Raw genomic sequence first — 44,442 nt, 5'->3', positions numbered from 1 at the left:
CGTAGGAACCATGATCACTGATGTCTGTGCCCGTCTCCTACCCGCCCGATCCTCACTGACCTATTTGCGCGGCCTCTAAGGAAGAGTTAAGGCGACTTGGACTCACGAGGTGACCGTACGCACATTCCGGGGCGTACAGTTAAGAAGTCCGGACAGAGCGTGTCCGAGCCTTGGGGCCCCCGGCAAGTGAACAGGGTAGACGTGGAGATGATCTACGGCCTGCGAGAACTTGACGAAGGAGGGGGTTTCGGCTCAATATATAGGTGTCGCCAGTCGCGCCCGGTCATGCCCGCATAACGGCGGGTGGGCAGCCGCGAACACGAATTGGGCGCGCGTTGGCCGGCCTTTCCGGCAGCGCATATCAAGGAGTCAGCATGGCTAAGGCCCTGTACGGCCACGTAGGCGCAGCGCCCGACCGGCGTCTGCTCGACGAGGTCACCCGACTGCGTGCCAGGGTTCAGGCACTGGAGTTCGAGATCACGCGTCTGCGTGCCGACAATGATCGGCTCGCGGCGGCGGCGGCGGAGGCGGACGACCTCCTGCGGCTGGCCGAGCCCGCGCTGACCTGATCTTCGGCGTCGGAAAACTGAATCGCACCATCACGAAAACGCGCGCCGACACTTAAGTGCCGGCGCGCAGCTCTGTCTCCCGCACTTTTCGGCGTCGCAATTTCGCGATCTTGTCGGCCCGTCCCGGAACGGCTCCGTCCGGTCCGCCGTCACCATTACCGCCGGTGATCAATTCCCGGTCGCGGTGATGCGAGGCGGGTCGCGTGCCGGCCGGTCGTCGCCAAGGGGTTAGTCTGCGGGTTCGCCAGGTCCGCGCAGCCGGCGACGGTACGGCGGCCACCGGACGAGGATCGAGAAGGTGCATCTCAAGAGCCTGACGGTGAAGGGGTTCAAGTCCTTCGCCTCCGCGACGACGCTCAAGTTGGAGCCCGGGATCACCTGTGTGGTCGGCCCGAACGGCTCCGGCAAGTCCAACGTCGTCGACGCCATCGCCTGGGTGCTCGGCGAGCAGGGCGCCAAGGCGCTGCGCGGCGGCAAGATGGAGGACGTCATCTTCGCCGGCACCGCCGGGCGGGCCCCGCTGGGCCGGGCCGAGGTCACCCTCACCATCGACAACACCGACGGCGCGCTGCCGATCGAGTACACCGAGGTCTCCATCACCCGCCGGATGTTCCGCTCCGGCGAGAGCGAGTACGAGATCAACGGCGACTCCTGCCGCCTGCTCGACATCCAGGAGCTGCTGTCGGACTCCGGCATCGGCCGGGAGATGCACATCATCGTCGGGCAGGGCCGGCTCGACGGCATGCTGCACGCCAAGCCGGAGGACCGGCGGGCGTTCATCGAGGAGGCGGCCGGCGTCCTCAAGCACCGCAAGCGCAAGGAAAAGGCGCTGCGCAAGCTCGACGCGATGCAGATCAACCTCAACCGGCTCACGGACCTCACCGCCGAGCTGCGCCGCCAGCTCAAGCCGCTCGGCCGGCAGGCCGAGGTGGCCCGGCGGGCCGCCGCGATCCAGGCCAACCTGCGCGACGCCCGGCTGCGGCTGCTCGCCGACGACCTGGCCACCCTGCGCGCCACGCTGGACAAGGAGATCGCCGACGAGACCGCGCTGCGCGAGCGGCGGGAGCAGTTCGAGGGGGAGCACACCGAGGTGCAGGCCCGCCTCGGCGAGCTGGAGGCGGCCCTCGCGGAGGACGCGCCGCTGCTCGCCGCCGCGCAGGACACCTGGTACAAGCTCTCCGCACTCCAGGAGCGGTTCCGCTCCATCGAGCAGCTCGCCCGGGAACGGCTGCGCCACCTCAGCGCCACCCCCGACGGCGAGCGCCCCGGTCGCGACCCCGACCAGCTGGAGGCCGAGTCGCAGCAGGTCCGCGAGCAGGAGGAGGAGCTGCGCGCGGCGCTCACCGACGACCAGATCCGGCTGGCCGAGGCGGTCGAGCACCGGCAGGAGCTGGAACGGCAGCTCGCCGCCGCCGAGCGGGAGCTGGTGGCCGCCGCCAAGGCGATCGCCGACCGGCGGGAGGGGCTGGCCCGGCTGACCGGCCAGGTCAACTCGGCCCGCGCCCGGACCACCAGCGCCGGCGAGGAGATCGAGCGGCTCGCCGCCGCGCACGCCGACGCCCTCGCCCGGGCCGAGCGGGCCCAGGCCGACCTGGACGCGGTGGCCGAACAGTCCTCCGAGGCCGACCGGGACAACGCCGACCTCGACGAGCGGCACGCTGAGGCGGTCGCCGTCCAGGAGAAGGCGCAGGCGGCCCTCCGCTCCCTGGCCGACGCCGAGCGCGCCGCCGAGAAGGACGCCGCGACCTGGAAGGCCCGCGAGGAGGCGCTCGCCCTCGGGCTGCGCCGCAAGGACGGGGCCGGCGCGCTGCTCGCCCGGGCCGGTGAGGTGCCCGGGCTGCTGGGCGGCCTGGCCGGGCTGCTCACCGTCGCCCCGGGCCACGAGGCGGCCCTCGCCGCCGCGCTCGGCGGGCTCGCCGACGCGGTCGCGGTCAGCGGGGTGGACGAGGCCGTCGAGGCGATGCGGCTGCTCAAGATCTCCGACGCCGGCCGGGCCGGCCTGCTGGTGGGCAGCCCCGCCGGCCCGGGGATGGACGGCCCCGCCGACGCGCTGCGCCCCCGGCTGCCCGACGGCGCCCGCTGGGCGCCCGACCTCGTCGAGTGCGCCGCCGAGATCCGCCCGGCCGTGCACCGGGCGCTGCGCGACGTGGTGCTGGTCGACGACCTCGCGGCCGCGGCCGAGCTGGTCGCCGGCAATGCGGAGCTGCGCGCGGTCACCCCGGAGGGGGACGTGGTCGGGGCGTACGCGGCGGCCGGCGGGTCGGCCAAGGCGCCCAGCTACATCGAGGTGCAGGCCGCTGTCGAGGAGGCCCGGGCCAACCGGCTCACCGCCGAGCAGAGCGGCGCCGAGCTGCGCGCGCAGCTGGTCGACGCGCGCGCCGAGGTGGCCGCCGCCAAGGAGGCCGTGCAGCACGCCGCCGCCGCCAAGCGGGAGGCGGAGAGCCACCGCAACGCGGCCGCCCGGCGGCTGGCCGAACTCGGCGCCGCGGCCCGCTCGGCGAAGGCGGAGACCGACCGGCTGGGCGAGTCGCGGTCCCGCGCCGAGGCGGCCCGGGAACGGGACCTGCTGGCCCTGGCCGAGCTGGAGGAGCGGCTGCGGCTGGCCGAGGCCACCCCGCTCGACGCCGAACCCTCCACCGAGGAACGCGACCAGCTCGCCGCGATGGTGCCCCGGGCCCGTCAGAACGAGATGGAGGTCCGGCTCGCGGTGCGTACCGCCGAGGAGCGGGTCGCCTCGATCGCCGGCCGGGCCGACTCCCTCGCGCGGCAGGCCGCCGCGGAGCGCGCGGCGCGGGAGCGGGCCGCGGCCCGCCGGGCGGCGCGGACCCGCGGCGCGTCGATCGCCAGCGCCGTGGTCGGCGGCGCCCGCGAGGCGCTCACCCGGCTCACCGGGTCCATCGCCGCGGCCGAGGAGCACCGCGACGCCGTGGCGCGCGAGCGCGCCGCCCGGGAGGCCGAGCTGCAGGAGGTACGCGGCGCGGCCAAGCGGCTCGGCGCCGAGCTGGAGCGGCTGACCGGCCAGGTGCACCGGGACGAGGTGGCCCGGGCCGAGCAGCGGCTGCGCATTGAGCAGTTGGAGGCGAAGGCCGCCGAGGACTTCGGCCTGGACGTGGAGACCCTGGTCGCCGAGTACGGCCCCACCCAGCCGGTTCCGCCGACCCAGGTCGACGTGGCGGCGGCCGAACGCGACGGCCTGCCGGTGCCCGAACCGGTCCGCTACGAGCGGCCGGTGCAGGAGAAGCGGGCCGCCAAGGCGGAACGTGAGCTGGCCCTGCTCGGCAAGGTCAACCCCCTCGCGCTCGAGGAGTTCGCCGCACTGGAGGAGCGCTACAAGTTCCTCTCCGAGCAGCTGGAGGACCTCAAGGCCACCCGGCGGGACCTGCTCACCGTGGTCAAGGACGTCGACGACCGCATCCTGGAGGTCTTCGCCAGCGCGTTCGCCGACACCGCCCGGGAGTTCGAGCAGGTCTTCACCGTGCTCTTCCCCGGCGGCGAGGGCCGGCTGATCCTCACCGACCCGGAGGACCTGCTCACCACCGGCGTCGAAGTCGAGGCCCGGCCGCCGGGCAAGAAGATCAAGCGGCTCTCGCTGCTGTCCGGCGGGGAGCGCTCGCTGACCGCGGTGGCGATGCTGGTGGCGATCTTCCGCGCCCGGCCCAGCCCGTTCTACATCATGGACGAGGTGGAGGCGGCGCTCGACGACGTGAACCTGGGCAGGTTGATCACGTTGCTGGCACAGCTGCGGGAGAAGAGTCAGCTGATCGTCATCACGCACCAGAAGCGGACGATGGAGGTCGCCGACGCGCTCTACGGGGTGACCATGCGCAGCGGGGTCACCCAGGTGATCAGCCAACGGCTCAACCGGGCCGACGACGAGAACGAGCGGCACCGCCGCGGCGAGGAGAACTGAGTGGCTCGGGAACGCGCGACGGCGCTCCTGGTGGACTTCGACGGCGTGCTGCGCCGCTGGGACCCGGCGGTGGCCGCCGGCGTCGAGCGGGAGTACGGGCTCTCCGAGGGGGTGCTCGGCGAGATCGCCATGCAGTGGGGCCGGCTGCAGCCGGTGCTGACCGGCCGGGTCAGCCACGCCGAGTGGGTGACCAGCGTGGCGGAGGCGCTCACCGAGTCGGTGGGCAGCCCGGAGCGGGCCCGCGCCGCAGTCGAGCAGTGGCAGCGCTACCGGGGCGAGGTCGACCCCGAGGTGCTGGCCTTCATCCGTGAGGTCCGCGCGGCCGGGGTACGGCTCGGGCTGGGCACGAACGCCACCGACCTGCTCGACGCCGACCTGGCCGCGCTCGGCCTGACCGACGAGTTCGACGCGGTGGTCAACTCCTCGGCGATCGGTGTGCACAAGCCGGCGAAGGAGTACTTCCAGGCGGCCTGCGCGGCGCTGGAGACCCCGCCGGCGCGGGTGCTCTTCGTCGACGACGAGGACTGGGCGGTTCGGGGCGCCCGCGCCGCCGGCCTCTCCGCGCACCGCTGGAGCGGCCTCGCCGACCTGCGTTACCTGCGCGCGGCGCTGGCGTACTGACGCCGCCGAATCACTCACCCGTTTTCGCCGAGGTGGCGGCATCCCGAGCACGGGTGATGCCGCCACCTCGGCGGAACAGAGTGGATCAGTGGGCGGTCAGCGCAGGCCGGGGACCTGGGTCACCGTGAAGGGCGGGGTCGGTGTGGCGGCGTTGAGCTGGCTGTTGACCCAGAGCAGGCGGTCGGCGTCCCGGGCCAGGGTGGTCGGGGACTGCTCCAGGCCGGCCGGGTGGGACTGCCGGACCACCCGGGCGGTGCGCCGGTCGGGGTCGAGGACCGCCAGGTTCACCGCGAAGCTCCAGCCGCCCCGGCCGTCCGGGAAGTTCACCACGCCGTAGAGCCGGTCGCCGTCCAGCAGCAGCCCGTCGGCGCCCATCTGCCCGCCGGTCACCTCGACCGCGGTGACCGTACGGTCGCGCAGGTCCACCCGCCAGAGGCGTTCCGTGCCCGGCTCGCCGGTGCCCTGGTCGGCGACGAGCGCGACCCGGCCGTCGGCGGTGGCGACGATGCCGTTGAGGAAGCCCGGGGCGGCGGGGAAGGCGGCCGGGGTGATCCAGGGGGTGAGGTCGCCGACCTCCCCGCCGTCGATCGCGGCCCGCCAGAGCACGCCGCTGGTCGAGTCGGTGACGTAGACGGCGTCGTCGGTGATGACCAGGTCGTTGAGGGCGGCGCCGGCGGCCGCCACCCGCTTCGCCAGCAGCCTGCCGTCCGGAGCGTGGACGAAGAGGGTGGCCGTGTCATACCCGGCGATGAAGAGCCGGCCGAGGCGGTCCACGTGCACCCCGGCGGCGTGCGTCCGGCCGTCAGAGCCGGCGGGGAGGAACGGTCGCATCACCCGCTCCCGGGTGTCACCGCGGTAGACCGCCCCGGTCCCGACGCTGGTCACGTACATGGTGCCGTCCCGGGTGACGGCGATGCCCTCGGGCAGCACCCCCGGCTCCCGGGAGACGACGTATGTGTTGGGGCGCTGCGGAGCGGCGAGCGCGGGCTGCGGGACGGCGACGGTGAGGGCGGCCAGTCCGGCGGTGGCGGCGGCGCGGAGATTCGTCATGGGGTGAGGGTCGGTGCCGGCCCGGCCGCGCCTCCACCCCCTTTCGGCCGTGCCTGAAAGGTGGCTAGCGTTCTCGGCATGATGACCCTGCACCTCAACGCGACGGATCTCAGCCGCACCGTGCTGCGGTCCGCGCCCGCGGTGCTGCTGGAGCTCGGGGCGGCCGGCCAGCGCCTCTTCGAGGCCACCGTCCCGGAGCACCTCGCCGCCTGGCAGGCCCGTACCCGCGCCGCGCTGCGCCCCGAGATGCGCCCGTACCTGGACCTGTGCCGCCTGCCCTGGTGGTTCCCGGACTTCCTCACCCCGCCGAGCTTCGGCCGCGACCTGGCGACCGGGCTCGACGAGGTCGCGGCCACCCCGGCGGCCACCCTGGAGGCGGAGCTGCGGCCCCGGATCGAGGCCGGCGACCTCCCGCCGCGGGTCGGCGCCCTGGCCGCCGGTGCGCCCGCTGCCCGGCAGCGGCTCCGGGCCGCGATGGTCGCGTTCCACGAGGTGGCGGTGGCCCCGTACTGGGACACCGTCACGGCGGCCGTGCAGGCGGACCGGGCGGTGCGAGGACACACCATGGTGGACGCCGGGATCGACCCGGTGCTGCGCAACCTCAGCCCGTACCTGTTCTGGAAGCCGTGCGGGGAGAGGTACGAGCTGTCGTACGAGTGCGGGTTCGCCAACGAGATCGCCCTGGCGCCCGCCGGCCGGGGGGTCACCCTGGTGCCGTCCTACCTGGTGCCGCGGCCGTGCGTCCTCGACGACCCGACCGGCCCGCTCGTCCTGGCCTATCCCATCCGACCGACCCGGCGCGAGCTGACCAGCGGCAAGCCCCTCGCCGACCTGCTGGGGCGGACCCGGGCGGCGGTGCTGGGCGCGATCGCGGATGGTCCGAGCACGTCTCAGGTCGCCCGGACGATCGGCATCTCGGTCGCCTCGGCCAGCCAGCACACCACGACGCTGCGCTCGGCCGGACTGATCAGCACGCACCGGGCGGGCTCCGCCGTACGGCACACCCTGACCCCGCTCGGCCAGCACCTGCTGCGGGCCGGGCGCGCGGGGTGAAGGGCGCCCGGCGGGCGGGTCAGTCGCCGGTGACGCCGTCGAGGCGTTCGCGGATCAGATCGGCGTGGCCGTTGTGCCGGGCGTACTCCTCGATCATGTGGACGTAGACCCAGCGCAGGTTGAACGTCCGCTTCTTCGAACCCACCTCGGTGAACGTCTCGTCGAGTGAGTGACCGGCCGCGGCGGCGCGGGCCAGTTCGACCTCGCGGTGCCAGGTGGCGAAGTCGGCCTCGGCGTCGGCGGTGCTGACGTCGTGGTCGGCGTCCGGCGTCTCCGTGGTGAAGTACGGGTAGTCGACCTTCTCCCCGGCGAAGTTCTCCCGGAACCACCAGGCCTCCACCTCGGCCAGGTGCCGGACCAGGCCGAGCAGGGTCAGCCCGGACGGCTCCACGCTCGGCGTCCGCAGCTGCTCGGGGGTCAGTCCGGCGCACTTGAGCAGCAGGGTCTGCCGGTGGTAGTCCAGCCAGCTCTCCAGCATGGTGCGCTCGTCGCCGACTTTGACTTCAGGGGTCCGGGTGATCTCCGGTGCTCTCCAGGTCATGCCGGCCATCCTGGCGGACGGGTGCGACAGCGGCGAGTGGTTATTCAGGGCACGACGACGACCGGCCAGCGCCCGGTGCGGACCAGCCGGGTGGCGACCGAGCCGACCAGGCGGTGCCCGGCCTGCTCGGACGACCCGACCACCACCAGGTCCGCGCGCGTCTCGTCGGCCGCCCGGCAGAGTTCGGTGTACGCGTCCCCGCGCCGGCACAGGAAGGTCACCGGCACCCCGAACTCCTCGGCCCCACGCCGGCACTCCCGGCGCAGCTCCTCGGCCAGCTCGTCATGGGTCCGCTGCACCGCCCCGGCGTCCACCCCGGGCACCAGGGCGGCGAAGCCGGCCGGCGAGCTGACGAAGACGACCACCAGGGCGGAGCCCTGCCGGCGGGCCAGGCCGGCGGCGTACCAGCCGGCCCGCTCGGAGGTCCGGGTGCCGTCCACGCCGACCAGGACCACCCGGGGCCCGTCGGTGCCGCGTTCGAACGGCAGTGGACGGGCCTCCGGGCCGTACTCCTCACGATCGACCGGGGTGCTCATCGGGTCAGTCCCGGATGCCGGTCCGTGCCACGGCCGCCCCGCCGCCGGCCGCGACGGCAGACTCCTGCTCGACCTCGGCGGCGATCGGGTCGCTGTTGTGCCGGCGCAGCGGCACCTCCTTGATGAAGCTGACCGCGATCAGGGCGATCAGCCCGAACGGGGCGGCGGCCAGGAAGATGTCCCCGGCGCCGTGGCCGTACGCGCTCTCGACCACGGCGCGGATCGGAGCCGGCAGGGTGTGCACGTCGGGCAGGGTCCCGTCGCCGCCGGAACCGGAGGCGGGGATGCCGAGCCCGGCGAGCCCGTCGGCGATGTAGTCCTTGACCTTGTGGCCGAGGACCGCGCCGAGCGCGGAGACGCCGATCGCGCCGCCCAGGCTCCGGAAGAAGGCGGCCACCGAGCTGGCCGCGCCGAGCTCGTGCGCGCCGACGGTGTTCTGCACGGCGAGCACCAGGTTCTGCATGGTCATGCCGAGCCCGATGCCGATCAGGGCCATGTACGAGCTGAGCAGCCAGTAGTCGGTGTCGGCGCGGAGTGTGCCCATCAGGGCGAAGCCGACGGTGAGCAGCGCCGAGCCGGCCACCAGGTAGCGCTTCCAGCGCCCGGTGTTGGTGATGATCCGGCCGGTCACGGTGGAGGAGACCAGCAGGCCGAGGATCATCGGCAGGGTCATCAGGCCGGACATGGTGGGGCTCTCGCCGCGGCTGATCTGGAAGTACTGGCTGAGGAAGACCGAGGCGCCGAACATGCCGACGCCGACCGCGACGCTGGCCACCACGGCGAGGGTGATGGTCCGGTTGCGGAACAGATGCGGCGGGATCACCGGCTCGCTGGCCCGGGTCTCCACCCGGACGGCGAGGGCGGCGAGCAGCAGCGCGCCGGCCACCATGACGGCGGTCTGCCAGGAGAGCCAGTCGTACTTGTCGCCGGCCAGGGAGACCCAGATCAGCAGCACCGAGACGGCGGCGGTGATCAGCGTGGCGCCCCACCAGTCGATCTTCGCCTCGCGCTTGACCACCGGCAGGTGCAGGGTCTTCTGGAGCACCAGCAGGGCGAGGACGGCGAACGGCACCCCGACGTAGAAGCACCAGCGCCAGCCGAGCCAGGAGGTGTCCACGATCACGCCGCCGATCAGCGGGCCGCCGATGGTGCCGACCGCCATCACCGCGCCGAGGTAGCCGCTGTAGCGACCCCGCTCGCGCGGCGCGATCATCGTCGCCATGATCACTTGGGCCAGGGCGGTGAGGCCGCCGGCGCCGACTCCCTGCAGCACCCGGCAGGCGATCAGCTGCTCGGTGGACTGGGAGAGCCCGGCCAGCACCGAGCCCAGCACGTAGATCGCCAGGGCCAGCTGGACCAGGACCTTCTTGCTGGTCAGGTCGGCGAGCATGCCCCAGAGCGGGGTGGTCGCGGTGGTCGCCAGCAGCGTGGAGGTGACCACCCAGGTGTACGCGGACTGGCCGCCGTGCAGTTCGGTGATGATCCGCGGCAGCGCGTTCGAGACGACCGTGGAGGAAAGGATCGCGACGAACATGCCCAGCAGCAGGCCGGAGAGGGCCTCCAGGATCTGCCGGTGGGTCATGTCGACGGCGGTCGCCCGGCTGGGCGCTGGCGCCTGGGTCATCGTGGCTGCCTCCGGTGGGAGTCGAGGGGGAAGTGTTGCCTCAGGCAACCGTACGACTTAGTTGCCTGAAGCAACAACTCGACGTGACGCGGCGCTGTTCCGCCCCGGACCGGTCAGAAGGTGTCGTTGAAGCGGTGCAGCAGCCGGGCGAACTCCTCGACGTCCCGCTTCGGCCAGCGCTCCATCGTCCGGCGGATCTGCCCCATCCGGGCGGCCCGGGCCGCGTCGAAGCGGCGGGTGCCCTCCTCGGTGAGGCTGAGCTGCGCCGCCCGCCGGTCGGTCGGGTCCGGGTCGCGGCGCACCAGACCGAGCCCCTCCAGCCCGTGGATCTGCCGGCTCAGCGTGCCCTTGCCGATGCCCAACCGGGTGGCCAGGTCGGTCAGCCGGATCGAGCCGGACCGGCGCAACCAGAGCAGCAGCCCGTACGCGTTGGGCTCCAGGTTGGGGTGCACCTCGCGGGCGATCTCCCAGGAGAACGCCCGCCCCCGGCGCAGCAGCGCGGTCAGTTCGTGCTCCACCGCGCGCAGGGTCTCCGGCAGGTGATCGTCCACGGCACAGAGCGTACGGTGCCCAGCTCAGTCCGCCGGGGCGAGTCGCTGCCGGGCCACCTCGCGCAGGTGACCGTCGCCGGTGGTCCCCTCGATCAGCACCTCGGCGCGCCGGCCGGTGTGCTCCAGCGTGGCCACCGCGTTGCCGAAGTACGGGCCGACCAGCTTCTTCCAGCGCACCGTCGGGCGGCGTACCCCGGCGGAACGGGCCAGCGCCCGGGTGGCCGCAGCCGGCCCCGGGTTCCAGCCCAGCTTCATCAGCGGGCGGATCGCGGCCGGCACCTGGTTGTGGATCGGCGAGCAGGTGAGCTGGTGCACGGGGGTGCGCACCGACGGGTCGTCGAACCGGGCCCGGGCCACGTACGAGTGGTGCACGTCCCCGGAGAGCACGCTGATCGAGGCCGGTGGCGCGTACGCGGGCCCGGCGCCGACCCGGTCGCCGGTCGCGCCCGGCGTGCCGCTGCCGAGCCGGACGAAGAGCGCGCCGAGGTCGTCGAAGGAGCGCCGGAAGGCGGCCCAGTGCTCCAGGTCCAGGGCCCGGCGCAGCCGCTCGGCGAGTCGGGCCACCCAGGGCCGGCCCGAGTCGGCGAGCCGCTCGTTCCACGCCTCCACGTGGTGGATGCCCGGCGGGAGCAGCCAGGGCAGCGAGGTGCCGACCACCAGGTGGTCGTAGACGCCGTGCGCCCGGTCCAGGAACCAGGACCACTCGCCGGGCGGCAGCATCGCCCGGTTGCCCGGGTCGAGCACCCGGCTGCACCGGTTGTCCAGCATGACCAGCCGGGTCCGGCCCAGGTCCAGGGCGTAGCTCCACTGGTACTGCACGGCCCGCCAGCGCTCGGTGTCGTGCGCCTCGTCGGCCTCCCTGTCGACCCGCTCGCCGAACTCGCGCAGCACGTCGGTGGCGTCCTCGGCGGCGACCACCTTGGCGTACAGCGGGTCGTCGGCGATCTCGTCCGGGGACAGGTTGCCCAGGTGCTGGTAGACCCAGTAGGAGGCGAGCCCGCTGCGGATCCGCTCGGCCCACCAGGGCTGCTCGCGCGTCTCCGCCCGCCAGGACGCCGAGGTGTTCCAGTCGTCGATCACCTCGTGGTCGTCGAAGATCATCGCGCTGGGCACGGTGGAGAGCAGCCAGCGGATCTCCGGGTCGCGCCACGACTCCAGGTAGAGCTTGGTGTACTCGTCGAAGCTGACCACCTGGTCGGCCGGGGCGTCCTTCGGCCGCCGCCGGCGCCGCTTGAGCAGCCGCTTCACCGTCGGCGAGGTGACGTCGGCGTAGACCTGGTCGCCGAGCAGCACCAGCAGGTCGGGCAGGGCGGCCGGCCCCGGGTCGGCGATCAACCGTCGGGCGTACGCGTCGAGCGCGTCCGGCGGCAGCCGCCGGGTGGTGGCGTGCTGGGTGGTCTCCCGGCACGAGCCGAAGATCAGCTTCACCGGCTGGTCCCGGTCATCGCCGGCCCGGGTCCGGATCACGCTGGGCGGGAACCCGCTCTCCGGGACCGGCCAGGCCACCTCGCCGTCGACCAGCACCTGGTAGGCGGTGGCGCTGTCCGGGGTGAGCCCCTCCACCACGACGAGGGCGTAGTGGTGGTCGTACGCGGAGAAGGTGGGTGCGGTGCCGGAGGCGCCGTCGGCGGTGCGGACGGTGACCACGGCGGGCACACTCGTCTCGACCCAGACGGTGGCCCGGGTGCCGACCACCCGCCGCAGCAGGGGACCGATCAGCAGGCGGGCGGCGGACATCGTGGACCTCCGGGATGAGCGAGCTTCATGTTTACTACCCCGCCCGCGGTCGCACCACTGCTGGCTGCGGTCGAGCCTACCGCCGGCTTCCGAACGGCCCCGGGTGCCGTGGTGAAGACGTCGTCGCGGGCATCTGACAGGATTTCGGCATGAAGGAATACCTCCTCATCGCGCTCGCCCTGCTCGGTGTGCTGATCCTCGGCGGCCTCAGCCTGGTGGTGCCCCGGTTGCGTCGGCGCCCCGAGCCGCCGCTGCCGGAGACCGAGGTCGACACCCGGGCCGAGGAGGACCTGGCCGGTCCGCCGGTCGAGGCGCCGGAGTCCGACCTGTCCACCGGCGTCCTGGTCGAGCCGCCGGTGGTCGAGGCGCCCCCCGCGCCGCCGCTGGAGGTCCCGGAGCCGACCGCCGGCCGCCTCGTCCGGCTGCGCTCCCGGCTGTCCCGCTCGCAGAACGCCTTCGGCAAGGGCCTGCTCGGCGTGCTCAGCCGGGACCACCTCGACGAGGACGCCTGGGAGGAGATCGAGGACAGCCTGATCACCGCGGACGTCGGCATCGACGCCACCCGCGAGATCGTCGACCGACTCCGGGAGCGGACCCGGGTGCTCGGCACCCGGTCGGCCGGCGAGCTGCGCGCCCTGCTCGCCGCCGAGCTGGTCAACGCCCTCGACCCGAGCCTGGACCGGTCGCTGAAGACCGAGCCCAAGGACGGCATGCCGGCGGTGCTGCTGGTGGTCGGCGTCAACGGCGCCGGCAAGACCACCACCTGCGGCAAGATCGCCCGGGTGCTGATCGCCGACGGCCGCAGCGTGACCCTCGGCGCGGCCGACACCTTCCGGGCCGCCGCCGCCGACCAGCTGGAGACCTGGGCCCGCCGGGTGGGCGCGGAGACCGTCCGCGGGCCGGAGGCCGCCGACCCGGCCAGCGTCGCCTTCGACGCGGTCCGCCGGGGCATCGACGCCGGCACCGACACCGTACTGATCGACACCGCCGGCCGGCTGCAGAACAAGATCGGCCTGATGGACGAGCTGGGCAAGGTCAAGCGGGTGGTGGAGAAGCACGGCCCGATCGACGAGACACTGCTCGTGCTCGACGCCACCACCGGCCAGAACGGCCTGGAACAGGCCCGGGTCTTCACCGAGGTGGTCAACGTGACCGGGGTGGTGCTGACCAAGCTCGACGGCACCGCCAAGGGCGGCATCGTGATCGCCGTGCAGCGCAAGCTCGGCATCCCGGTCAAGCTGGTCGGCCTCGGCGAGGGGGCGGACGACCTGGCCCCGTTCGACCCGGCGCAGTTCGTCGACGCGCTGCTCGGCACCGAGCCGCTCGCCCGGGACGCGTAACCTCGCGGTGACGAACGACGATCGCGCGTACGCCGGGTGGCGGGACCCCCGTGACCCGGCGCCGGGCCTCGGGAGACCGTACGTGACTTCGCAGGAGATCCCGCTGCACGGCGGGAACGTGAGCACCGTGGTGCGGGTCGGTGACACCGTCCGGCGCAACGCCGGGCCGTGGACGCCCTCGGTGCACGCCCTGCTGCGTCACCTGGAGTACGTCGGGTTCACCGGCGCGCCCCGCGCCCTGGGCATGGACGAGCGCAACCGCGAAGTCCTGTCATACCTGGAGGGGGAGTGCGGGGAGTACCCGCTGGCCCCGCACTGGGTCACCGACGAGGCGCTGGTGACCGTGGCCACCATGCTGCGGATGTTCCACGACGCCCAGTACGGCTTCGCCCCGCCGCCCGGCGCGGTCTGGCGCTCGTTCGGCCCGCCCCCGCCGGACACCGAGGTGATCTGCCACCACGACGCCGCCCCGCACAACGTGATCTGGCGGCCGGACGGCACCCTCGGGCTGATCGACTTCGACCTCGCCTCGCCCGGCGCCCGGATCTACGACGTGGCGTACGCGGCCTGGACCTGGGTGCCGATCTTCGCCGACCGGGACTCGATCACCCTCGGCTGGAAGCGCCCCGACCGGCCGCGCCGGCTGCGCCTCTTCGCCGACGCGTACGGGCTGATCCCGCGCGACCGGCACCGGCTGATCCGGACCATCCGCAAGCGGATCGTCGACCACGTCGAGGGCATCCGCCGGATGGCCGCCGCCGGGGAGCCGGCGTTCGTCCGGATCGTGCACAAGGGTCACCTCCGTCGCCCGATGCGCGACCTGCGGCTGCTCGACTACGAGCGGCACGCCCTGGAGAACGCCCTGCGCTGACTTCCGCCATCCCGCGACGAGTGGCCGTTCCGCGGGGAACGGCCACTCTTTCCGTTCCCGGGGACCAAGATCAGGCTTCTTCACACGCCGGAAACAACCCGTCACGCATCGGAAATCGAGCGGTGTCGGTGAAGGAAACAGCGGGCGGCCAGAGTTCCCGCAACCGGCTGACGGGCGATGCTGCCAGGTTCCAGTCGGATGGGAGGACTTCCACACCGAGAGGAGGCAGCGTGGAGATCAACACCGGCAACACCGCCTGGTTGCTCCTGTCGTCTGCGCTCGTGCTGCTCATGACGCCGGGTCTGGCCCTGTTCTACGGCGGGCTGAACCGGTCCAAGGGCGTACTCAACATGATGATGATGAGCTTCTCCGCGATCGGGCTCATCTCCGTTCTCTGGGTCATCTACGGCTTCAGCCTCGCGTTCGGCACCAACGCCAGCGCGGGCGTCAACAACGTGATCGGCAGCTTCACCCAGTACCTCGGCACCGAGACCAGCTTCATCGGCGAGGAGTGGCTGTTCCTCGGCGCGGGGACCGGCATCCCGACGTACGTCTTCATGGTCTTCCAGATGATGTTCGCGATCATCACGGTGGCCCTGATCTCCGGCGCCGTCTCCGACCGGCTCAGGTTCTCCGGCTGGCTGCTCTTCGCCCTCGCCTGGTTCACGCTGGTCTACATCCCGGTCGCGCACTGGGTCTGGGGTGGCGGCTTCATCGGCTCCAAGATCAAGGCCCTCGACTTCGCCGGTGGCACCGCGGTGCACATCAACGCCGGTGCCGCCGCACTCGGGCTGGTCCTGGTGCTCGGCAAGCGGATCGGCTGGCCCCGGGAGAGCTTCAAGCCGCACAACATCCCGTTCGTGGCGCTCGGCGCTGGTCTGCTCTGGTTCGGCTGGTTCGGCTTCAACGCCGGCTCCGAGCTGACCGTCGACGGCACCACCGCGGTGGCCTTCGTCAACACCCAGGTGGCCACGGCCGCCGGTGTGCTCGGCTGGGTCCTGGTGGAGTGGGTGCGCAACAAGAAGCCGACGCTGGTCGGCGCCTCCTCCGGCGCCATCGCCGGCCTGGTCGCCATCACCCCGGCCTGCGGCTTCATCGCCCCGCTGCCGGCGGTGCTGCTCGGCCTGATCGCCGGCGGGGTCTGCGCGGTGGCGGTCAGCCTGAAGTACAAGCTCGGCTTCGACGACTCGCTCGACGTGGTCGGCGTGCACTTCGTGGCCGGCTGGATCGGCTCGCTCTTCATCGGCTTCTTCGCCACCCTCCAGGTCAACTCCGCCATCGAGGGCCTGGGCGCCAGCGAGGGCCTGTTCTACGGTGGTGGGGTCACCCAGCTCGGCCGGCAGGCGCTGGCCAGCGGCATCGTCTCGGTCTACTCCTTCGGGGTGGCCGCGCTGATCGCTCTCGCCGTCAAGGCCCTGATCGGGCTCCGTTCCGACCCCGACGACGAGATCGCCGGCATCGACGTGGCCGAGCACGCGGAGAGCGCGTACGACCTGTCGCCGACCACCGGCAGCGCCGGCGGTGGGGCGTTCGCGATGGCCGGGCTGACCCCGGGCGCCGCGAAGCCGGCCTCGGACGAGGCCGCCGAGCCGGTCAACGAGAAGGTCGCCGGTTAACGTTCCAGGGATGGAGGGGTTGGACATGAAGCTGGTGACCGCGGTCATCAAGCCGTACCAGCTGGACGCGGTGAAGGAGGCCCTGCACGCCCTCGGCGTGGCCGGCCTGACCGTCAGCGAGGTCCAGGGGTACGGGCGGCAGAAGGGGCACACCGAGGTCTACCGGGGTGCCGAGTACACGGTCGAGTTCCTGCCCAAGATCCGGGTCGAGGTGCTCACCGACGAGATGGACGTCGACAAGATCGTGGACGCCATCGTGGCGGCGGCCCGGACCGGGAAGATCGGCGACGGCAAGGTCTGGGTGACCGCCGTCGAGGAGGTCGTCCGGGTCCGGACCGGCGAGCGCGGCCTCGACGCCCTGTAGGAGGCCACCACTGATGACCCCGTTGACCAGGAACGACGCGTCGGATACCCCCATTTCCGCCGGTGCCGGCCTCCTGGTCGACGGGGTCGTCCGGGTACCCGCCGGGATCGGCGAGGCGGCCCGGCAGGAGCGGGCGGAGGCGTTCGACGCCTGGCTGACCTCGCTGCTGCCGCCCCGGGCCGGCATCGCGCTGGTCGCCGTCGGCGGACTGGGGCGGCGGCAGTGCGCGCCGCACGGCGATCTCGACCTGGTGCTGCTGCACGCCGGGGTGCCCGGCGTGGACGAGCTGGCCGCGTCGCTGTGGTACCCGATCTGGGACGCCGGGCTGCGGCTGGACCATTCGGTGCGCACCCTCGCCGAGGCGCTCTCCGTCGCCCAGGACGACGTCAAGGTCGCCCTGGGCCTGCTCGACGCCCGCTTCGTCGCCGGTGACCGGGCGCTCGCCGACATCCTCACCCGGACCGCCACCGACCACTGGCGGCGGACCGCGGTCCGCCAGCTGCCCGGCCTGCGGGAGATCACCGCCGCCCGCTGGCGTACCCACGGGGAGCTGGCCTTCCTCCTCGAGGGCGACCTCAAGGAGGCCGCCGGCGGGCTACGCGACGTCGGCATCCTGCGGGCCATCGCCACCGCCGGCATCACCGACGCGCTGCGCCCCGCCGTCCGCGCCGCCCACCTGCGCCTGCTGGACACCCGTGACGCCCTGCACCACCAGGTCGGCCGCCGGGTCGACCGGTTGGTCGCCCAGGAACGCGACGGGGTCGCCGCGCTGCTCGGCCTACGACAACTCCAGCCCGGCGCGTCTGACGCCGCGCAGCTCCGACAACTCCAGCCCGGCGCGTCTGACCCCGCGCAGCGAGCTGGAGCCGTCGCTGGAGCCGTCGTGCACGACGGCGATGCCCTGCTGCGCCGGGTCGCCGGCGACGCGCGCACGATCAGCCACGCCCTCGACGACGCCTGGCGGGCCGCCGACCGGCTCCGCTCCGGCCGCCGCCGGGGCGCCGACGGCCGCCCGCTGCGCCGCCCGGTCGCCCGGGACGTCGTGGAGCACGACGGCGAGCTGGTGCTGGCCCGGACCGCCATCGGCGCCCGCCCCGACCCGAGCCTGTCGCTGCGGATGGCCGCCGCGGCGGCCACCACCCGGCTGCCGATCGCCCGGGCCACCTGCGAGTGGCTGGCCGCGTACTGCCCGCCGCTGCCCGCGCCCTGGCCGCCGGCCGCCCGGGCCGCGCTGACCACCCTGCTCGGCGCCGGCCCCGGCCTGGTGCCGGCCTGGGAGACCTGCGACCGGTACGGGCTGATCGACGGCTGGCTGCCCGAGTGGACCCGGCTGCGCAGCCTGCCCCAGCACAACCCGGTGCACCGCTACACCCTCGACCGGCACCTCGTGCAGACCGCGTACGAGGCGAGCCGGCACACCCGCGAGGTGGACCGCCCCGACCTGCTGCTGCTCGGCGCCTTCCTGCACGACATCGGCAAGGGACTCCCGGGCGACCACAGCACCGTCGGCGTGCCGGTCGCCGAGGCGGTCGCCACCCGGATCGGCCTGCCGCCCGCCGAGGCCACGCTGATCGGCACGCTGGTCCGGCTGCACCTGCTGCTGCCCGACGTGGCCACCCGACGGGACCTCTCCGATCCGGTGACCATCGCCGGGGTGGCCGAGCGGGTCGGCGACACCACCACCCTGGACCTGCTGCACGCCCTGGTCCGTGCCGACGCGGCGGCCACCGGCCCGGCCGCCTGGTCGGACTGGAAGGGCCGGCTGATCGCCGAACTGGTCGGCCGGGTGCGTACCGCGCTGGACACCGGCGCGCTGCCCGCCCCGCCCGCCCCGGACCCGGCGTTGGTGGCCGGGCCGCTGCCGGTCGTACACCTGACCGAGGACCGGGTGGCGGTGGTCGCGGCGGACCGGCGCGGCCTGCTCGCGACGGTGGCCGGCTGCCTGGCGCTGCACCGGCTGGAGGTGCTCTCCGCGGACGCCACCACGGTCGACGGCCGGGCCCTGGTGCAGTGCCGGGTGCAGCCGCGCTACGGCCTGGCCCCCGACCCGATCGCACTCAGCACCGACCTGCGCCGGGCGGTGGGCGGCGACGTCTCGGTCACTCAGCGGCTGCGCGGCCGGGCCCTCGCGGCGCGGGGCGAGGGGGCCGCGCCGCGGGTGGTCTGGCACCGGGGGGCCGCCACCGACGCGGTGCTGCTGGAGCTGCGCGCCGCCGACGCCGCCGGGCTGCTCTACCGGGTGACCTGCGCCCTGGACGAGGCCGGCGCCCAGGTCCGGGCGGCCCGGATCTCCACCCTCGGCGCCGACGTGGTGGACGCGTTCTACCTCGTCGGCGGCTGGCCCGACGATGCCGAACGGGCCCGGCTGGAGGCGGCGGTCCTGGCCGCGGTCTGAGCCGCCGTCGCCCGGCTACGCCCCGGTGCGTACGCCGTCGGTCGCTTCCGGACGCACGACGGTTACCGATGGCCGGGGCAGAATGACCGGCATGCACGCCGTGGACCAGCCCGGAAGTCGTCGCCAGGAGGCGGCGGCCGACCTGGCGTTGGCCCTGGTCCTGCTGCTCCTCGGGCTGCTCGCCACCGGCCCGGCCGGCCGCAACCAGGCCGCCGCCACGCCCGTCGACGCCTGGTGCCTCACCCTGGTCGGGATCGCCACCCTCGCGCTGACCGGGCGACGCATCGCCCCCCGCGCGACCCTCGCCGTGGTCAGCGTCGTCGTCTCCGCCTACCTGGTGCTCGGCTACCCGTACGGCCCGGTGCTGCTCAGCTTCCTGATCGCCGTCTACACGGTGGCGGTGCGGCTGCCGATCCGTTCGGCCGCCGTCGCCGCGACGGCCGCGCTCGCGGTGATCCTGGTGCACGTGTTCTGGTCCCGGAGCGCCTCGCCCGGCCTGGCCGGGGTGCTGCCCGGATCGGCCTGGGTGGTCGTACCGTTCGCGCTGGCCGTGGCGGTGCGGACCAACCGGGAGAGTGTCGCCCGGGCCCATGCCGAGCAGGCCCGGCAGCTGGCCGACGGCGAGCGGCTGCGGGTCGCCCGCGAGGTGCACGACGTGGTGGGCCACGGCCTGGCGGCGATCCACATGCAGGCGGAGATCGCGCTGCACCTGCTGGCCAAGCGGCCGGGACAGGCCGAGACCGCGTTGCGGGCGATCAGCCGGACCAGCAAGGAGGCCCTGGACGAGCTGCGGGTGACGCTCACCGTGGTCCGCCGGGACGAGGCGGACGCGCAGCGGGCGCCGGCGCCCGGGCTGGACCAGGTGCCGCAGCTGCGCGACCGGCTGGCCGGCGCCGGGGTGCCGGTCACCGTGACGGTCGACGGTGAGCCCCGGACGCTTCCCGTCGCGGTCGACCTGGCCGCGTACCGGGTGGTGCAGGAGTCGTTGACCAACGTGCTGCGGCACGCCGGGCAGGCCACCGCCGCCGTCCGGCTCCGGTACGCCCCCGCCGACATCGCCGTGGAGGTGACCGACACCGGCCGGGGCGCCCCGACCGGGCCCGGGCCGGGCGGCGGGTACGGGCTGGCCGGAATGCGGGAGCGGGTCACCGCGCTCGGCGGGTCCTTCAGCGCCGGCCCGGACCCCGGCGGCGGGTTCCGGGTGTCCGCGACGCTGCCGGTGGAGGAGGCTCCATGATCACGGTGTTGCTCGCCGACGACCAGGACCTGATCCGGATCGGGCTGCGCGCCCTGGTGGAGAGCGAGGACGACCTGAGGGTGGCCGGTGAGGCCGCCGACGGCCTGCGCGCCGTGGAGCTGGCCCGCTCCGAGCGCCCGGACGTGGTGCTGATGGACGTCCGGATGCCGGGGGTGGACGGCATCGAGGCGACCCGCCGGATCGTCGCCGACCCGGAGCTGGCCGGTACCCGGGTGGTCGTGCTGACCACCTTCGAGCTCGACGAGTACGTCTTCGACGCGCTGCGGCACGGCGCCAGCGGCTTCCTGACCAAGGACACCCCGCCGGCCGAACTGCTGCGGGCGATCCGCCTGGTCGCCGAGGGTGAGGCGCTGCTGTCGCCCTCGGTGACCCGGCGGGTGGTCCGGGAGTTCGCCACCCGGCCGGCCCGGGTGCCCCGCCCGCATCCCCGGCTGGACGCCCTCACCGACCGGGAACGGGAGGTGGTGGGGCTGGTCGGCGAGGGGTTGAGCAACGCCGAGATCGCCGGGCGGCTGGTGATCAGCCCGGCCACCGCGCGTACCCACGTCAGCCGGGCGATGGTCAAGCTGGGCGCCCGGGACCGGGCCCAGCTGGTGGTCTTCGCGTACCAGTCGGGGTTGGTCACCTCGTGATCGTCTGGCTCAACGGGGCGTTCGGCGCCGGCAAGACCACGGTCGCCGCCCAGCTGTGCCGGCAGCTGCCCACCCCGCGCCGCTTCGACCCCGACGGGTCGACGCCGACCGGGTGACGACCCGGGCGCGGCCGATCCGGCGGCCGGGCGGGTGGCCGAGCCGGGCGGGTGGCCAGGCGGGCCGGAGCGCGGGTGCTGGCGGCGGGCTACCCTTGCGGGTGGCCGGACACCTTGCCCGGCCGCGTTGTGCCCGCCGGAACACTGACAAACGGGATGTTCTGTGTTTGACACCTTGAGTGACCGCCTGTCCGGGATCTTCACCAAGCTCCGCGGCAAGGGTCGGCTCACCGACGCCGACATCGACGCCACCGCGCGCGAGATCCGCATGGCGCTGCTGGAGGCCGACGTCGCCCTGCCGGTGGTCAAGGGCTTCATCGCGAACCTCAAGGAGCGGGCGCGGGGCGCCGAGGTCTCCGAGGCGCTCAACCCGGCGCAGATGATCATCAAGATCGTCAACGAGGAGCTGGTCAACATCCTCGGCGGCGAGGGGCGGCGGCTCCAGTTCGCCAAGCAGCCGCCCACCGTGATCATGCTGGCCGGTCTGCAGGGTTCGGGTAAGACCACCCTCGCCGGCAAGCTGGCCCGCTGGCTCAAGGCCCAGGGCCACCAGCCGCTGCTGGTCGCCGCCGACCTCCAGCGCCCCAACGCCGTCGGGCAGCTCCAGGTGCTCGGTGGGCGCGCCGGAGTCGAGGTGTACGCCCCGGAGCCCGGCAACGGCACCGGTGACCCGGTGCAGGTCGCGCGCGCCTCGATCGAGCACGCCAAGCGCGCCGCCCGGGACATCGTCATCGTCGACACCGCCGGTCGGCTCGGTATCGACGCCGAGATGATGCAGCAGGCCGCCGACATCCGCGACGCGGTCGACCCGGACGAGGTCATCTTCGTCATCGACGCGATGGTCGGGCAGGACGCGGTCCGCACCGCCGAGGCGTTCCGCGACGGCGTCGGCATCACCGGCGTGGTGCTCTCCAAGCTTGACGGTGACGCCCGCGGTGGCGCCGCGCTCTCCGTCCGCGAGGTGACCGGGCAGCCGATCCTCTTCGCCTCCACCGGCGAGAAGCTGGAGGACTTCGACGTCTTCCACCCCGACCGGATGGCCAGCCGGATCCTCGGCATGGGCGACGTCCTCACTCTGATCGAGCAGGCCGAGCAGGCCTTCGACACCGATCAGAAGGAGAAGATGACCGCCAAGCTGATGGGCGGCGAGCAGTTCACCCTGGATGACTTCCTCGACCAGCTCATCGCGGTCCGCCGAATGGGCCCGATCGCCAACGTGCTGGCCATGATGCCCGGCATGGGGCAGATGAAGGACCAGCTCGCCGAGCTGGACGACAAGCACTTCGACCGGGTCACTGCGATCATCCGGTCGATGACCCCGGGCGAGCGGACCAACCCGAAGATCATCAACGGCTCCCGGCGGGCCCGCATCGCCAACGGCTCCGGAGTCGCCGTGATGGACGTCAACCAGCTGCTCAACCGCTTCGCCGATGCGCAGAAGATGATGAAGCAGATGGGCGGCATGATGGGCCTGCCCGGCGGTGGCCGGCGCAAGGCGACGAAGTCGCCGAAGAACAAGCGCAAGGGCACCAAGGGCGGCGGCCGGCCGCGTACCGGGGCGGGCGCCGGGCTGCCGGGCGGCTTCCCGGGCGGCATGCCGCAGCTCCCGCCGGGGATGGACCCGGGCGACCTGGCCGGCGGCCAGGGCCTGCCGCCGGGCTTCAAGCTCCCGAAGATCGACTTCAACAAGCTCGGCAAGGGCGACGGCAAGCGCTGACGTCCGGGTTGGTACGGCCGGCGCCCGTCGCCGCCATCCGGGTCGCCCCGGTTCCGCCGGGTGGCGGCCGTGACCGCCACCCGTTCGCGGGTCACCGTCCCGGTGCCGGCTTCGGCGGGTGCCGACCCGTCAAGCTTTCCAGCCGCGCCTTCTTGTGCTCGGCGCGGCGCCGCTGCCGCGGCGTCAACTCCGGCCGGCCACTCTGCCGCAGGTAGTTGGGCACCCGCCGCTCGTTCGGAATCGGCATGCTCATCGGGCGACCCCCTCTTCGGCGCGGACGGCGAGGGGGACCTCCCGCAGCGCGGGCACCTCCTGCCGTCGCGGCTCCCGGGTCAGGGTCGCGGTGAACCGCTCCGGCCTGACCTCCAGGTACGGCGGTGCGTCGCCCTCGGCGTGGTCGGCCACGGCGACCACGACCGGCGCACGGCCCTGCCGGTCCGGGCGCACCTCGATGGTCTGCCCCGGCCGGACGAGGTACGAGGGCCGGTTGACCTTGCCGCCGTCGACGGTGAAGGTGTTGTGGGCGACCAGGTCCCGTGCCTCGTCGATTGAACGCGCGAAGCCGGCCCGGTGCACCAGCGAGTCCATCCGCTGTTCCAACTGTTCGACCAGGTTCTGCGCCGTGTCACCCGGCTGCCGGGCCGCCGTCACCACCGCCCGGGCCAACTGCCGCACGCGCAGGTCGTACGCGGCGCGGACGTGCTGCTGGTCGGAGGCGGTGAGCTCGTACCCGCGCGGGGCGCGCCGCGGTCCGCCGCGGACGCCGATCGGGTGCCGCTGCCGGCGCAGCCGGTAGCCGTGCGCCGGATGGAGCGGGACCTCGTCCGTGGGCGAGGGACGTACCTTCGTCCGGACAGCCATCTTTCCTCCCTGAGCTCTCGCGGTCCCACCACCGTTCACCGTGACCGGGTGAGGCGGCCCCACCCGGTCCGGGTGAACGCGCCGTCCGGGCGACGAGCGGCCCGCCCGGGCGCGGTGGCGGATGATCCGGTAGGACTGTGCACATGGCTCTGCATGTGCGCGGTGTGCTCCTGCCGGACGACGAGGTCCGGGATCTCTGGCTGGTCGGCGACCGGGTCACCTTCGAACCGGTGCCCGGCGCGGAGACCGTGGTGGACGGCGGGTTCGTGCTGCCCGGCCTGATCGACGCGCACTGCCACATCGGCATCGCCCGCGGCGGCGGCCCGATCACCTCGCTCGACCAGGCCCGCGAGCTGGCCCGCACAGACCGGGACGCCGGGGTCCTCGCGATCCGGGACGCCGGCTCGCCGTACCCGTACCCCGAACTCGACGACGAGCCGGACCTGCCGCGACTGGCCCGCGCCGGCCGGCACGTCGCCCCGCCGAAGCGCTACCTGCGCGACATCGGCGTGGAGGTCGGCGCGGCGGAGGTCGCCGCGACGGTCACCGCACAGGCCGCCGCCGGCAACGGCTGGGTCAAGCTGGTCGGCGACTGGATCGACCGCGGCGTCGGCGACCTCGCACCGGCCTGGGACGCCGACACCATGACCGCGGCCGTCGCCGCCGCGCACGCCGCCGGGGTACGCGCCGCGGTGCACACCTTCTCCGAGTCCGCCGTGGAGATCATGGTGCGGGCCGGGGTGGACTCGGTGGAGCACGGCACCGGCCTCAGCCTCGACCTGATCGACCTGATGGCCCGGCAGGGCACCGCGCTGATCCCCACGATGATCAACATCCGTACCTTCGGCGGCATCGCCGACCAGGCCCGCGCCAGGTTCCCCGGGTACGCCGACCACATGATCGCCCTGCGCGACCGCTTCCCCGAGGTGGTCCGCGCCGCGTACGAGGCCGGGGTGCCGATCTACGTGGGCACCGACGCGGGCGGCGGGATCGACCACGGGCTGGCGGCCGAGGAGATGCTGCTGCTGCACGAGCAGGCCGGCATGTCCCCGGTGGACGTCCTCGCCGCCGCCTCCTGGAAGGGCCGCGACTGGCTGGGCTTCCCCGGCCTGACCGAAGGCGGCCTCGCCGACCTCACCGTCTACCCCGAGGACCCCCGCACGGACCTCCGCGTGGTCCGCGCCCCCGCCCGGACCATCCTCCGCGGCCGCGTCATCCACTGACCCCGCCCCTTGATCCATTCCGGATCGGCGACGTGGCGGTATCGGGCCAGCGGGGACACCGCCACATCGCCGACCTGGAGTCGATCACCCGGGTCGGGGCCGGGCCGGCGTCAGGGGCTGGCCGCGAGGAACAGGTGGAGGGCGAGGTCGGCCAGGGCGCTCGCCGTGTCGTCCACCGGGGCCTGGGGGAGGACGATGTGGCTGACCACCAAACGGACGATGGTGTCGGCGGCGAACGCCAGCCGCGCCGGGTCGGCCGCCGGCAGGTGGGCGCGTGACCACTCCAGCAGCGCGCCGGAGGCCTCGGTGAGCACCAGTTCGGAGCGGGTGGTCAGGTACGGCAACAGCTCGTCCGAGCCGCCCCGGGCGCTGGTCAGGATCGACTTGATCAGCGGATTCTCCGCCGCCTCGGCGAGGGTGTGCCGGATGGCCGCGTACGCGCCCGCCCGGACGTCCGCGCCGTACGCGTGCAGCGCGGTGCGCACCTCGGCGACGAACCGGTCCACCTCGCGCCGGGCGAGGGCCTCGGCCAGCCCGGCATTGCTGCCGAACTCGTTGTAGACGGCCTGCCGGCTGACCCCGGCCGCGGTGGCCACGCCGCCCATCCGTACCCCGTCCCAACCGGACGCGACGCTCTGCGCGCGGGCGGCGTCGATGATCATGTCCCGCAGCCGCTGCCGGGCGGAATCCCTCAGCTCACCCCATCGTGGTCGAAGTCTACGATCGCCCGGCCGGGGCGCCCAGGCCCGGCGACGCGACACGACACGGCACCTCCCGGGCGCAGGGGCGACCCGGACGCCGCCTAGGATGTGCGGTCATGGCACGCGTGCTCACTCCCCGTGCGGAGGACTTCCCCCGCTGGTACCAGGACCTGATCGCCAAGGCGAAGCTGGCCGACAACGGCCCGGTCCGCGGGACCATGGTCATCCGACCGGCCGGCTACGCCATCTGGGAGCGGATGCAGGCCGAGATGGACGCCCGGATCAAGGCGGCCGGCGCGGAGAACGCGTACTTCCCGCTCTTCATCCCGGAGAGCTACCTCAAGCGTGAGGCCGCGCACGTCGAGGGCTTCTCGCCGGAGCTCGCGGTGGTCACCCACGGTGGCGGCAAGCAGCTCGCCGAGCCGGTGGTGGTGCGCCCCACCAGCGAGACGGTGATCGGCGAGTTCATGGCCAAGTGGATCGACTCGTACCGGGACCTGCCGCTGCTGCTCAACCAGTGGGCGAACGTGGTCCGCTGGGAGCTGCGCCCGCGGATCTTCCTGCGCACCAGCGAGTTCCTCTGGCAGGAGGGGCACACCGCGCACGCCACCCGCTCCGACGCCCGCGCCTACGCTCGGCGGATCCTGCACGAGGCGTACGAGGACCTGATGGTCAACGTGCTCGGCATCCCGGTGGTGGTCGGCCTGAAGACCGCCCGGGAGCGCTTCGCCGGCGCGACCGCCACCTACACCTGCGAAGGCATGATGGGTGACGGCAAGGCGCTGCAGCTCGGCACCAGCCACGAGCTGGGGCAGAACTTCGCCAAGGCGTTCGACATCAGCTACTCCTCTGCCGAGGGCGGCCGCGAGCACGCCTGGACCACCTCCTGGGGCACCTCGACGCGGATGCTCGGCGGGCTGATCATGTGTCACGGCGACGACAACGGGCTGCGGGTGCCGCCGCGGATCGCGCCGGTCCAGGCGTACGTGATGGTGGTCAAGGACGGCGAGGGCGTCGCCGAGGCGGCGGCCAAGCTGCGCGACGGGCTGCGCGACGCCGGCGTCCGGGTCGCGCTCGACGACCGCACCGACACCCCGTTCGGCCGCCGGGCCGTCGACGCCGAGCTGCGTGGCTATCCGGTACGCGTCGAGGTCGGCCCCCGCGACCTGGCCGCCGGCAACGCGGTGGTGGTCCGGCGTACGGATGGCTCGAAGTCCCCGACGCCGGTGGCGGACGTGGCCGGCGCGGTGCTGGCCGCGCTCGACGCCGACCAGCAGGCGCTGCACGACCAGGCTCTCGCCCACCGGCAGTCCCGCACCGTCGAGGTATCCACCCTGGCAGAGGCGATCGAGGCGGCCGCCACCGGCTGGGCCCGGGTGCCGTGGTCGGCGGTCGGCGTCCAGGGTGAGGCCGAGGCGAACGGCCAGGGCGTGACCGTCCGCTGCCTGGTCCGCGCCGACGGCTCGGTCCCCGACTCGGAGGACGAGCCGGACCTGGTCGCCATCCTGGCCCGCGCCTACTGACCGGCCTGGCCGGCGCCTGCTGACCGGTCCTTCCTGGCGCCCGCGGTGCCGGTGGGGCCCGTGCGACACCGGGGGTGACGAGTGCGGTTCGAGCCGGGGCGGCTGATCATGCACCGGAACGTGCGTCGGGGCCGGATCGGCTGGGTTCGGCCGGCCCGGGTGGTCGCCGACGACGAGCGCGGGCTGCTGCTCTGGCTCGCCCGGGACACCCCGGTGGCCAACGAGGTGACCGAGGCCGGGCTCGGCATGCGGGCCATGCCGTTCGCCGAGTGGATCTCCTCGTCCTACCGGCTGGCGCACGGCCGGTGGAACGGGCCGCCGCTGCTGAAGTTTCTGCCCACCGGGGCGGCCCACTCGGTCTGGTGGTTCCGGGACGCCCAGGGGCGCTTCGCCAACTGGTACGTCAACCTGGAGGAACCCGCCGCCCGGTGGGACGACGGCCCGGTGGCCGGGGTCGACGTGGTGGACCAGGACCTGGACGTGGTGGTCCACCCGGACCGGAGCTGGCGGTGGAAGGACGAGGAGGAGTTCGCCGAGCGGCTCGCCTTCCCGGACGACTACTGGGTGCCGGACTCCACGGCGGTACGGGCCGAGGGGGAGCGGGTGATCGCCCTGGCCGAGGCGGGCCTGTTCCCGTTCGACGGCACTTGGTGCGACTTCGCCCCGCCGGCCGGCTGGGCCGTGCCGGAGGAACTCCCGCCGGGCTGGGACCGCCCGCCGGTGCGCTGAGCGGGTGTTCCGCGTCACTGTCGCGCCGACCCCGGGCGCGGTGTCCGGGTCCGGTGTGAGAGATCGGCGCCGGATCTGGCAGAATGGGTCGCTGGTATCCGGCGCGCGTCCGGCGCCCTCTAACCCGGGCGCGTCGCCAGTCCACCGAGTAGTCTCCGGCCCAACCCCACTGTGCCGGTCGGCGCTCACCCGTGCACCGCCCGTACCGGGACGGTGAAATCGCAACAGGAGCGAAACAACTGTGGCCGTAAAGATCCGGCTCCTGCGGATGGGCAAGATCCGCAACCCGCAGTACCGCATCGTCATCGCCGACTCGCGCACCAAGCGTGACGGTCGCGCGATCGAGTTCGTCGGCGTGTACCAGCCGAAGGAAGACCCTTCGGTGATCGAGGTCAAGTCGGACCGGGTCCAGTACTGGCTCTCCGTCGGCGCGCAGCCGAGCGAGGCGGTGCAGCGCCTGCTGGAGCTGACCGGTGACTGGCAGAAGTTCAAGGGCCTGCCGGCCCCGCCGCCGCTGAAGGTCGCCCCCGAGCGGGCCGACCGCAAGGCGGCGTACGAGGCCGAGGCGAAGGCCGCCGCCGGCCTGGCTCCGGAGACCCCGGCCAAGCCGGCCAAGAAGGCCGCCAAGGCCGAGGCTCCGAAGGCCGAGGCTCCGAAGGCCGAGGCTCCGAAGGCCGCGGCCCCGGCCGAGGCTCCTGGGGCGGAGGCTCCGAAGACCGAGGCTCCGAAGACCGAGGCTCCGGCCGAGGCCCCGGCCGCTGCTGCCGACGCCGGTGAGCAGGCCTGACATGGCGCTGCGTCCCGCGCTGGAGCACCTGGTCAAGGGCATCGTCGAGCACCCGGACGACGTGCGCGTCCGGATGGTCGACTCCCGTCGGGGCAAGCTGCTCGAGGTCCGCGTGCACCCCGAGGATCTCGGCACGGTGATCGGGCGGTCCGGCCGGACCGCCAAGGCACTGCGCCAGGTGATCGGCTCCATCGGTGGACGCGGAGTACGCGTCGACATCGTCGACTCGTACTGATGCTGCTCATCGTCGGCAGGATCGGCAAACCGCACGGACTCCGCGGTGAGGTCACCGTGGAGGTGCGGACCGACGAGCCCGAAGCGCGATTCGCCCCCGGCCTGGTGCTGCGCACCGAGCCGGGGGCGGCCGCGCCGGCCAACCCCGCCCCCGGCCCGGGCGTGGCGTTCCGGGTCCCGGCGGAGCTGACCATCGAGTCGGCCCGCTGGCACCAGAGTCGGATGCTGGTCACCTTCGAGGGCATCCTCGATCGGGAGGTCGCCGAGGCGCTGCGCGGCACCCTGCTCGGGGTGGACAGCGCCGACGTCGCCCCGCCGGACGACCCGGAGGAGTTCCACGACCACCAGCTGGTCGGGCTCGCCGTGGTCACACCGGCCGGCGAGCGGCTCGGCGAGGTGGCCCGGATCGACCACGCGCCCGCCTCGGACCTGCTGGTCCTGCGCCGCCCCGAGGGGGGTACCGCGCTGATCCCCTTCGTCAAGGCGATCGTCCCCGAGGTAGACCTCGCCGGCGGTCGCGTCGTGGTCGACCCGCCGGCCGGTCTGCTCGATCTCTAGAACCCGCTGGAGCGGACCCCTCATGCGCGTCGACATCGTGTCGATCTTCCCGGAGTACTTCGCCCCGCTGGACCTGTCGCTGATCGGCAGGGCCCGGGAGAACGGCACGCTGCGGCTGGCCGTACACGATCTGCGAAGCTGGACCCACGACGTGCACCGCACGGTCGACGACACGCCCTACGGCGGCGGCCCGGGCATGGTCATGCGGCCCGAGCCGTGGGGCGAGGCGCTCGACGCCCTCGCCCCCGACGAGCTGAACCCGGACGGGCTCACCCTGCCCCGGCTGCTGGTGCCCTCGCCGGCCGGCGTCCGGTTCACCCAGGCGATGGCCCACGAGCTGGCCGCCGAGTCGCACCTGCTCTTCGCCTGCGGCCGGTACGAGGGCATCGACCAGCGGGTGCTCGACCATGCCGCGACCCGGATGCGGGTGACCGAGGTGTCCCTCGGCGACTACGTGCTCTTCGGCGGCGAGGTGGCGGTGCTGGTGATCCTGGAGGCGGTCACCCGGCTGCTGCCCGGGGTGCTCGGCAACGCCGGCTCGCTGGACGAGGAGTCGCACGCGCACGGGCTGCTGGAGGCCTCGATGTACACCAAGCCGGCGACCTGGCGCGGGCACGAGGTGCCGGAGGTGCTCCGCTCCGGCGACCACGGCCGGATCGCCCGGTGGCGGCGCGACGAGGCGCTGACCCGTACGGCCGCCCGGCGGCCCGACATGATCGCCGCGCTGGCCCCGGAGAGCCTGGACAAACGGGACGTCGCCGCGTTGGACCGGGCCGGATTTCAGCTGCCGCCGGGGGATGTGGCAAAGTAGAGGGGTTGCCGCATCCGTCCGCGCCCGCAGGCGGCTGCGAGGATCCCCGACCGGGGTCGGTCCGCCGACCACCACCCGGGGATCAGAATCACCCATCCGCGCACCGAGTGACGGTGCGCCGTGAGCCTCACGAGGACACAGCGATGAACATCCTGGACGCCCTTGACGCCCAGTCGAAGCGGACCGACCTCCCCGACTTCCGTGCCGGTGACACCGTCAAGGTGCACGCGCGGGTCGTCGAGGGCAACCGGTCCCGTGTCCAGATCTTCCAGGGCGTCGTCATCCGCCGCCAGGGTGACGGTCTGCGCGAGACCTTCTCGGTCCGCAAGGTCAGCTTCGGTGTGGGTGTCGAGCGGACCTACCCGCTCAACGGCCCGGGCATCGACCGGATCGAGATCGTGACCCGCGGTGACGTCCGTCGCGCCAAGCTCTACTACCTGCGTGAGCTGCGCGGCAAGAAGGCCAAGATCAAGGAGAAGCGGGAGAAGCAGCCCCGCTGACTTCCCGCTCGCCACGCCGCTTGAGCCGCCCGGATGTCATATCGACCAGCGCGCATTACCCTGGTCGTACGGGCGTAGGAGGGCGGCGACGCTGGTCGCGGCGATGCGAATGTCCACTACCGCCCGTGGGGCCTCGACGAGGCCCCACGGGCGGTAGTGTCGTTTCTGCGGACCGGGGAGTGACGTGGTACGGGTGCTTGACGAGGACGGCACAGTCGATCCGTGGCGCCGACGGGTCCGGCGCGGTCGCCGGCAGATGCCCCTCTGGCAGGAGTTGCCGCTGCTCCTCGTGGTGGCGTTCTGCCTCGCGGTGCTGATCCGCACGTTCCTGCTCCAGGCCTTCTTCATTCCCTCCGGCTCGATGGAGGACACCCTCCTCATCGGTGACCGGGTGCTGGTCAACAAGGTCGTCTACGACGTCCGTGACCCGCAGCGCGGCGAGATCGTGGTCTTCCGCGGCACCGACCGGTGGGTCGCCCAGGAGAGCCAGGAGCCCGAGCAGGGCTTCGCCGGCAAGGTGGGCCGCACCTTCGGCGACCTGGTCGGGGTCAGCCGGCCCGGTGAGAAGGACTTCATCAAACGGGTGATCGGCCTGCCCGGCGACCGGGTCAAGTGCTGCGACGACCAGGGCCGCGTCCTGGTCAACGGCATCCCGCTGGACGAGCCGTACGTGATCCGGAACTCGCCGCTGGACGTCCCGCCGAACCCGCGGGAGTGCCGGTCCCGGCGCTTCGACGAGGTGGTCGTGCCGGCCGGTCAGATCTTCGTGATGGGCGACCACCGGCTGGTCTCCCAGGACGCCCGCTGCCAGGGTCCGGTGCCGATCGACAACGTGGTCGGCCGGGCGTTCGCGGTGGTGTGGCCCTCCTCCCGGTGGGCGTCGCTGCCGATGCCGGAGACCTTCGCCAAACTGGCCCGGCCCGCCGCCGCCCCCGCCGCCCCCGCCGACCCGCCCACCCCCGCCGAGCCGCGACCGGTGGGCGGGGTCGACCTCGTCCTCCCGGTCACGGCCGTGATTTCCGTTGTCGCGCGTTCCGGAGGATCGCTGCGCGCCCGGCAACGTAGGCTCCTCCCGTGATTGACGAGCAGACCGAGAAGCCCCGCAGCTCCTTCTGGAAAGAGCTGCCCATCCTCCTGGGCGTCGCGATCCTGGTCGCGGTGCTGGTCCGCTCCTTCGTGCTGCAGACCTTCTTCATCCCGTCCGCCTCGATGGAGAACACCCTCAAGATCGATGATCGGGTGCTGGTCAACAAGCTGGTCTACGACTTCCGGTCGCCGCACCGGGGCGAGGTGGTCGTGTTCAGGGCGCCAACCGAGTGGAACCCCGACGGCGAGGACTACATCAAGCGGGTGATCGGTGTCGGCGGCGACCACGTGGTCTGTTGCGACGCCCAGGACCGCCTGACGATCAACGGGAAGTCCCTCGACGAGCCGTACATCTACCCCGGGAACAAGCCGGCGAACCAGGAGTTCGACGTCACCGTCCCGGACGGGCGGCTCTGGGTCATGGGCGACCATCGACAAGAATCCGGCGACTCGTTGCAGCACTGGCAGCAGCCCGATCCGAACATCGACAGCGCGACCATCCCCGAGGACCGGGTCGTCGGCCGGGCCTTCACCGTCTTCTGGCCGGTCGACCGGGCCAAGTGGCTCAGCGTCCCGGAGCAGTTCGACAGGATCCCCAACCCGTAGCGGTCACGACGTCGCCCCGGGCGTGGCCGATCGTCACCGGCGTCTGGCAGGCTGGGGCGGTGACCGTCTACACCCCTCGCCGCGCGGCCCGGGTGCTGCTCGTCGACGCGGGCGGCCGGGTGCTGCTCTTCGCCGGCGCCGACCCGGCCCGTCCGAACCACCGGTACTGGTTCACCCCCGGCGGTGGCCTCGACCCGGGGGAGACCCCGGCCCAGGGTGCGGCCCGGGAGCTGGCCGAGGAGACCGGGCTGCGGCTGGGCCCGGCCGACCTGGGTGCGCCGGTCTGGGCCGAGACGGTGGAGTTTCCCTTCGACGGCGTCTGGTACCGGCAGGAGCAGGAGTTCTTCCTGGTCCGGGTCCCCACCTGGGAGGTGGACACCACGGGCTTCGACGACATCGAGCGGGCCAGCGTCTCCGGGCACCGCTGGTGGTCGGTGGCTCAGCTGACGGCGACCGACGAGCGGTACTACCCGGCGGACCTGCCCGCGGTGCTGACCCGGGCCCTGGCCGGCTTCCCGGCCGGGGGTGACGCGTGCTGACGCCGCCGCGCACGGTGGTGCGCCGCGACGGTGGGCTCTACGCGCTGGAACGGGCCCTGCAACGGCGGGGTTTCCGGCACGTGGCCGGCGCCGACGAGGCCGGCCGGGGCGCCTGCGCCGGGCCGCTGGTCGCCGCCGCGGTGGTGCTGCCCGAGGGGCGGCGCGGCGAGATCGACGGACTGGCCGACTCGAAGCTGCTCACCCCGGCCAGCCGGGAGCGGATCCACGACGAGGTGGTGGCCCGGGCCCTGGCGTACGCGGTGGTGGTCATCCCCGCCGAGGAGGTCGACATCCGGGGCCTGCATGTGTGCAACCTGGCCGCGATGCGCCGGGCGCTCGCCTCGCTGACCACCCGACCCGAGTACGTGCTGACCGACGGCTTCGGGGTGGACGGGCTGGACGTGCCCGGGCTGGCGGTCTGGAAGGGGGACCGGGTGGCCGCCTGCGTGGCGGCGGCCAGCGTGCTGGCCAAGGTCACCCGGGACCGGATCATGGTGGAGCTGGACGGGCGGTACCCGGGCTACGGCTTCGCCGAGCACAAGGGGTACATCACCGCCGAGCACACCGAGGCGCTGCGGGACCGGGGGCCGTGCCTGGAGCACCGCTTCTCGTACGTCAACGTGGCCGCTGTCTCGGGCCGGGAGGGCACCCCGCCCCGGGCCCGGCGTCGGGTCGGCGGTCCCGCCTCCGAGCCGATGGAGCGCTCGGGCGCGTCAGGGGGTACCGTCGGCGTGGCGTTGGGCGAGCAGCCTCGGCCTCCGGCGCCGGTGGGGGAAGATGTGGTCATGGAAGGCGGAGTGCGATGAGCGCGGAAGATCTCGAGAAGTACGAGACCGAGATGGAGCTGCAGCTCTACCGGGAGTACCGCGACATTGTCCGCCAGTTCTCCTACGTGGTGGAGACGGAACGCCGCTTCTACCTGGCCAACCAGGTCGACCTGCACGTGCGTAACTCCGACGGCGAGGTCTACTTCGAGGTCGAGATGCACGACGCCTGGGTGTGGGACATGTACCGCCCTGCCCGTTTCGTCAAGAATGTCCGGGTGATGACCTTCAAGGACGTCAACGTCGAGGAGCTGGAGAAGCCGGACATCTCCCTGCCCGCCGACTCCGGCTTCGGCGGCTGACCCGACCCGGTCAACGTACCGCTTGGCGCGTCCCTCGCCGCACCGTGGCGGGGGACGCTACCGCGGATCACTCCGCGAGCACCACGACCTCTACCCGCTGGACCAGGTTGTTGGCGAAGCCACCCCGGTTCCACGGCTGCTCCACCGGCTGGGCCCGCCCCGACGCGTCGGTGGCCCGGGCGCCGAGCGTGTACCGCCCCGGTTCCGGCGACCACTCGTACCGCCAGCGGCGCCAGGACCAGTCGCCGCCGCGCGGAGCATCCACCATGGCCGGTGCCCAACTGGCGCCGCCGTCGGTGGTGACCTCCACCGAGGTCACCGGCGCGTGCCCGGACCAGGCCCGACCGTCCACCGTGCACGGACCGGCCCGCAGCACCCGGGTACGCGACATGAAGTCCGGGAAGCCCGGCGGGCGGACCAGCGCCCGCGGCTCGATCCGGGTCACCGGCACACCGGGGTCGTCGGCGTCCCGGCGCAGCCGGTAGGCCACCGCGTTCTGGTAGCCGTCGAACTCCTCGGTGAGCACCGTGATGCTCCGCAGCCACTTGACGTGCGCCATGCCGTACCAGCCGGGGACGATCAGCCGCAGCGGCGCGCCGTGCTGCGGCAGCAGTGGCGTCCCATTCATCTCGTACGCCAGCAGCACCTCCTCGCGGAGCGCGTCGGCCACCGGCAGGGCCCGCTCGTAGTCCTGCTCGACGCCGCGCTCGAGGCCGTGGTCGGCGCCGGTGAAGACCACGTCCACGGCGTCGGGGGAGATCCCGGCCTCGCGCAGCAACGGCGCCAGCGGGGTGCCGGTCCACTCGGCGTTGCCGACCGCCTCCACCAACCAGGGCTGGCTCACCGGACGCGGGTGCAGCAGCGCCCTGCCGTTGCCGGCGCACTCCAGCGTGACCTGCCGGGTCACCCGGGGGCGCTGCCGCAGCTCGGTCAGGCCGAGGATGAGCGGCTGGCGTACCGCGCCGTCGACGGTCAGCGCGTGGGTCGCCGGGTCGGTGTCCGGGATGTCGTAGTGGATGAGCAGGTAGTGCAGGCCGGCCGGGGTGACGTCGTAGCGCAGCGCCTCCAGCGGGATGCCGTGGTTGCGGGCGGCCAGCTGGAGTTCCTCCGCGCTGATCGCCTCGTCCGGCCCGGCGACCCGCGAGGGCCGGCTCACATCGTCCACGGTGGTCACGGCGGCCTCCCGGTCTCTGCCTCGACGCGCGTAAACCCAGCCTAGACGGCGGACCACCCGGCCCCGGCGTCCGCGTTCACGCCCCGGCGACGAACTCGAACATGCGCACCCCGGACGGCAGCGGCCGGGGCGTACCGAGATGGCGGTGCGCGCCGACGCCGACCCCGTCGGCCGGCGCGCTCACCTCCACCGGGGCGAAGCCCGCCTGGGCGAACCAGTCGCAGATCGTCGGCACCAGGTCCGGGTCGCGGCGGTGCCGGGTCCACAGCACCGTCCCGCCGGTGGCGCAGAGCGCGGCGCTGTACCGGACGGCGGCGTGCACGTCGGCGTCGGAGACGTTGCCGAAGATGCCGCAGAGCAGGACCAGGTCCGCCGGGACGAGGTCCCGGTAGAGGTCGGTGCGGGCGGCGTCGTCGACCAGCACCTCGACGCCGGTCACGCCGGCCGCCCGGACGGCCTCCGCCGCGACCTCGGCGTTGCGCGGGTCGAGTTCGACCAGCCGGGCCGTGACGTCCCCGGCACGCGGATGCTCCGCCAGCACCGGGATCAGGTCCCGCCCCTGGCCGGCACAGAGACTCACCGCCCGCAGCGGCCCCGGTGGCGCCGCGTCGAGGGCGGCGCCGACCAGCCGCTGCACCTCGGTCAGCCGGCGGGCCAGCGGCGAGCCGGGCCGGTCATAGTCGTCGTGCCAGCCGTACCAGTCCCGGGTCACCGGCCCAGCCTAGGCGGGCGCGCGTAGCAGATCGACCCGATCGGTGGGCGTTCTCCACAGCGGCCCCGGCTGTCCACAGCGGAGCGTTCCCCGGCGACGGTCGGGCGTTCGGCGGGGCAGGCTGCCCGCATGCGAGCAGCGTTGCGGCGGTTGACGGCGTGGTGCGCCGTCATCCTCACCCTCGTCCCGTCGTCCGGTCCGGCCGGCGCGGCACCGGTGTCGTCCCGGCCGTCCGCCCGGGCTGCCCCGTCGGGGAGCCTGGCCGGGGCCGCGCCCGGACCCCGCTCAGCGGTCGCCGTCGGGCCGGTGAGGTCCGGCCCGGTGCCGCCGGGTCCCGCGGCACTGCCGGTGTTCCGGTGGCCGCTCGACGGTGCGCCCCGCCCGGTGCGCCGCTTCGACCCGCCGCCCCGGCCGTGGCTGCCCGGCCACCGTGGCGTCGACCTGGCCGCCGCCCCGGGGGCGACGGTCCGCGCGGCCGGTCCCGGGACGGTGCTCTTCGCCGGCATGGTCGCCGGCCGCCCGGTGGTCACCGTCGGCCACGCGGCGGGCCTGCGGACCACCTACGAGCCGGTGCTACCCGGGGTACGCCCCGGCGCTCCGGTCGCCGCCGGTGCCGCGCTCGGTGACCTGCTCGCCGGGCATCCCGGCTGTCCCGCGCCGGCGTGCCTGCACTGGGGACTGCGGCGCGGGGTCGACTACCTGGATCCGCTGGCCCTGATCGGCCTCGGCCCGGTCCGGTTGCTCCCCGTCGGGGACCCGGTCGACGGCCCGGGCCTGCTCCCGGCCGGCGGGCCGGGCCTGCTCCCGGCCGAGGGCCTCAGGCGGCGCTACGGGTCGGCCTGTCGGTGCGGCCGCCGCGATGCCGCGCCGCCCCCATCGACGATCAGCACCTGGGCGATCGAGCGTGGCGGCACGGGTCAGCCGCGGGCGAGCAGCGGGGGCAGCCGGACGGCCAGCCGCTCGTACTCGTCGGGGGAGTTGTAGACCTGACCGCAGACCCGCAGCCAGCCGCGGCCGTTCCAGGCCATCACCGCCACCTCGGTGGCGAGCTGCGTGGCGATCCGGGTCCGCAGGGCCCGCGCGGCGTCCAGGGTGGTGGCGAGGCCCGGCGGCAGCGGCACGATCCGCATGGCGACCGTCGGTCCGCCCGGGTCCGGCAGGTCGGCCGGCGCCACCCCGAGCGCGTCCCCAGCACCCGCTGCCCGTACGCGGCGAGCGCGGCGTTGTGCGAACGGACCCGGTCCAGGCCGAGGCTGCGCAGCGTGTAGAGCCCGACGGGGGGCGCTCAACCAGCTCGTGTAGTCGAGGGTGGCCTGCCACTCCACGTTGCCGGGGAAGCCGCTGTCCTGCTCCCAGGAGACCACCAGCGGCTCGATCCGCTCCCGCCACGCCCGCGCGACCACCAGGACGGCGGTGCCCCGCGGGGCGTACCCCCACTTGTGCAGGTTGCCCACCCAGAAGTCGGCGCCGATGCCGTCCACGGCGCCCGGCAGCATGCCCGGCGCGTGCGCGGCGTCCACCAGGACCGGTACGCCGTGCTCGCGGGCGACCCCGACGACGGCCGCGGCCGGGAAGAGTCGCGCGGTGGCCGAAGTGAGCTGGTCGACCACGAGCAGCCGGGTGCGTCCGGGTCGCAGCCCGGCCCGGACGATCTCGACGATCTCCTCGTCGGTGGCGGTCAGCGGCACCGGCAGGACCCGGGAGACTGCCCCGGTGCGGCGGCACTCGCGGGCGATGGAGAAGCCCACCGCGCCGTACCCGTGGTCGGTGCTGAGCACCTCGTCGCCCGGGCGCAGGTCCAGCGACCGGAGGACCACCGCGACGCCGGTGGTGGCGTTGCCCACCAGGGCGCTGCCGTCCGGGTCGGCGCCGAGGAAGGCGGCCAGGTGCCGCCGGGTGTGGGTGATCCGGTCGACCAGCCCCTGCGTGAAGAAGCGCAGCGGATTGGCTTCCATCTCGTCGCGCAGTCGCTGCTGCGCCCGCTGCACGCCGATCGGCACCGCGCCGAACGAGCCGTGGTTGAGATGGCTGACCGACGGGTCGAGCGAGAAGAGCAGTCGGGCCCCGGGGATCGGCTCGGGCGGCCGGGCGACGGTCACCCCGTGATCGTATCCGTTGATCGATCTTCGGCCCCTGGTTCGCGGAGTGCGGGCGGCCGGGCTGGTCAGGCGCGCGGGTGGGCCTGGCGGTAAGCGGCCCGGAGCCGTTCGACCGACACGTGGGTGTAGATCTGCGTGCTGCCCAGCGAGGAGTGCCCCAGCAGTTCCTGGACCGACCGCAGGTCCGCGCCACCCTCCAGCAGGTGGGTCGCCGCCGAGTGCCGCAGCCCGTGCGGGCTGACCCGGGGCAGGTCGAGCGACTCGGCGTACCCGGAGACGATCCGCCGGGCGGTGGTCGGGTTCAGCCGTCCGCCGCGGGCGCCGAGCAGCAGCGCGTCCCCGGAGGCCGGGCCCGCCACCGCCGGCCGGCCGAGCCGAAGCCATGCGTCGAGGGCCCGCTGCGCCGGCACCCCGTACGGGACGGACCGCTCCCGGCCGCCCTTGCCGAGGACCCGGACCACCCGGCGGCCGTGGTCGACGTCGGCGACGTCCAGGCCGCACGCCTCGCTGATCCGCACGCCGGTGCCGTAGAGCAGTTCGAGCAGCACCCGGTCCCGCAGCCGGACGGGATCGTCGGCCGGGACGCGGTCGGCGATCCCCGCTCCGGCCCGGCCGGCATTCTCGGCCGGGTCCGCTGTCCTGGCGGGGTCCGCTGTCCCGGCCGGGTCCGCTGTCCCGGCCGGGGCCCGGGCCAGGCCCGCTGCTCCGTCCGGCGGTGGGGCCGGCTCTGCGGGCCGGCTCGGCGGTACGCCCGGCGGGCCGAGTCGGCTCGGTGCCTCCACCAGCGCGGCCGCCTGGTCGGCGCGGAGCACGGTGGGCAGTTCGCGGTGGGCCCGGGGACTCGACAGCGGTGCGGCCACGTCGGTGGGCAGCAATCCGCAGCGGTGCGCCCAGGCGCTGAACGTCCGGGCCGTCGCCGCCCGGCGGGCCAGCGAGGTCCGTGCCGCGCCCAGGGTCCGCTGCTTCGCCAGCCAGCTGCGCAGCACCGTCAGGTCCAGGTCCGCCGGCGTGGCGCAGCCCATCCGTACCGCATGGTCCAGTAGCGACACCAGGTCGGCGACGTACGCCCGGACCGTGTGCGCGGACCGGTTGCGCACCTGCGCCAGGTGACCGGCGAAGTCGTCCACCGCCTCCCGCATCGGCGGCGGCAACCCTTCGTGCACCGCCCGGGTACGCGGTCGGCCGCCGGACGTACCCGACCTCGGGCGGCCCGCTGGTTCCGGCTGACTCCGGCCTGGCACGCCCTCAGCGTAGGCGCGCCGGACCGGGCGGGCACGACACCGGGCCGCCGGGCCCAGGTCGGCCCCGACGGCACGCCGTCGGCCCTGGTCCTGGCCCCCGACGGCGGGGAAACTGGATCCCAGACGGGGTGCGCGCCGCCGCCGGTGCCGCGGTGGACACCGCCGACGGGAGGAGGGGACCGCTCATGGGCCTGGATGTCGTCCTCTACCGACGGGTCCGTGCCGGCCACGGCCGTCGGCCGTCGTCCGTCGCCGCCCAGGTGGTGCCCGACCCCGACGACCTGCTCCTCGACCTGCTGACCCGGGTCCGGGGTGGTGGGCGTACCCCGATGCTGGACCGGATCGACCCGCTCGGCGAGCTGGTTGTCGGCCCGGAGACGGCGCCCGGGTTGCTGACCGAACTGCGTTGCCTGGCCGAGGCCGCGCGGACGCCAGCCGAGACCGCGCAGGTGCGCCGGGCGGCACTGCTCGTCCAGCGGTGCGCCCGCGAACGGGACGTGGAGATCCGCTTCGAGGGGGACTGAGCCCAGCGGTCCGGGTCACCGTCCCGTTACCGGGCCGGGGACCGTCGAGGCGCGCGCCGGCTTCGGCGCCGGACCCAGGGCGTACCCACCGTCCCGGCGGACCACCATCGACAGCTCCTCCAGCAGGGCGAGCTTCCGCATCGCCGTACGCACGTCCACGCCGGCGCGCGCGGCCAGCGCGTCGAGGCCCAGCACACCGCGCCGGGGGAGCGACTCCAGCACCAGGGTCGCCTCGTCGTCGAGCAGGTCGACCGGGCGGTCCGGCCCACGCGCCGGCGCGGCCAGGTCGGCCCCGATCCGACCCACCTCCTCCAGCACGTGCGGCACCCCGGTCACCAGCCGCGCGTCCGGCTGTTCCCGCAGCAGCTCGTGCGCCCCGACCGACATGGCCGAGGTGACCGGCCCCGGCACCACCATGGCCCGCCTGCCCATCGCGATCGCCCGGTTCGCGGTCTGCGTCGCGCCGCTGCGCGCCGACGCCTCCACCAGCACCGTCCCGCGGGTGGCGGCGGCGATCACCCGGTTGCGGATCAGGAACCTCGGCCGCAGCGGATCGGATCCCGGCAGCCATTCGCTCACCAGCAGCCCGGTCTCGGCGATCCGGTCGAACAACGCCGCATTGCCCATCGGGTAGGGCCGGTCCACGCCGCAGGCCAGCACCGCCACGGTCACCCCGCCGGCGGTCAGCGCGCCCCGGTGCGCCGCGGCGTCGATGCCGAATGCCCCGCCGGAGACCACCGTCCAGTCCCGGTCGGCCAGCCCGTACCCGATCTCGGTGGCGACGTGGACGCCGTACGGGGTGGCGGCCCGGGCCCCGACCACGGCGACCGAGCGGTCCAGCACCTCGCCGAGCGGCCAGGCCCCGCGTACCCAGAAGCAGAGCGGCGGGGCGGTCTCCAGGTCGACCCGCCGGCTCGCCCCGGGCAGCACCAGGCGGTGCAGGCCGTCGAGGCGGGCCGGCCACTCCGCGTCCTCCGGGGTCAGGATCCGGGCACCGACCCGGTCGGTCCGGGCGAGCGCCTCGGCGGCCGCGGCGCGGGCGTCCCCGGCGGCCGTCCGGGCCGCCACGGCGGCGCGCAGCCTGCCGTCCCGCGCACCGCCGTCCAGCATCAGCTCCAGGGCGGTCACCGGGCCGAGCTGCTGGACCAGCCGGTGGACCGCCCACGTGCCGGGCTCGGTGAGCCAGGTCAACGCCACCCGGGCCAGCAGCCGCTCCTCGCTGGTGCTCATGTCCCTTCCCCCGTCCTCAGTTGGGTGGCCTCCCGGACGTCGTCGCGCTGCGGCCGGTCCCGGCCGTCGAGGTCGGCGATGGTCCAGGCCAGCCGGATGATCCGGTCGAAGCCCCGGGCGGAGATCGCGCCGGAGTCGAGCCGGCCGCGCAGCTCGGCGGTGTCCCGGGCGGGCAGCCGCCACGGCGGCCGGCGCAGGTGCGGCCCGGGGATCTCGGCGTTGAGCATGCGGCCGACCTCCGCCCAGCGGGCGGCGGCCGCCTGCCGGGCGGCGGCCACCCGGGCCGCCACTGTCGCCGACGACTCGCTGGCCACGGCCGCCTCCATCAGCTCGGCCGCCCGGACCGGCAGCAGCTTCACCTGCACGTCGATCCGGTCCAGCAGCGGGCCGGAGAGCCGACCCAGGTAGCGCCGGCGGGCCAGCGGGCTGCACTCGCAGTACGCGTCCCCCGCCGGCTTCGCGCACGGACAGGGATTGGCGGCGAGTACCAGTTGGCTGCGGGCCGGGTACTCGGTGCCGCCCCCGCTGCGGGTGAGCTGGACGTGGCCGTGCTCCAACGGTTGCCGCAGCGCCTCCAGCGCGCCCTTGCTGAACTCGGGCGCCTCGTCGAGGAAGAGCACACCCCGGTGGGCGAGCGAGACCGCGCCCGGACGGGCCAGCCCGGACCCGCCGCCGACCAGGGACGGCACGGTGGCGGTGTGGTGCGGCGCCTGGAACGGCGGCCGGCGCAGCAGCCGGCCACCCGGCGGGAGCAGCCCGGCGACCGAGTGCAGCGCGGTGACCTCCAGCGCCGCGTCGTCGTCCAGCTCCGGCAGGATCGAGGGGAGCCGCTCGGCGAGCATGGTCTTGCCCGCTCCGGGTGGCCCGAGCAGCGCCAGGTGGTGCCCGCCGGCGGCGGACACCTCCAGCGCCCGGCGGCCGAGCCCCTGCCCGGCCACGTCGGCCAGGTCCGGGCCGTCCGGGCCGGGTGGTGGCGGGGCGGTGGGCGGTTCGAGCAGCGGGCTGCCGTCGCGGACGAACGAGACCAGCCGGTGCAACGTGTCGACGGCCCGGACCCGGATTCCCGGGATGACCGCCGCCTCGGCGGCGTTGTCGAGCGGCACGACCACCCGGTCCCGACCGGCCCGCGCCGCGGCGGCCACCATCGGCAGCACCCCGCGGACCGGGCGGACCGTCCCGTCCAGGCCCAGCTCGCCGAGGACCACCACACCGTCCAGCGGCACCAGCGGCAGCTCCCCGGAGCCGCCCAGCACCGCCACCGCGATGGCCAGGTCGAACGCCGAGCCGTACTTGGGCATCGTCGCGGGCAGCAGGTTCAGGGTGATCCGGCGGTTCGGCCAGCGCTGCCCCGAGTTGACGATCGCGGCGCGGACCCGGTCGCGCGCCTCGTGCAGCGCGGTGTCGGGCAGCCCGGAGATGACCACCGCCGGCAGGCCCGGCGCCAGGTCGGCCTCCACCTCGACCAGGTGGCCGGTCACCCCGACCAGCCCGACGCAGAACACCTTGGCGTAGCTCACGCCGACACCTCCCTGCGGTCGGCATCGGCGTGAGGCTCCACCGCACTGAGCCTGATGGGTCGCTCGCGCCGCCCGCTCACGCCGCCGCTCCGATGATCCGCGCGGCCATCAGAACGCGCCCTTGAGGTGCTCGACCCGGGCCGGGCCGACGACGGGCAGCCGGACCGACAGCACGTCGAAGCGCACCTCGTCGGCGGTGGTCCCGGTCTCGGCCAGCCAGCGGGCGGCGAGCCCGCGCAGCCGGCGGGCCTTGGCCCGCACGACCGCCTCGGCCGGGGTGCCGTACTCCTCGGTGCGGCGGGTCTTCACCTCGCAGAAGGCGAGGACCGGGCCGTCCCAGGCGATGATGTCGATCTCGCCGTCCGGGCAGCGCCAGTTGCGGGCGACCGGACGCAGTCCCGCCCCGATCAGGTGCCGGACGGCACACCGCTCGCCGTACGCGCCGACCGCCTGGTTCCGCTTCGTCATGGCGACCACGCTGGGGCACCGTCCGGCGGCCACGCCCCCTGCGCCGGCCCGGCTGTGGACGACGGACCGGCCTGTGGACGACCGGACGATCATGGGTCCGGTGTGCTAGGGGCCCACGGGCGCCGACCCGGTCCGCTATCGTCCCGGAGGTGACCGGGGACTGGCGGCGTGACCGGGTCGGGGCGGCGCTGCGCGGCGTGAACCCGACCGTGCTGCGGCGGCTCTCCGCCGGGTTCGCGGTCATCGGTGACAGTCAGTTCCTGCCCGGCTACTGCGTTTTGATCAGCGACGATCCGGACGCGGACCGGCTGGCCGACCTGCCGCGCGAGCGCCGGCTGGCGTTCCTCGCCGACATGGACCTGCTGGGCGAGGCGGTCCACCGGGTCTGCGCCCGGCGCGATCCCGGCTTCCTCCGGGTCAACTATGAGATCCTCGGCAACCTCGACGCCTTCCTGCACGCCCACGTCCGCCCCCGGTACCGGTGGGAGGCCGCTGACCTGCGCCGGGGGCCCGCCACGGCGTACCCGGCCGAGGTGTGGCGGGACCCGGCGCACGCCCTCGGCCCCCGGCACGACGAGCTGCGCGGGCAGCTGGTCGAGGAGTTCGACGCCCTGACGGGCCACGGATAGCGGTCGCGGGCCACGGATCAGAGCCGGCCGGCCACCCGGATGAGGTCACTCTTCGTGTGTCCGTGATGACCCGTCCCGTGCCGCGTCGATCCTCGTCCCGTCACGCAGAGGGGCGGATGGCGCCGGTGGGGCCGGTCGCATACGGTGCCGGACGTGGACGCACAACGGAGCTATCCCGAAGATCAGGAGTCACGCTGGTACCCCGCCGGGCACGAGCGCGGTTACGGCGAGCCGGACTGGCGTGGCGCGGGTGAGCCGCGCCCGCGCGACGACGAGTTCCGGACCCCGGACCAGCGGGGCGCCGAGGAGGGCCGGTACGCCGATCCGACCGGCCGGTACGGCGATCCGGGACGCTTCGGCGGTGGCGACCCCCTGGGTGACCCGCGGGGCGAGTCCGAGGGATACCGCCCGGCCCGCACGCGGCGGGTCGAACCGGACGATCCGGACGTCTCCGGTGAGCTGCCGGCGGAGCGTGCCGGCTGGCGCGCGGCTCGCGAGACGGGCGCCGGCCCATTGGCCGGCCCGGGCGCGGACCCGCTGGCCACGTCGGTCGCCGGTCCACTCGCCGCAGGCCCGGCGGCGAGCGCCGAGCCCACCCGACCCGCCCCGCTGGGGGGGTACCCGGTCATCGAGCCGAACCGGCCGGCCGAGCCGGCCCACCCGCTGGAGATGCCGACCGGGCCGATGCCGCCGGTGGTGCCCCGCCTGGACGGCCCGGCCGGCCCGGAGGGGGCGTACCGTCCGGGTGGCGCGCCCTCCGACGGGGTCTACCGGACCCGGCGGCCGGCGCTGGCGGTGATCCTGGGTGCGCTGGTCCTGGCCTTCGAGCTGCCGGCCCTGCGGGTGCTGCTGCACGGGCTGACCGGCGACCCGGTCTCCGCCTCGCACGTCGTGGTGGGCACCTTCCTCGTCGCCGGGTTGCCGATCTTCGCCGCCGGGCTCTACGGGCTGCGCACCGGCGGCCTGGCGATGGCCGAGGGTGGCCGGGGCTGGCTGCGCCCGCCGACGGCGTACCTGACCGTCGGTCTGGTGCTCTTCGTGGCCGCCGCGCTCGCCGCCCGCT

The 44,442-nt window shown here is 74.1% G+C and carries 40 protein-coding genes and 6 pseudogenes (1 of these 46 only partly in view); 29 read left to right on the top strand and 17 right to left on the bottom strand.

The genetic code is table 11. The features are described from left to right. Nucleotides 1–374: 374 nt before the first annotated feature. The 3 genes from ACLQ2U_RS05015 to ACLQ2U_RS05005 all read left to right on the top strand — a co-directional run bounded on the left by ACLQ2U_RS05015 (nt 375) and on the right by ACLQ2U_RS05005 (nt 5,100). Nucleotides 375–569, top strand: coding sequence for a hypothetical protein (locus ACLQ2U_RS05015; RefSeq protein ID WP_007456482.1), 195 nt, complete (start codon nt 375–377; stop codon nt 567–569). Nucleotides 570–867: 298 nt separating this feature from the next. Then, the gene (smc, locus tag ACLQ2U_RS05010) at nt 868–4,479 is read left to right on the top strand and encodes a chromosome segregation protein SMC (protein WP_425749321.1); all 3,612 of its coding nucleotides are present in this window, start codon (nt 868–870) and stop codon (nt 4,477–4,479) included. Continuing rightward, nucleotides 4,480–5,100 (top strand): HAD family hydrolase, encoded by a 621-nt coding sequence (locus ACLQ2U_RS05005; RefSeq protein WP_425749320.1) that lies wholly within the window; start codon nt 4,480–4,482, stop codon nt 5,098–5,100. Nucleotides 5,101–5,196: 96 nt separating this feature from the next. Here the strand turns inward: ACLQ2U_RS05005 and ACLQ2U_RS05000 are convergent, their stop codons facing one another. After that, nucleotides 5,197–6,150, bottom strand: a complete 954-nt coding sequence (locus tag ACLQ2U_RS05000) for an SMP-30/gluconolactonase/LRE family protein (protein WP_425749319.1) — start codon at nt 6,148–6,150, stop codon at nt 5,197–5,199. A 78-nt stretch (nt 6,151–6,228) separates the two neighbouring features. Here ACLQ2U_RS05000 and ACLQ2U_RS04995 point away from each other — a divergent pair, with 78 nt between their 5' ends. Continuing rightward, nucleotides 6,229–7,203 carry a helix-turn-helix domain-containing protein gene (locus tag ACLQ2U_RS04995; RefSeq protein ID WP_425749318.1) on the top strand — a complete coding sequence of 325 codons (975 nt, stop codon included), beginning with the start codon at nt 6,229–6,231 and terminating at the stop codon, nt 7,201–7,203. Between the two features lie 19 nt (nt 7,204–7,222). On the opposite strand, the gene ACLQ2U_RS04990 is transcribed toward ACLQ2U_RS04995, so the two are convergent. The 5 genes from ACLQ2U_RS04990 to ACLQ2U_RS04970 form a co-directional block, all read right to left on the bottom strand. Beyond that, a complete protein-coding gene (locus ACLQ2U_RS04990) occupies nt 7,223–7,744 on the bottom strand; it encodes a DinB family protein (protein ID WP_425749317.1) in 522 nt (173 codons plus the stop codon). A gap of 44 nt (nt 7,745–7,788) precedes the next feature. Further along, nucleotides 7,789–8,280, bottom strand: a complete 492-nt coding sequence (locus tag ACLQ2U_RS04985; protein WP_425749316.1) for a universal stress protein — start codon at nt 8,278–8,280, stop codon at nt 7,789–7,791. 4 nt (nt 8,281–8,284) lie between these two features. Beyond that, nucleotides 8,285–9,904 (bottom strand): MDR family MFS transporter, encoded by a 1,620-nt coding sequence (locus tag ACLQ2U_RS04980; RefSeq protein ID WP_425749315.1) that lies wholly within the window; start codon nt 9,902–9,904, stop codon nt 8,285–8,287. A gap of 113 nt (nt 9,905–10,017) precedes the next feature. Then, entirely contained in the window at nt 10,018–10,455 is a 438-nt protein-coding gene (locus tag ACLQ2U_RS04975) for a MarR family winged helix-turn-helix transcriptional regulator (RefSeq protein WP_425749314.1), read from the bottom strand. A gap of 24 nt (nt 10,456–10,479) precedes the next feature. Beyond that, entirely contained in the window at nt 10,480–12,192 is a 1,713-nt protein-coding gene (locus tag ACLQ2U_RS04970) for an alkaline phosphatase D family protein (RefSeq protein WP_425749313.1), read from the bottom strand. 149 nt (nt 12,193–12,341) lie between these two features. On the opposite strand from ACLQ2U_RS04970, the gene ftsY reads away from it, so the two are divergent. The 8 genes from ftsY (at nt 12,342) to ffh (ending at nt 22,501) form a co-directional block, all read left to right on the top strand. After that, complete coding sequence (gene ftsY, locus ACLQ2U_RS04965) at nt 12,342–13,532, top strand: signal recognition particle-docking protein FtsY (RefSeq protein WP_425749312.1); 1,191 nt, start codon at nt 12,342–12,344, stop codon at nt 13,530–13,532. A gap of 7 nt (nt 13,533–13,539) precedes the next feature. Beyond that, on the top strand, nt 13,540–14,403 hold the full coding sequence (locus tag ACLQ2U_RS04960; RefSeq protein WP_425749311.1) for an aminoglycoside phosphotransferase family protein: 864 nt from the start codon (nt 13,540–13,542) through the stop codon (nt 14,401–14,403). 230 nt (nt 14,404–14,633) lie between these two features. Beyond that, a complete protein-coding gene (locus ACLQ2U_RS04955; protein ID WP_425749310.1) occupies nt 14,634–16,019 on the top strand; it encodes an ammonium transporter in 1,386 nt (461 codons plus the stop codon). A gap of 25 nt (nt 16,020–16,044) precedes the next feature. Next, complete coding sequence (locus tag ACLQ2U_RS04950; RefSeq protein ID WP_425749349.1) at nt 16,045–16,383, top strand: P-II family nitrogen regulator; 339 nt, start codon at nt 16,045–16,047, stop codon at nt 16,381–16,383. A 52-nt stretch (nt 16,384–16,435) separates the two neighbouring features. After that, nucleotides 16,436–18,778, top strand: coding sequence for a [protein-PII] uridylyltransferase (locus ACLQ2U_RS04945; RefSeq protein WP_425749348.1), 2,343 nt, complete (start codon nt 16,436–16,438; stop codon nt 18,776–18,778). A 91-nt stretch (nt 18,779–18,869) separates the two neighbouring features. After that, the gene (locus ACLQ2U_RS04940; RefSeq protein WP_425749309.1) at nt 18,870–20,015 is read left to right on the top strand and encodes a sensor histidine kinase; all 1,146 of its coding nucleotides are present in this window, start codon (nt 18,870–18,872) and stop codon (nt 20,013–20,015) included. Continuing rightward, a complete protein-coding gene (locus ACLQ2U_RS04935) occupies nt 20,012–20,668 on the top strand; it encodes a response regulator transcription factor (RefSeq protein WP_425749308.1) in 657 nt (218 codons plus the stop codon). The genes ACLQ2U_RS04940 and ACLQ2U_RS04935 overlap by 4 nt, the downstream gene beginning before the upstream one ends. 279 nt (nt 20,669–20,947) lie before the next feature. Continuing rightward, the gene (ffh, locus tag ACLQ2U_RS04930; protein WP_425749307.1) at nt 20,948–22,501 is read left to right on the top strand and encodes a signal recognition particle protein; all 1,554 of its coding nucleotides are present in this window, start codon (nt 20,948–20,950) and stop codon (nt 22,499–22,501) included. A 91-nt stretch (nt 22,502–22,592) separates the two neighbouring features. Here the strand turns inward: ffh and ACLQ2U_RS04925 are convergent, their stop codons facing one another. Then, nucleotides 22,593–22,754 carry a hypothetical protein gene (locus ACLQ2U_RS04925; protein ID WP_425749306.1) on the bottom strand — a complete coding sequence of 54 codons (162 nt, stop codon included), beginning with the start codon at nt 22,752–22,754 and terminating at the stop codon, nt 22,593–22,595. Beyond that, the gene (gene rpsD / locus ACLQ2U_RS04920; RefSeq protein ID WP_425749305.1) at nt 22,751–23,362 is read right to left on the bottom strand and encodes a 30S ribosomal protein S4; all 612 of its coding nucleotides are present in this window, start codon (nt 23,360–23,362) and stop codon (nt 22,751–22,753) included. The genes ACLQ2U_RS04925 and rpsD overlap by 4 nt, the downstream gene beginning before the upstream one ends. A gap of 143 nt (nt 23,363–23,505) precedes the next feature. Here rpsD and ACLQ2U_RS04915 point away from each other — a divergent pair, with 143 nt between their 5' ends. Continuing rightward, on the top strand, nt 23,506–24,585 hold the full coding sequence (locus tag ACLQ2U_RS04915) for an amidohydrolase family protein (protein WP_425749304.1): 1,080 nt from the start codon (nt 23,506–23,508) through the stop codon (nt 24,583–24,585). 110 nt (nt 24,586–24,695) lie between these two features. Here ACLQ2U_RS04915 and ACLQ2U_RS04910 read toward each other — a convergent pair whose 3' ends face one another. Next, complete coding sequence (locus ACLQ2U_RS04910; protein WP_425749303.1) at nt 24,696–25,247, bottom strand: TetR family transcriptional regulator; 552 nt, start codon at nt 25,245–25,247, stop codon at nt 24,696–24,698. A 155-nt stretch (nt 25,248–25,402) separates the two neighbouring features. Here ACLQ2U_RS04910 and proS point away from each other — a divergent pair, with 155 nt between their 5' ends. The 12 genes and pseudogenes from proS to ACLQ2U_RS04850 all read left to right on the top strand — a co-directional run bounded on the left by proS (nt 25,403) and on the right by ACLQ2U_RS04850 (nt 33,785). Next, nucleotides 25,403–26,809: a proline--tRNA ligase gene (proS, locus tag ACLQ2U_RS04905; protein ID WP_425749302.1), complete on the top strand. Its 1,407-nt coding sequence runs from the start codon at nt 25,403–25,405 to the stop codon at nt 26,807–26,809. 81 nt (nt 26,810–26,890) lie between these two features. After that, nucleotides 26,891–27,538 carry a DUF402 domain-containing protein gene (locus ACLQ2U_RS04900; protein ID WP_425749301.1) on the top strand — a complete coding sequence of 216 codons (648 nt, stop codon included), beginning with the start codon at nt 26,891–26,893 and terminating at the stop codon, nt 27,536–27,538. A gap of 241 nt (nt 27,539–27,779) precedes the next feature. Then, on the top strand, nt 27,780–28,325 hold the full coding sequence (rpsP, locus tag ACLQ2U_RS04895) for a 30S ribosomal protein S16 (protein WP_425749300.1): 546 nt from the start codon (nt 27,780–27,782) through the stop codon (nt 28,323–28,325). Continuing rightward, a complete protein-coding gene (locus ACLQ2U_RS04890; protein WP_425749347.1) occupies nt 28,300–28,560 on the top strand; it encodes an RNA-binding protein in 261 nt (86 codons plus the stop codon). The genes rpsP and ACLQ2U_RS04890 overlap by 26 nt, the downstream gene beginning before the upstream one ends. A 2-nt stretch (nt 28,561–28,562) precedes the next feature. After that, entirely contained in the window at nt 28,563–29,117 is a 555-nt protein-coding gene (gene rimM, locus ACLQ2U_RS04885; RefSeq protein ID WP_425749346.1) for a ribosome maturation factor RimM, read from the top strand. 22 nt (nt 29,118–29,139) lie between these two features. Beyond that, a complete protein-coding gene (trmD, locus tag ACLQ2U_RS04880) occupies nt 29,140–29,928 on the top strand; it encodes a tRNA (guanosine(37)-N1)-methyltransferase TrmD (protein WP_425749299.1) in 789 nt (262 codons plus the stop codon). Between the two features lie 143 nt (nt 29,929–30,071). Further along, nucleotides 30,072–30,428 carry a 50S ribosomal protein L19 gene (rplS, locus tag ACLQ2U_RS04875; RefSeq protein WP_425749298.1) on the top strand — a complete coding sequence of 119 codons (357 nt, stop codon included), beginning with the start codon at nt 30,072–30,074 and terminating at the stop codon, nt 30,426–30,428. A gap of 184 nt (nt 30,429–30,612) precedes the next feature. Next, nucleotides 30,613–31,493, top strand: a pseudogene (lepB, locus tag ACLQ2U_RS04870) (signal peptidase I). Nucleotides 31,494–31,502: 9 nt separating this feature from the next. Beyond that, the gene (gene lepB, locus ACLQ2U_RS04865; RefSeq protein ID WP_425749297.1) at nt 31,503–32,120 is read left to right on the top strand and encodes a signal peptidase I; all 618 of its coding nucleotides are present in this window, start codon (nt 31,503–31,505) and stop codon (nt 32,118–32,120) included. Between the two features lie 59 nt (nt 32,121–32,179). Continuing rightward, nucleotides 32,180–32,659 (top strand): NUDIX hydrolase, encoded by a 480-nt coding sequence (locus tag ACLQ2U_RS04860; protein WP_425749296.1) that lies wholly within the window; start codon nt 32,180–32,182, stop codon nt 32,657–32,659. Beyond that, the gene (locus tag ACLQ2U_RS04855; RefSeq protein ID WP_425749295.1) at nt 32,653–33,465 is read left to right on the top strand and encodes a ribonuclease HII; all 813 of its coding nucleotides are present in this window, start codon (nt 32,653–32,655) and stop codon (nt 33,463–33,465) included. The genes ACLQ2U_RS04860 and ACLQ2U_RS04855 overlap by 7 nt, the downstream gene beginning before the upstream one ends. Then, nucleotides 33,462–33,785: a DUF2469 domain-containing protein gene (locus ACLQ2U_RS04850; RefSeq protein WP_007075222.1), complete on the top strand. Its 324-nt coding sequence runs from the start codon at nt 33,462–33,464 to the stop codon at nt 33,783–33,785. Before ACLQ2U_RS04855 ends, ACLQ2U_RS04850 begins: the two co-directional genes overlap by 4 nt. A gap of 67 nt (nt 33,786–33,852) precedes the next feature. Here the strand turns inward: ACLQ2U_RS04850 and ACLQ2U_RS04845 are convergent, their stop codons facing one another. Both ACLQ2U_RS04845 and ACLQ2U_RS04840 read right to left on the bottom strand, forming a co-directional pair. Next, complete coding sequence (locus ACLQ2U_RS04845; RefSeq protein WP_425749294.1) at nt 33,853–34,959, bottom strand: sulfite oxidase; 1,107 nt, start codon at nt 34,957–34,959, stop codon at nt 33,853–33,855. Between the two features lie 76 nt (nt 34,960–35,035). Continuing rightward, on the bottom strand, nt 35,036–35,671 hold the full coding sequence (locus tag ACLQ2U_RS04840; RefSeq protein ID WP_425749293.1) for an SAM-dependent methyltransferase: 636 nt from the start codon (nt 35,669–35,671) through the stop codon (nt 35,036–35,038). 129 nt (nt 35,672–35,800) lie between these two features. Between ACLQ2U_RS04840 and ACLQ2U_RS04835 the strand changes: the two are divergent. After that, nucleotides 35,801–36,421, top strand: a pseudogene (locus ACLQ2U_RS04835) (M23 family metallopeptidase); the annotation flags it as partial. A gap of 167 nt (nt 36,422–36,588) precedes the next feature. Here ACLQ2U_RS04835 and ACLQ2U_RS04830 read toward each other — a convergent pair. The 3 pseudogenes from ACLQ2U_RS04830 to ACLQ2U_RS04820 all read right to left on the bottom strand — a co-directional run. Next, nucleotides 36,589–37,770 (bottom strand): annotated as a pseudogene (locus ACLQ2U_RS04830) (aminotransferase class V-fold PLP-dependent enzyme). A gap of 65 nt (nt 37,771–37,835) precedes the next feature. Beyond that, nucleotides 37,836–38,351 (bottom strand): annotated as a pseudogene (locus tag ACLQ2U_RS04825) (tyrosine-type recombinase/integrase); the annotation flags it as partial. A gap of 194 nt (nt 38,352–38,545) precedes the next feature. Next, nucleotides 38,546–38,909 (bottom strand): annotated as a pseudogene (locus tag ACLQ2U_RS04820) (site-specific integrase); the annotation flags it as partial. A 287-nt stretch (nt 38,910–39,196) separates the two neighbouring features. Between ACLQ2U_RS04820 and ACLQ2U_RS04815 the strand changes: the two are divergent. Continuing rightward, nucleotides 39,197–39,535 carry a hypothetical protein gene (locus tag ACLQ2U_RS04815; protein ID WP_425749292.1) on the top strand — a complete coding sequence of 113 codons (339 nt, stop codon included), beginning with the start codon at nt 39,197–39,199 and terminating at the stop codon, nt 39,533–39,535. A 15-nt stretch (nt 39,536–39,550) separates the two neighbouring features. Here ACLQ2U_RS04815 and ACLQ2U_RS04810 read toward each other — a convergent pair whose 3' ends face one another. The 3 genes from ACLQ2U_RS04810 to ACLQ2U_RS04800 all read right to left on the bottom strand — a co-directional run bounded on the left by ACLQ2U_RS04810 (nt 39,551) and on the right by ACLQ2U_RS04800 (nt 42,750). After that, nucleotides 39,551–40,765, bottom strand: a complete 1,215-nt coding sequence (locus ACLQ2U_RS04810; protein ID WP_425749291.1) for a DNA-processing protein DprA — start codon at nt 40,763–40,765, stop codon at nt 39,551–39,553. Further along, nucleotides 40,762–42,282, bottom strand: coding sequence for a YifB family Mg chelatase-like AAA ATPase (locus ACLQ2U_RS04805; protein WP_425749290.1), 1,521 nt, complete (start codon nt 42,280–42,282; stop codon nt 40,762–40,764). Before ACLQ2U_RS04805 ends, ACLQ2U_RS04810 begins: the two co-directional genes overlap by 4 nt. A gap of 108 nt (nt 42,283–42,390) precedes the next feature. After that, on the bottom strand, nt 42,391–42,750 hold the full coding sequence (locus ACLQ2U_RS04800) for a YraN family protein (RefSeq protein WP_425749289.1): 360 nt from the start codon (nt 42,748–42,750) through the stop codon (nt 42,391–42,393). Nucleotides 42,751–42,899: 149 nt separating this feature from the next. On the opposite strand from ACLQ2U_RS04800, the gene ACLQ2U_RS04795 reads away from it, so the two are divergent. Further along, nucleotides 42,900–43,379: a diadenosine tetraphosphate hydrolase gene (locus ACLQ2U_RS04795; protein WP_425749288.1), complete on the top strand. Its 480-nt coding sequence runs from the start codon at nt 42,900–42,902 to the stop codon at nt 43,377–43,379. Between the two features lie 116 nt (nt 43,380–43,495). Next, nucleotides 43,496–44,442: pseudogene (locus ACLQ2U_RS04790) on the top strand (hypothetical protein); it runs 2 nt beyond the window's last position.

Origin of the sequence: Micromonospora sp. DT47 (assembly GCF_049844475.1) — a bacterium.
Taxonomy (GTDB): domain Bacteria; phylum Actinomycetota; class Actinomycetes; order Mycobacteriales; family Micromonosporaceae; genus Micromonospora.
The sequence above is the reverse complement of the archived record's forward strand: the minus strand, read 5'-3'. Positions and strand labels throughout refer to the sequence as shown.

Bases quoted from the DNA above. Each gene is read 5' to 3' on its own strand.
- ACLQ2U_RS04935 (WP_425749308.1), top strand. From the start codon at position 20,012: ATGATCACGGTGTTGCTCGCCGACGACCAGGACCTGATCCGGATCGGG.
- ACLQ2U_RS04995 (WP_425749318.1), top strand. From the start codon at position 6,229: ATGATGACCCTGCACCTCAACGCGACGGATCTCAGCCGCACCGTGCTG.
- ACLQ2U_RS04950 (WP_425749349.1), top strand. From the start codon at position 16,045: ATGAAGCTGGTGACCGCGGTCATCAAGCCGTACCAGCTGGACGCGGTG.
- ACLQ2U_RS04915 (WP_425749304.1), top strand. From the start codon at position 23,506: ATGGCTCTGCATGTGCGCGGTGTGCTCCTGCCGGACGACGAGGTCCGG.
- trmD (WP_425749299.1), top strand. From the start codon at position 29,140: ATGCGCGTCGACATCGTGTCGATCTTCCCGGAGTACTTCGCCCCGCTG.
- ACLQ2U_RS05015 (WP_007456482.1), top strand. From the start codon at position 375: ATGGCTAAGGCCCTGTACGGCCACGTAGGCGCAGCGCCCGACCGGCGT.
- ACLQ2U_RS04940 (WP_425749309.1), top strand. From the start codon at position 18,870: ATGCACGCCGTGGACCAGCCCGGAAGTCGTCGCCAGGAGGCGGCGGCC.
- ACLQ2U_RS04985 (WP_425749316.1), bottom strand. From the start codon at position 8,280: ATGAGCACCCCGGTCGATCGTGAGGAGTACGGCCCGGAGGCCCGTCCA.
- ACLQ2U_RS04970 (WP_425749313.1), bottom strand. From the start codon at position 12,192: ATGTCCGCCGCCCGCCTGCTGATCGGTCCCCTGCTGCGGCGGGTGGTC.
- proS (WP_425749302.1), top strand. From the start codon at position 25,403: ATGGCACGCGTGCTCACTCCCCGTGCGGAGGACTTCCCCCGCTGGTAC.
- rplS (WP_425749298.1), top strand. From the start codon at position 30,072: ATGAACATCCTGGACGCCCTTGACGCCCAGTCGAAGCGGACCGACCTC.
- rpsD (WP_425749305.1), bottom strand. From the start codon at position 23,362: ATGGCTGTCCGGACGAAGGTACGTCCCTCGCCCACGGACGAGGTCCCG.
- ACLQ2U_RS04980 (WP_425749315.1), bottom strand. From the start codon at position 9,904: ATGACCCAGGCGCCAGCGCCCAGCCGGGCGACCGCCGTCGACATGACC.
- ACLQ2U_RS04910 (WP_425749303.1), bottom strand. From the start codon at position 25,247: ATGATCATCGACGCCGCCCGCGCGCAGAGCGTCGCGTCCGGTTGGGAC.
- ACLQ2U_RS04815 (WP_425749292.1), top strand. From the start codon at position 39,197: ATGGGCCTGGATGTCGTCCTCTACCGACGGGTCCGTGCCGGCCACGGC.
- ACLQ2U_RS04800 (WP_425749289.1), bottom strand. From the start codon at position 42,750: ATGACGAAGCGGAACCAGGCGGTCGGCGCGTACGGCGAGCGGTGTGCC.
- ACLQ2U_RS04810 (WP_425749291.1), bottom strand. From the start codon at position 40,765: ATGAGCACCAGCGAGGAGCGGCTGCTGGCCCGGGTGGCGTTGACCTGG.
- ftsY (WP_425749312.1), top strand. From the start codon at position 12,342: ATGAAGGAATACCTCCTCATCGCGCTCGCCCTGCTCGGTGTGCTGATC.
- ACLQ2U_RS04850 (WP_007075222.1), top strand. From the start codon at position 33,462: ATGAGCGCGGAAGATCTCGAGAAGTACGAGACCGAGATGGAGCTGCAG.
- ACLQ2U_RS05000 (WP_425749319.1), bottom strand. From the start codon at position 6,150: ATGACGAATCTCCGCGCCGCCGCCACCGCCGGACTGGCCGCCCTCACC.
- ACLQ2U_RS04925 (WP_425749306.1), bottom strand. From the start codon at position 22,754: ATGAGCATGCCGATTCCGAACGAGCGGCGGGTGCCCAACTACCTGCGG.
- ACLQ2U_RS04990 (WP_425749317.1), bottom strand. From the start codon at position 7,744: ATGACCTGGAGAGCACCGGAGATCACCCGGACCCCTGAAGTCAAAGTC.